Source organism: Rhizobium sp. N122 (assembly GCF_002211295.1).
Lineage (GTDB): Bacteria > Pseudomonadota > Alphaproteobacteria > Rhizobiales > Rhizobiaceae > Rhizobium.
The window spans coordinates 111491-166874 of sequence record NZ_LOKU01000004.1 but is presented as its reverse complement, the minus strand read 5'-3'; the positions used below and the strand labels follow the sequence as shown (position 1 = coordinate 166874).

The 55384-nt window shown below is 62.2% G+C and carries 58 protein-coding genes and 1 tRNA gene (1 of these 59 only partly in view); 31 read left to right on the top strand and 28 right to left on the bottom strand.

All coding sequences use genetic code 11. From position 1 onward, the window contains the following. From ATY75_RS04730 to ATY75_RS04720, 3 genes are all read left to right on the top strand, one after another. On the top strand, positions 1-203 hold the final stretch of the coding sequence (locus ATY75_RS04730) for an iron ABC transporter substrate-binding protein (protein WP_088936629.1). It extends 820 nt beyond the left edge of the window; the window shows 203 of its 1023 coding nt (coding positions 821-1023); the start codon falls outside the window, past its left edge; its stop codon occupies positions 201-203. Positions 204-355: 152 nt separating this feature from the next. Beyond that, a complete protein-coding gene (locus ATY75_RS04725) occupies positions 356-1936 on the top strand; it encodes an iron ABC transporter permease (RefSeq protein WP_245317532.1) in 1581 nt (526 codons plus the stop codon). Then, the gene (locus ATY75_RS04720; protein ID WP_064841057.1) at positions 1933-2970 is read left to right on the top strand and encodes an ABC transporter ATP-binding protein; all 1038 of its coding nucleotides are present in this window, start codon (positions 1933-1935) and stop codon (positions 2968-2970) included. The genes ATY75_RS04725 and ATY75_RS04720 overlap by 4 nt, the downstream gene beginning before the upstream one ends. Before the next feature lie 130 nt (positions 2971-3100). Here ATY75_RS04720 and ATY75_RS04715 read toward each other — a convergent pair whose 3' ends face one another. Together ATY75_RS04715 and ATY75_RS04710 are read right to left on the bottom strand one after the other, a co-directional pair. Further along, on the bottom strand, positions 3101-4435 hold the full coding sequence (locus ATY75_RS04715) for a glucoamylase family protein (RefSeq protein ID WP_088936627.1): 1335 nt from the start codon (positions 4433-4435) through the stop codon (positions 3101-3103). A 438-nt stretch (positions 4436-4873) separates the two neighbouring features. After that, on the bottom strand, positions 4874-6316 hold the full coding sequence (locus tag ATY75_RS04710) for a M81 family metallopeptidase (RefSeq protein WP_088936626.1): 1443 nt from the start codon (positions 6314-6316) through the stop codon (positions 4874-4876). Positions 6317-6571: 255 nt separating this feature from the next. On the opposite strand from ATY75_RS04710, the gene ATY75_RS04705 reads away from it, so the two are divergent. Further along, positions 6572-7471, top strand: coding sequence for an HNH endonuclease (locus tag ATY75_RS04705; RefSeq protein ID WP_088936625.1), 900 nt, complete (start codon positions 6572-6574; stop codon positions 7469-7471). A 131-nt stretch (positions 7472-7602) separates the two neighbouring features. Here ATY75_RS04705 and ATY75_RS04700 read toward each other — a convergent pair. Next, positions 7603-7677, bottom strand: a tRNA-Gly gene (locus tag ATY75_RS04700). A gap of 256 nt (positions 7678-7933) precedes the next feature. Here ATY75_RS04700 and ATY75_RS04695 point away from each other — a divergent pair. The 4 genes from ATY75_RS04695 (at position 7934) to ATY75_RS04680 (ending at position 10525) form a co-directional block, all read left to right on the top strand. Then, complete coding sequence (locus tag ATY75_RS04695; RefSeq protein ID WP_064841481.1) at positions 7934-8443, top strand: prolyl-tRNA synthetase associated domain-containing protein; 510 nt, start codon at positions 7934-7936, stop codon at positions 8441-8443. Positions 8444-8499: 56 nt separating this feature from the next. After that, complete coding sequence (gene trxA / locus ATY75_RS04690) at positions 8500-9468, top strand: thioredoxin (protein WP_088936624.1); 969 nt, start codon at positions 8500-8502, stop codon at positions 9466-9468. A gap of 172 nt (positions 9469-9640) precedes the next feature. Next, positions 9641-10327 carry an LON peptidase substrate-binding domain-containing protein gene (locus ATY75_RS04685; RefSeq protein WP_172599248.1) on the top strand — a complete coding sequence of 229 codons (687 nt, stop codon included), beginning with the start codon at positions 9641-9643 and terminating at the stop codon, positions 10325-10327. Positions 10328-10336: 9 nt separating this feature from the next. Next, a complete protein-coding gene (locus tag ATY75_RS04680) occupies positions 10337-10525 on the top strand; it encodes a Trm112 family protein (protein WP_003589705.1) in 189 nt (62 codons plus the stop codon). A 17-nt stretch (positions 10526-10542) separates the two neighbouring features. Here the strand turns inward: ATY75_RS04680 and ATY75_RS04675 are convergent, their stop codons facing one another. Beyond that, complete coding sequence (locus tag ATY75_RS04675; RefSeq protein WP_280950572.1) at positions 10543-11784, bottom strand: ubiquinone biosynthesis hydroxylase; 1242 nt, start codon at positions 11782-11784, stop codon at positions 10543-10545. 56 nt (positions 11785-11840) lie between these two features. On the opposite strand from ATY75_RS04675, the gene tesB reads away from it, so the two are divergent. The 6 genes from tesB (at position 11841) to ATY75_RS04645 (ending at position 19444) form a co-directional block, all read left to right on the top strand. Continuing rightward, on the top strand, positions 11841-12725 hold the full coding sequence (gene tesB, locus ATY75_RS04670) for an acyl-CoA thioesterase II (protein ID WP_088936622.1): 885 nt from the start codon (positions 11841-11843) through the stop codon (positions 12723-12725). A gap of 221 nt (positions 12726-12946) precedes the next feature. Further along, positions 12947-13297, top strand: a complete 351-nt coding sequence (locus ATY75_RS04665) for a P-II family nitrogen regulator (RefSeq protein WP_003543684.1) — start codon at positions 12947-12949, stop codon at positions 13295-13297. A 25-nt stretch (positions 13298-13322) separates the two neighbouring features. Then, positions 13323-14759, top strand: a complete 1437-nt coding sequence (locus tag ATY75_RS04660) for an ammonium transporter (RefSeq protein ID WP_064841050.1) — start codon at positions 13323-13325, stop codon at positions 14757-14759. 281 nt (positions 14760-15040) lie between these two features. After that, entirely contained in the window at positions 15041-17728 is a 2688-nt protein-coding gene (locus ATY75_RS04655; protein ID WP_088936621.1) for a DNA translocase FtsK, read from the top strand. A 141-nt stretch (positions 17729-17869) separates the two neighbouring features. After that, positions 17870-18538: an outer membrane lipoprotein carrier protein LolA gene (locus ATY75_RS04650; protein WP_064841048.1), complete on the top strand. Its 669-nt coding sequence runs from the start codon at positions 17870-17872 to the stop codon at positions 18536-18538. 102 nt (positions 18539-18640) lie between these two features. Beyond that, positions 18641-19444: an exodeoxyribonuclease III gene (locus tag ATY75_RS04645; RefSeq protein WP_088936620.1), complete on the top strand. Its 804-nt coding sequence runs from the start codon at positions 18641-18643 to the stop codon at positions 19442-19444. Between the two features lie 50 nt (positions 19445-19494). On the opposite strand, the gene ATY75_RS04640 is transcribed toward ATY75_RS04645, so the two are convergent. Continuing rightward, positions 19495-19950: a cyclic nucleotide-binding domain-containing protein gene (locus tag ATY75_RS04640; RefSeq protein ID WP_088936619.1), complete on the bottom strand. Its 456-nt coding sequence runs from the start codon at positions 19948-19950 to the stop codon at positions 19495-19497. 113 nt (positions 19951-20063) lie between these two features. After that, positions 20064-20747, bottom strand: a complete 684-nt coding sequence (locus ATY75_RS04635; RefSeq protein ID WP_003582964.1) for a response regulator transcription factor — start codon at positions 20745-20747, stop codon at positions 20064-20066. Between the two features lie 167 nt (positions 20748-20914). On the opposite strand from ATY75_RS04635, the gene ATY75_RS04630 reads away from it, so the two are divergent. Both ATY75_RS04630 and ATY75_RS04625 read left to right on the top strand, forming a co-directional pair. After that, positions 20915-21436, top strand: coding sequence for a L,D-transpeptidase (locus tag ATY75_RS04630; RefSeq protein ID WP_088936618.1), 522 nt, complete (start codon positions 20915-20917; stop codon positions 21434-21436). A 133-nt stretch (positions 21437-21569) separates the two neighbouring features. After that, a complete protein-coding gene (locus ATY75_RS04625) occupies positions 21570-22400 on the top strand; it encodes an aldo/keto reductase (RefSeq protein ID WP_088936617.1) in 831 nt (276 codons plus the stop codon). Positions 22401-22492: 92 nt separating this feature from the next. Here ATY75_RS04625 and ATY75_RS04620 read toward each other — a convergent pair whose 3' ends face one another. The 11 genes from ATY75_RS04620 to ffh form a co-directional block, all read right to left on the bottom strand. Then, positions 22493-22846: a cell surface protein gene (locus ATY75_RS04620; protein ID WP_088936657.1), complete on the bottom strand. Its 354-nt coding sequence runs from the start codon at positions 22844-22846 to the stop codon at positions 22493-22495. A gap of 259 nt (positions 22847-23105) precedes the next feature. After that, entirely contained in the window at positions 23106-24515 is a 1410-nt protein-coding gene (gene leuC, locus ATY75_RS04615) for a 3-isopropylmalate dehydratase large subunit (protein WP_064841042.1), read from the bottom strand. A gap of 75 nt (positions 24516-24590) precedes the next feature. Next, positions 24591-24752, bottom strand: coding sequence for a hypothetical protein (locus tag ATY75_RS04610; RefSeq protein ID WP_003589725.1), 162 nt, complete (start codon positions 24750-24752; stop codon positions 24591-24593). Positions 24753-24790: 38 nt separating this feature from the next. Further along, positions 24791-25603, bottom strand: a complete 813-nt coding sequence (locus tag ATY75_RS04605; RefSeq protein ID WP_088936616.1) for an amino acid ABC transporter permease — start codon at positions 25601-25603, stop codon at positions 24791-24793. Between the two features lie 16 nt (positions 25604-25619). After that, positions 25620-26417: a transporter substrate-binding domain-containing protein gene (locus tag ATY75_RS04600; protein ID WP_064841040.1), complete on the bottom strand. Its 798-nt coding sequence runs from the start codon at positions 26415-26417 to the stop codon at positions 25620-25622. A gap of 185 nt (positions 26418-26602) precedes the next feature. Then, the gene (gene rplS / locus ATY75_RS04595) at positions 26603-27148 is read right to left on the bottom strand and encodes a 50S ribosomal protein L19 (protein ID WP_064841039.1); all 546 of its coding nucleotides are present in this window, start codon (positions 27146-27148) and stop codon (positions 26603-26605) included. Positions 27149-27360: 212 nt separating this feature from the next. Next, positions 27361-28062 carry a tRNA (guanosine(37)-N1)-methyltransferase TrmD gene (gene trmD / locus ATY75_RS04590; protein ID WP_064841038.1) on the bottom strand — a complete coding sequence of 234 codons (702 nt, stop codon included), beginning with the start codon at positions 28060-28062 and terminating at the stop codon, positions 27361-27363. Continuing rightward, on the bottom strand, positions 28062-28631 hold the full coding sequence (rimM, locus tag ATY75_RS04585) for a ribosome maturation factor RimM (RefSeq protein WP_088936656.1): 570 nt from the start codon (positions 28629-28631) through the stop codon (positions 28062-28064). The genes trmD and rimM overlap by 1 nt, the downstream gene beginning before the upstream one ends. Before the next feature lie 116 nt (positions 28632-28747). Beyond that, positions 28748-29119 carry a 30S ribosomal protein S16 gene (gene rpsP, locus ATY75_RS04580; protein WP_088936615.1) on the bottom strand — a complete coding sequence of 124 codons (372 nt, stop codon included), beginning with the start codon at positions 29117-29119 and terminating at the stop codon, positions 28748-28750. Positions 29120-29164: 45 nt separating this feature from the next. Further along, complete coding sequence (locus ATY75_RS04575; RefSeq protein ID WP_003543666.1) at positions 29165-29485, bottom strand: chorismate mutase; 321 nt, start codon at positions 29483-29485, stop codon at positions 29165-29167. Positions 29486-29501: 16 nt separating this feature from the next. Continuing rightward, positions 29502-31088 carry a signal recognition particle protein gene (ffh, locus tag ATY75_RS04570; protein WP_088936614.1) on the bottom strand — a complete coding sequence of 529 codons (1587 nt, stop codon included), beginning with the start codon at positions 31086-31088 and terminating at the stop codon, positions 29502-29504. Between the two features lie 419 nt (positions 31089-31507). On the opposite strand from ffh, the gene ATY75_RS04560 reads away from it, so the two are divergent. The 6 genes from ATY75_RS04560 (at position 31508) to ATY75_RS04535 (ending at position 36892) form a co-directional block, all read left to right on the top strand. Beyond that, positions 31508-31711: a hypothetical protein gene (locus tag ATY75_RS04560; RefSeq protein ID WP_041683802.1), complete on the top strand. Its 204-nt coding sequence runs from the start codon at positions 31508-31510 to the stop codon at positions 31709-31711. A 111-nt stretch (positions 31712-31822) separates the two neighbouring features. Further along, positions 31823-32728, top strand: a complete 906-nt coding sequence (gene dapF / locus ATY75_RS04555) for a diaminopimelate epimerase (RefSeq protein ID WP_088936613.1) — start codon at positions 31823-31825, stop codon at positions 32726-32728. Continuing rightward, the gene (gene mtaB, locus ATY75_RS04550) at positions 32725-33996 is read left to right on the top strand and encodes a tRNA (N(6)-L-threonylcarbamoyladenosine(37)-C(2))-methylthiotransferase MtaB (RefSeq protein WP_088936612.1); all 1272 of its coding nucleotides are present in this window, start codon (positions 32725-32727) and stop codon (positions 33994-33996) included. The genes dapF and mtaB overlap by 4 nt, the downstream gene beginning before the upstream one ends. Before the next feature lie 17 nt (positions 33997-34013). After that, entirely contained in the window at positions 34014-35585 is a 1572-nt protein-coding gene (ftsY, locus tag ATY75_RS04545; RefSeq protein ID WP_088936611.1) for a signal recognition particle-docking protein FtsY, read from the top strand. Positions 35586-35663: 78 nt separating this feature from the next. Then, a complete protein-coding gene (locus ATY75_RS04540) occupies positions 35664-36308 on the top strand; it encodes a septation protein A (protein WP_088936610.1) in 645 nt (214 codons plus the stop codon). Then, positions 36305-36892 carry a DUF2585 domain-containing protein gene (locus ATY75_RS04535; RefSeq protein ID WP_088936609.1) on the top strand — a complete coding sequence of 196 codons (588 nt, stop codon included), beginning with the start codon at positions 36305-36307 and terminating at the stop codon, positions 36890-36892. The genes ATY75_RS04540 and ATY75_RS04535 overlap by 4 nt, the downstream gene beginning before the upstream one ends. Positions 36893-37085: 193 nt before the next feature. Here the strand turns inward: ATY75_RS04535 and ATY75_RS04530 are convergent, their stop codons facing one another. The 5 genes from ATY75_RS04530 to ccmA all read right to left on the bottom strand — a co-directional run bounded on the left by ATY75_RS04530 (position 37086) and on the right by ccmA (position 40218). After that, positions 37086-37694: a DsbE family thiol:disulfide interchange protein gene (locus ATY75_RS04530; protein WP_088936608.1), complete on the bottom strand. Its 609-nt coding sequence runs from the start codon at positions 37692-37694 to the stop codon at positions 37086-37088. Then, positions 37691-37858, bottom strand: coding sequence for a heme exporter protein CcmD (gene ccmD, locus ATY75_RS04525; protein WP_088936607.1), 168 nt, complete (start codon positions 37856-37858; stop codon positions 37691-37693). The genes ATY75_RS04530 and ccmD overlap by 4 nt, the downstream gene beginning before the upstream one ends. Continuing rightward, entirely contained in the window at positions 37855-38622 is a 768-nt protein-coding gene (locus tag ATY75_RS04520; protein ID WP_064841027.1) for a heme ABC transporter permease, read from the bottom strand. The genes ccmD and ATY75_RS04520 overlap by 4 nt, the downstream gene beginning before the upstream one ends. Positions 38623-38669: 47 nt before the next feature. Next, positions 38670-39329, bottom strand: a complete 660-nt coding sequence (ccmB, locus tag ATY75_RS04515; RefSeq protein ID WP_064841026.1) for a heme exporter protein CcmB — start codon at positions 39327-39329, stop codon at positions 38670-38672. 241 nt (positions 39330-39570) lie between these two features. Then, on the bottom strand, positions 39571-40218 hold the full coding sequence (gene ccmA, locus ATY75_RS04505) for a heme ABC exporter ATP-binding protein CcmA (protein ID WP_088936606.1): 648 nt from the start codon (positions 40216-40218) through the stop codon (positions 39571-39573). A gap of 262 nt (positions 40219-40480) precedes the next feature. Between ccmA and acnA the strand changes: the two genes are divergently transcribed. From acnA to ATY75_RS04490, 3 genes are all read left to right on the top strand, one after another. Further along, on the top strand, positions 40481-43171 hold the full coding sequence (gene acnA / locus ATY75_RS04500; RefSeq protein WP_088936605.1) for an aconitate hydratase AcnA: 2691 nt from the start codon (positions 40481-40483) through the stop codon (positions 43169-43171). Between the two features lie 233 nt (positions 43172-43404). Continuing rightward, positions 43405-44145, top strand: coding sequence for a thioredoxin family protein (locus tag ATY75_RS04495; RefSeq protein ID WP_065092536.1), 741 nt, complete (start codon positions 43405-43407; stop codon positions 44143-44145). Positions 44146-44493: 348 nt separating this feature from the next. Further along, a complete protein-coding gene (locus ATY75_RS04490; RefSeq protein ID WP_064841022.1) occupies positions 44494-44895 on the top strand; it encodes a DUF2794 domain-containing protein in 402 nt (133 codons plus the stop codon). Between the two features lie 58 nt (positions 44896-44953). On the opposite strand, the gene ATY75_RS04485 is transcribed toward ATY75_RS04490, so the two are convergent. The 4 genes from ATY75_RS04485 to ATY75_RS04470 form a co-directional block, all read right to left on the bottom strand. Continuing rightward, positions 44954-45511 carry a GNAT family N-acetyltransferase gene (locus ATY75_RS04485; protein WP_088936604.1) on the bottom strand — a complete coding sequence of 186 codons (558 nt, stop codon included), beginning with the start codon at positions 45509-45511 and terminating at the stop codon, positions 44954-44956. Positions 45512-45618: 107 nt separating this feature from the next. After that, positions 45619-46347, bottom strand: a complete 729-nt coding sequence (locus ATY75_RS04480) for a Bax inhibitor-1/YccA family protein (protein WP_064841020.1) — start codon at positions 46345-46347, stop codon at positions 45619-45621. A 179-nt stretch (positions 46348-46526) separates the two neighbouring features. Then, positions 46527-49070, bottom strand: a complete 2544-nt coding sequence (locus tag ATY75_RS04475; RefSeq protein WP_088936603.1) for an ABC transporter permease — start codon at positions 49068-49070, stop codon at positions 46527-46529. Then, the gene (locus tag ATY75_RS04470; protein ID WP_064841018.1) at positions 49067-49774 is read right to left on the bottom strand and encodes an ABC transporter ATP-binding protein; all 708 of its coding nucleotides are present in this window, start codon (positions 49772-49774) and stop codon (positions 49067-49069) included. The genes ATY75_RS04475 and ATY75_RS04470 overlap by 4 nt, the downstream gene beginning before the upstream one ends. Positions 49775-49846: 72 nt before the next feature. On the opposite strand from ATY75_RS04470, the gene ATY75_RS04465 reads away from it, so the two are divergent. Both ATY75_RS04465 and thpR read left to right on the top strand, forming a co-directional pair. Further along, entirely contained in the window at positions 49847-50491 is a 645-nt protein-coding gene (locus tag ATY75_RS04465; protein ID WP_088936602.1) for an arylesterase, read from the top strand. Positions 50492-50558: 67 nt separating this feature from the next. After that, on the top strand, positions 50559-51152 hold the full coding sequence (thpR, locus tag ATY75_RS04460; RefSeq protein WP_088936601.1) for an RNA 2',3'-cyclic phosphodiesterase: 594 nt from the start codon (positions 50559-50561) through the stop codon (positions 51150-51152). Here the strand turns inward: thpR and ATY75_RS04455 are convergent. Continuing rightward, positions 51059-51499, bottom strand: a complete 441-nt coding sequence (locus ATY75_RS04455) for a low molecular weight protein-tyrosine-phosphatase (RefSeq protein ID WP_088936600.1) — start codon at positions 51497-51499, stop codon at positions 51059-51061. The genes thpR and ATY75_RS04455 overlap by 94 nt on opposite strands. A gap of 201 nt (positions 51500-51700) precedes the next feature. On the opposite strand from ATY75_RS04455, the gene ATY75_RS04450 reads away from it, so the two are divergent. Together ATY75_RS04450 and ATY75_RS04445 are read left to right on the top strand one after the other, a co-directional pair. Then, a complete protein-coding gene (locus tag ATY75_RS04450; protein ID WP_088936599.1) occupies positions 51701-52006 on the top strand; it encodes a 4a-hydroxytetrahydrobiopterin dehydratase in 306 nt (101 codons plus the stop codon). Between the two features lie 66 nt (positions 52007-52072). Further along, positions 52073-52465: a YkvA family protein gene (locus tag ATY75_RS04445; protein ID WP_054182404.1), complete on the top strand. Its 393-nt coding sequence runs from the start codon at positions 52073-52075 to the stop codon at positions 52463-52465. On the opposite strand, the gene ATY75_RS04440 is transcribed toward ATY75_RS04445, so the two are convergent. Next, complete coding sequence (locus tag ATY75_RS04440; RefSeq protein WP_088936598.1) at positions 52462-53022, bottom strand: sigma-70 family RNA polymerase sigma factor; 561 nt, start codon at positions 53020-53022, stop codon at positions 52462-52464. The genes ATY75_RS04445 and ATY75_RS04440 overlap by 4 nt on opposite strands. A 335-nt stretch (positions 53023-53357) precedes the next feature. Between ATY75_RS04440 and ATY75_RS04435 the strand changes: the two genes are divergently transcribed. After that, positions 53358-53870, top strand: coding sequence for an invasion associated locus B family protein (locus ATY75_RS04435; protein WP_064841479.1), 513 nt, complete (start codon positions 53358-53360; stop codon positions 53868-53870). Positions 53871-54118: 248 nt separating this feature from the next. Further along, positions 54119-55345 carry a 23S rRNA (adenine(2503)-C(2))-methyltransferase RlmN gene (rlmN, locus tag ATY75_RS04430; RefSeq protein ID WP_088936597.1) on the top strand — a complete coding sequence of 409 codons (1227 nt, stop codon included), beginning with the start codon at positions 54119-54121 and terminating at the stop codon, positions 55343-55345. Positions 55346-55384: the final 39 nt, after the last annotated feature.

Here is a 55384-nt window from a genome sequence, read left to right as displayed (position 1 = left end):
AGGCTTTCCTGAAGTTCATCACCAGCAAGGCCGGCCAGGCGGTTCTGAAGGACGGCACGTCCTACGAATATGCCATCGGCAAGGATGCCGCTTCCAACGACAAGCTGACGCCGCTCGCCGATCTCAACGCGCCGAAAGTCGAAGCTTCGACGCTGGACAGCAAGAAGGTCGTCGAGCTGATGACGGCCGCCGGCTTGATCTAAACCTTTCTGCCGCAGGCTTGCAGCGGCCAAAACTATTGCTTTTGGCTCAAGAAAACCTTAGGGCATGACGATATCCGGCAACCGCCCCTTAAAAGGCGGTTGCCTTCCTTTTTCGGCGTATGAAGGCATCGGCCTTGCTGCAGGACAACAGATTGCTCGCATCCGGCAACGAAGCGCCGGTGACGCCGAGGGCCGCGCGCATGGTTTTGCCGCGCGGGCGTATGCCCCACGCTACCGTGGTGCTGTTTGCCACCGTCGTCGCAGTCTTCAGTCTTGTGCCGCTCGGCTTCATCGGCTGGGTCACCTATGACGTCGGCTGGGAAACGGTGAAGACCCTGGTCTTCCGGCCGCGGGTCGGCGAACTGCTCGTCAATACGGTCCTGCTTGAGACAATCACCATTCCGCTGTCGATCGCGCTTGCCGTGACGCTCGCCTGGCTGACCGAGCGGACCGACATTCCCTTCGCCCGGCTCTGGGCCTGGCTTGCCATCGCCCCGCTCGCCGTGCCCGCCTTCGTGCACAGCTATGCCTGGGTCAGCCTCGTCCCCGGCATGCGCGGCCTGCAGAGCGGCGTCTTCATCTCGGTGATCGCCTATTATCCCTTCCTCTACCTGCCGGTCGCCGCCGCCTTGCGCCGTCTCGACCCGGCGATCGAGGATGCCGCGGCCTCGCTCGGTCTCAATCCCTGGCGGGTCTTCTTCCGGGCGGTGTTGCCGCAGCTCCGGCTCGCCATCTGCGGCGGCTCGCTGCTGATCGGGCTGCATCTGCTTTCGGAATACGGCCTGTTCGTGATGATCCGCTTCGACACCTTCGCGACGGCGATCGTCGATCAGTTCCAGTCCTCCTACAACAGCCCTGCCTCCAACATGCTCGGCGGCGTGCTCGTTGCCTGCTGTCTCTTTCTGCTCGGCTTCGAGGTGCTGGTGCGCGGCAACGAACGTTATGCCCGCGTCGGCTCCGGCTCTCCCCGCCCGGCGGCTCGCCGGCGGCTCGGCTGGTTCGTGGTGCCGGCCGTTCTGTTGCCCGTCCTCCTGGCGGTGCTGACACTCGGCGTGCCGCTGATGACGCTTGGCCGCTGGCTTTATCTCGGCGGCGCCGGGATCTGGCGCATCGAGGTCGGCAGCGCCTTCCTGCAGACGATCGTGCTTGCCATCGGCGGCGGCGTATTGGCGACGATTGCCGCAGCGCCGATGGCCTGGCTTTCCGTGCGCGCGCCGGGCCGTTTCCAGCGCCTGCTCGAAGCCTGTCATTATTATGTCGGCTCGCTGCCTGGCGTCGTCGTGGCGCTGGCGCTGGTGACGATCACCGTGCGTCTCGTGCTGCCGCTCTATCAGACCTTCGCAACCCTGCTCGTCGCCTATGTGATGCTTTTCCTGCCGCGCGCCATGGTCGGGCTGCGCGCCAGCATCGCCCAGGCGCCGGTGGAGCTGGAGCGCGCCGCGATGGGGCTCGGCCGCACGCCCGGCCAGGCGGTGCGGCAGATCACCATGCGGCTTGCCGCACCAGGCGCGGCCGCCAGCGTGGCGCTTGCCGCGCTCGGCATCACCAACGAACTGACGGCGACCCTGATGCTGTCGCCCAACGGCGTCGATACGCTGGCGACCAAATTCTGGTCGCTGACCAGCGAGATCGACTATGTCTCGGCCGCACCCTATGCCTTCATGATGGTCGTGCTGTCGCTGCCGCTCACCCTCATGCTCTATACGCAATCGAAACGGACCGCCGGCCAATGACGCTGCTTACGATCGAAAACATCAGCAAGCGCTATGGGCCTGTGCAGGCGCTGAAGGATATTTCGCTGGATGTCCAGGCGGGCAGCCGCACGGCCGTCGTCGGCCCGTCCGGTTCGGGCAAGACGACGCTACTGCGCATCATTGCCGGCTTCGAGCAACCCGATGTCGGCAGGGTGACGCTCGATGGCGAAGTCCTTGCCGATGGGCTCGCGACGGTGCCGGCCCATAAGCGCGGCATCGGCATCGTTTCGCAGGACGGCGCACTGTTTCCGCACCTGAGCGTCGCCGAGAATATCGGCTTCGGCTTCGAGCGGGGGGCAGCGGATCGCGAGAAGCGCATCGTCGAGCTGCTCGACATGGTCGAGCTCGACCGCGGCATGCTGGTGCGGCGCCCGCACCAGCTGTCCGGCGGCCAGCAGCAGCGCGTGGCGCTCGCCCGTGCGCTCGGCCGCAAGCCGCGGCTGATGCTGCTCGACGAACCTTTCTCGGCACTCGATACCGGATTGCGCGAGAATATGCGCAAGGCGGTGGCGCGCGTGCTGCAGGCGGCCGGCATCACCGCGGTGCTCGTCACGCATGATCAGGAAGAGGCGCTGACTTTTGCCGATCAGGTCGCGGTTCTGAGAGAGGGGCGGTTGATCCAGGCGGGGTCGCCGCAATCATTGTACCTGCATCCGCGGGATCGCGAGACGGCACTGTTTCTCGGCGATGCCGTGCTGCTTCCGGCCATCATCCGCAACGGCCTCGCCGACTGTGCGCTCGGCCGCGTCGCCGTCGAAGGCAATCGTCAGGGCAAGGCGGAGATCATGCTGCGGCCGGAGCAGATCCGCGTCGTTGCCGATGAAGGCGATCGTCGCTATGGCGGGCGTGTCGTCGAGGTGGAGTTCGGCGGCGCGGTCTGCACCGTTGCGGTGTCGCTCGACGGTGTCGCCCTGCCGCCGATCCTGATCAAGACCTCGAGCGTCGCGCTTCCCTCACGCGGCGATCTCGTTCGCCTCGATATCGCGGGCAAGGCGCATATCTTCGAAAGCTAAAGCGCCTCGCGATCTTTCAGATTCGCTCCTTGCGCTTTAGCTCTTTCCTTCACGCATGTCGTTGCGGCAAAACCGCTTCGCGCTTTGCCTGGGAAAACCGCTGCACAGTTTTGCGCGACATGCTTTAAATTCAGCCGAACTTGCGCACCACTTCTTCCGGCTCGATGCCTTCGAGCCAGCCGCCCTTGAAGCCGGCGCGCTCCAGCCCGAGGCGGATGGCCGGCGATTGCCGCATCAGCCTCCAGATGAAGTCGGAGCGCTCATTCTCGATGGTCATGACGACAAGACCCTGGTCGATGCCGACGGTACGGTCGTCGACCCAGCCTTCCGGCCGCTTGGTCTTGACCGTCGGGTTGAAGCCGCCGGGAAAGCCGCCTTCCAGGAGCAGGTTCGGATAGCTGGTCAGCAGCGCCTTGGTGCCGTCGAGAGCCGCCTGCCGGTCATAGGGCAGGCAGGCAAGCGCCGCCCAGGGCGCGATCGTGCCGTCGTCCGGGCCGAGTGGCGCGCCGCGGGCGGCGTAACCCAGGACCTTCGGCTGGCGGCCGCCGCGCATGCGCCGTGTCGGCGGCGGGCCGTCGCAGGCGGAGAAACCCCAGATATTCCGGTTGTAGCCGACGAACTGGCCGGGATTGCGCTCGGCATAATCACGCTGGACGTTGATCATCACCTGGGTATTGCGGAAGTAATCCCAGTTCCGCTCCGCCATCGGTCTGTCCTGAATGCCGCGGAAGTCGATCCAGGCATGGGAGAAGAGGTGGATGAACAGCGGCCCGGCATAGAGATAGGACTGTTCGCCGTGCAGCATCCAGGAATAGCTTGAGGTGAAGGCATCGTAGCACGATTGCGGAATGGCGTGCGTCGGCGAGGCGAGCGCCAGCGCATAGAGGATGATCGCCTCGTCGAAGCCGTGGTAGCGCCAGCGCAGGAAGCCGGAAGAAGGCTTCCAGCCCATGGCAATGGTATCGCCCTTGTTCAGTGCCCAGCGCCAGTCGACGCGCTCGTAGATGAAGGTCGCGAGCTCGCGGATTTCCGTTTCCGTCTCGTCGTCTTCGCGATCGAAATATTGCGCTGCCGTCAGGATGCCGGCGATGAGCAGCGCTGTGTCGATGGTCGAGAGTTCGCTGTTCCAGGCGCGATTGCCGGTATCCATGTGCAGGAAATGGTAGAAGAAGCCGCGGTGGCCCGTTGCGTGACGTTCCTCGCCCTGACGCGCCTCGGCAAAGAAACGCAGCGTATTGACCGTCCGTTCGGCTGCTTCCTTGCGGGTGATCCAGCAACGTTCGACACCGACAGGATAGGAGGAAAGCGCAAAGCCGACGGCCGCGATGCTCGCCGGCACACCGCCGATCGAGGTATCGGCCACCAGGCCATTTTCGGGATTGGAATATTTCAGGAAGTACTTGAATGCCGAATGCTGCAGCCTGTCGACGAGTGCTGCATCAATGTCTTCAATCCGTTGCAGCATAGGCTCCTACCCAACTGTTGCATCGCCCCATGCTTGAACATGGCGACCGTTCCCGGGCAAATCAAACCTTTTTGATTCGCAGGGATAAGAGAACACAAATGGGCGGAAGTGGTCGTTAATAATTATTGGTGAAATAATATCTAGCAGAAGTCATATAAGCAGCGCAGCAAAAAGCGTGGGCCGTGTACAGCCGGCCCGGGTTATTTTCCCGCAATACTTGTTTCCTCCGCCCCTTTGGGAACTGGCCGACGAAGCCCTGAGGCGAACTAACGTGCGACCGCATAGGCCTGCATCAGGCGCGGGTGGCTGCGGCGCGCAGCAGCCCGTCTGCATCGCGCCGCGGTCAGCCGGCCGCTGGGTGACGCTATGAACGAAATCGGCGCCATCGGGATTCCTTTCTGGCCGAAGGTCTTTTATGGAGGCCGGACGGCTCGAAGCTCAGGGGCGCGTTGCGCGCGCGGAGAGGAAGACCTGCGGCTCGAAGGCAAAATCCTTGTCGAACGGGTAGGTCGGATGCTCCTTGCGCAACCGTGGCAGGCGCTCGACGAACTGGTCGACAACCCCTGTCGAGAGCGCCATCAGGTTCGGATTGGCGATCGGCGCCAGCTCGGGCGAGAGATAACCCGATTTGACGACGATGATCCTGGCGCCGTGCGGATCGAGCCCGAGCCGGGTGAAATCGGCAATATTGTGGTAGGGCCGGCGCTTGGCCGCGAGCACGAGGTCTATACCACCGATCGAAACCACTGCCTGACGGTCCGAGGGGTCCGGCGTTTCGTGCAGGAATTTGACCGTGAAGCGGGCCGTGACCGGCTTGCTGCCCTTGGTGTCGAGCGAGGCGCCGACGCTGAGATTGAGTGCCGTGCCGAGGCCGCCGGCATAACAGGCCTCGGTCGCCGCCTTGTCGGTGATGCCGGCGAAGACGACGCCTGTCGCACCCTTGGCGATCAGCTCCGCCAGCACCTCGGCCCGGTCGCCGACGCCGCCGCCGGTTGGGTTGTCGCCGGATTCGGCAAGCACGACAGGGGCGGTCGGGCTTGCGATGGCTTTCGCAACACATTCCTTGACCGAGCCGGTCTCGCAACCGAAGACGAAATCTTCGCGCGCATCCCAATAGGCCTTGGCGAGGTGTCTGGCTTCACGCTCCAGCACGGCGCGGTCGGTGCCGGTCATGATGGCGGCGGCCGTGGCGCGGGGCTCGTCGGCCCAGACGTAGCCGACCATCAAGGATGCATCCCAGACGCCGTCGATCGCATCGATTTCAGGCATCATGGCATAGAGGCCCTTAGCCGGCTCATCGACAGTGCTGGTGCGCTCGCCGGGCAGCACGACCGGGATCGGCGCCCAGAGGACGGCCGGCCTTACGCCGGTTGTCAGGCTCCTCACCAGCATGAAGACCGAGCGGCGCATCGTCTCCTCGACATCGATATGCGGCGCGGTGCGATAGGTGGAATAGATGTCGAGCGCATCGATGATATGCTGGGTGACGTTGCCGTGCAGGTCGTAGCTTGCAGCAACCGTGCAATTCTCGCCGACAAGTGCGCGGGCAGCACCGATCCAGTCGCCCTCGGCATCCTCCATGCCCTCGACATACATGGCACCATGCATGGCGAGGTAGAGACCGTCGAGCGGCAGCAGCGGTTTGAGCCGCTCGAGGAATTCGCTCTTAAAGGCCTCGTAGGTGACGCGCGACACCGGGCCGCCGGCAATGGCGCGGGCATGGATCGTCGGCAGGAATTCGGCGTCGTAATCCTTGAGGAAGCCGAAGTAAGGGGATGCCAGCAGTGCTTCCCCGCGCAACACGCGAAAATCCTTCTCCTCGTTCAGGACGGGATTGTATGTGCTGCACTCGATATGAATGCCACCGACGGCAATGCGCATGAGGAACCTCAGGTGATGTTGGGAGGAATCAGAATTTTATGGACAATGTCGGCGCCAATGCGTCAGCTTAGGGTCGGCGGCGGCAGAAGAGGCTGAACTGAACATGAAGGTCTCGATCCGAAGACGTGTTCACTTTGCCTCGACAATAAGTTTACAGACGAAGCAATCAACCCATAAATCAAAAACTTGATCAAGCTCCGGTGTCGCACCAGCCGGCGCCCTATGCAGCCAAAGTGGATATGTTATACGACGATCATGGGATTCGGGGTCTTCATCCACCGCTCAGATTCGATTTACGACGACAGCCCCGCTGAGCGATATCAGTTTCCCAGCCAGTATCTCCAGCGTGTCCAAGGCTGCCTCGGCGACTGGATCATCTACTACGAACCTCGAAAGGTCACAGAGACCCGAGGTTACTTCGCTGTGGCAAGGGTTGAGCGGGTCATTCCTGATCCCGCTGCGCCGGGCATGTATCTGGCACTGATTGAACCCGGAAGTTATCTCGACTTCGTCAACCCTATTCCCTTCAGTGGAGCCGACGGCGTTGTCGAGCGTAGCGTGCTGAATACGCAAGGCCGGATTTCCGGCCGTGCGCAGTCGGCTGTTCGCCCGATTTCGTCGGACGACTTCAGCCGGATCATTGCGTTGGGCCTCGATAACAGCGAGCCATTGCTGCCGCGCGTCGACGCCAATGCATTTTCTTCGGGCTTTGAGGAAGAGCAGGCACCGTTCCAATTCGAGCAGCGCCGCGACCGTGTGAGTTTTGTCGCGTCACGGATCGTTCGAGATCGAGTGTTCCGGCAGGTCGTCTTACGCGCCTATGACAAACGTTGCGCGATTACCGGGCTCAAACTGATCAACGGTGGAGGCCGGGCAGAGGTCGATGCAGCGCATATCCGACCGGTCGAGGCGAGCGGTCCCGATATCGTCAGCAACGGAATTGCTCTATCCGGTACGGCCCATTGGATGTTCGATCGAGGATTGATAGGCCTGACGGATGATCTGGAGATTCTCATCTCCCGACACGTTAACGATCCCGACGCGGTGCGCGGTCTGATCAACAAAACCGGCCGCGCGATAATGCCCCGCCGAGCATTTGAACGACCGCACGCGCATTTCCTGCAGTGGCACCGCGAACACTGCTTCAAGCAGTAGTGCGTCGGCTTTTTTATTTTTCGGGGATCGCAGAACGAAATAGCTAAGCCGCTCAGCAGCGGCAACGAAGCCGTCACGCTGTCTCACGGACGTTCCATTACCTACGTCTTCCGCTTGGAAAAGAGAGAAACTGGAGCGGGCGAAGGGATTCGAACCCTCGACCCCAACCTTGGCAAGGTTGTGCTCTACCCCTGAGCTACACCCGCTCAATCCGCATCGGTCCGGGGTAGTTGTTGGACCGTGGGCGCCGCCTCGTGGCGACGGGCGCTATATGGCCTAACGGATTTTCAAATGCAACAGGGAAATGACGAAGAGGCCAAGAAAAATTCACAAGGCCGCATGAGGCAGGCGGAAAGGCCGCAAATGCGGGGGTAGAGCGTCGGTGGCGAAGATTGCCAAATGATGGGGACGGATTTAATCAGGACGCCTCGACTTTGTCCCTCCTGCGCAATGGATTGCCCGATGCCCGAAAACGCCCCCAAGACAAGAGAAGATCTGTTTGCTTTCCTCGACGGGCTCGGCATCCCACACAAGACGGTCGATCACGCCCCTGTTTTCACCGTGGCCGAATCGGTTGCGCTGCGCGACCAGATCCCCGGCGGCCACACCAAGAACCTTTTCATCAAGGATAAGAAGGACAGGTATTTTCTGCTGACCGTGGAGGAACATGCCGAAGTCGACCTGAAGCAGGTTCACACCCTTATCGGCGGGTCCGGCCGAGTTTCCTTCGGCAGGGCGGAGAAGCTGATGGACTATCTCGGCGTCATCCCCGGCGCGGTCACGGCATTCGGCGCGATCAACGATGCCGCGGGCAATGTCACTTTCGTGCTCGATGCCGATCTGATGCGCGAGGAAATCGTCAACTGCCATCCGCTGTCCAACGATGCGACGACATCGATTGCGAGCGGCGACCTCATCCGTTTCATGGAAGCGACCGGACATAAGCCGCTTGTCTTGAAAGTGACGTCCTGACATACGATTTTAGCGCTACAATGAGGCCGGCAGGATCGGCGCGGCGGGAGATACCTATGAGCGGCAGCGACAACCCCTATAACGGTTCCTTCGGAAATCAGATGACGGCGACGACAAGCTTCGGCGCGCAGCCGGCGCCCGCGGCAGGCGGCTACATCACCGACACGACGACCGCGAATTTCGGCAAGGACGTCATCGAGGAATCGCGCAAGCAGCCGGTTCTGGTCGATTTCTGGGCGCCCTGGTGCGGACCGTGCAAGCAGTTGACGCCGGTGCTGGAAAAGGTGGTCAACGAAGCCAAGGGCCGTGTCCGGCTGGTCAAGATGAACATCGACGACCATCCCTCGATCGCCGGCCAGCTCGGCATCCAGTCGATCCCCGCCGTCATTGCCTTCGTCAACGGCCGCCCCGCCGACGGCTTCATGGGCGCGGTGCCGGAAAGCCAGATCCAGCAGTTCATCGACCGCATCGCCGGCCCGGCCGGCGCCGACGAGGCGGCCGAGATCGAGGCCGTGCTCACCGAAGCGGCAGAATTGCTGGCCGCCGGCAATCTCAATGAGGCCGCTCAGCTCTACGCCGCGGTGATGCAGGCCGATCCCGAAAATGCCAAGGCGATTGCCGGAATGGCCGAATGCATGATCGCGGCAAACCAGCACGAGCGGGCGCGCCAAACCCTGACGGATCTGCCGGAGGAGCTCTCGAAAGACGCCGGCATCCAGGCGGTGGTGAAAAAGCTCGAACAGATCGAGGAAGCCCGCAAGCTCGGCGATCCGGTTGCGCTCGAACGCGACCTTGTGGCAAACCCCGACGACCACGAGGCACGGCTGAAGCTTGCCAAGATCCTCAATGTCGAAGGCCGGCGCGACGAAGCGGCCGAGCACCTGCTGCTGATCATGCGCAAGGACCGCGCCTTTGACGATGACGGCGCCCGCCGCCAGCTGCTGCAGTTCTTCGAGGTCTGGGGCTTCAAGGATCCGGCGACGGTGTCGGCCCGGCGCAAGCTTTCGGCGATGCTGTTCTCGTAGCGCGTTGCGGCTCCAACAGGGCGGCAAGGCGCCGGATCGCTTGAATCGGTGTCCAATCCCGTTGAAAGCCGATTCCGATTTTCCGGGTATGGGCTAAGTTTCGAGCATCTGCCCTTGCGTTTTCGAGCGGGGGCACCACATTCTCGTCAGGACGGGCATGCCCGTTACAAGAATGCGGGACGGTTACATGCAAGTCGGGAATGCCAGATACCTGAAGCCGGGCGATCTGCCTGATACGATCGCCGTCTTCCCCCTGACCGGTGCCCTCCTTCTGCCGGCCGGGCAGCTTCCGCTCAACATTTTCGAACCGCGCTATCTGGCGATGCTGGATGCGGCGCTGACGGGAAACCGGCTGATCGGCATGGTCCAGCCGGCGCTCGGCGAACACGAGGACAAGGGTAGCGATCCCAACCTTGCCGCTGTCGGCTGCCTCGGCCGCATCACCTCCTTCGCCGAGACCGGCGATGGGCGCTATATCGTCTCGCTGACCGGCGTCTGCCGCTTTCGGTTGCTGGAGGAGAAAACCACCAGCGATCCCTTCCGTACCTTCCGTATCGCCCCGTTCATCGCCGATCTCTCGGCCGCTAACGAGGAGGAGGCGGTCGACCGCGCAGCACTTCTGACCGCCTTCAAGGCCTATCTCGATGCCAACAAGCTGGAAGCCGATTGGGAGAGCGTCGAGCGGGCGAGCAATCTGACGCTCGTCAATTCGCTGGCGATGATGTCGCCGTTCGGGCCGGCGGAAAAACAGGCGCTGTTAGAGGCGCCCGATCTGAAGACGCGGGCCGAAACGCTGATCGCCATTACCGAGATCGTACTGGCGCGTGTCTTCGGTGACTCCGACACGGTTCTGCAGTAGACTTCGGCCATGGACGAAAAACTCAGCCGCGTCGATCCGAAACTGCTCGACCTCCTGGTCTGCCCGCTCTCCAAGGGCCGGCTTTCCTATGATCGCGAGCACAATGAGCTTGTCTCGGAAAAGGCGCGGCTTGCCTATCCGATCCGCGACGGCATTCCGATCATGCTGGTCTCCGAAGCCCGCCGCCTCGACGAATAACGCTCTTCAAATCGAGCTCAAATTGCCTGGCCGGCCAGCAGCCGCGGATTGTCCTTGGCCGTCGTTCCGGCCGCCTGGCCGATGAAGAAGGATTTGAGGCGCGGCAGCCGGTCGACAATGCCGAGGCCGACATCGCGGGCGATGCGGATCGGTGTTGCGTCGTTGGAGAACAGCCGGTTCAGCACGTCGGTCGTCATGCCCATGCGGAAGGTGTCGAAGCGCCGCCAGGTCTGGTAGCGTTCGAGAATGTTGATCGAGCCGATATCGAGGCCGAGGCGATCGGCCTCCACGATGGTTTCGGCAAGGGCCGCCACATCCTTGAAGCCGAGGTTCAGGCCTTGTCCCGAAATCGGGTGAATGCCGTGGGCGGCGTCGCCGGCCAGCGCAAAACGCGGCGCGACGAAGGCGCGGGCGAGTGTCAGGCCGAGCGGGAAGGCGCGTTTGTCGCCGATGATCTTCAGCGCCCCGAGCTTGTGGCCGAAGCGCCGTTCGAGCTCCTCCTCGAAAACCAGATCGTCGGCGGCGACCAACCGGTCGGCGTCATGTGTGCGCTCCGTCCAGACCAGCGAGGAGCGGTTGTTGCGGAGCGGCAGGATGGCGAAGGGTCCGGCCGGCAGGAAATGCTCCTCGGCGCAGCCCTCATGCGGCCGCTCATGTTCGACCGTTGCAACGATGCCGGACTGGCCGTAGTCCCAGGTGACGGTCTTGATGCCGGCGAGGTCGCGCAGTTTCGAGCGCACACCGTCGCAGGCCACCAGCAGCCGGCTCTCCAGCGTGCTGCCGTCGGAAAGCGTGACGGTGACGTGGCTGTCGTGCGTCTTCAGCTCCGTGGCGCCGAGGCCGTGACGGATCTCGATGCCGAGGCGCTCGCAGACGCCGCGCAGCGCTGCGACCATCGCCACATTCGGGATCATATGGGCGAAAGGCCGGCCTTCGGCCACTTCGCCGTCGAAGGTGAGAAACACCGGTCGCACCGGATCGGCGGTTTTCGAGTCGGTGACGATCATCTTGGAGATCGGCTGAGCCTCCGGCTCGATCTCGTTCCAGACGCCGAAGATTTCGAGCATTTTCGCTGCCGCCGCGATGACGGCCGAAGCGCGAGTGTCGTTTTTCCAGACATGTTCCGGGGCCGCCTCGACGACCGCGACATTCAGATGCGGTGCTGCCTGCTTGACCGCGACAGCGGCGGAAAGGCCGACATAACCCCCGCCCACAACCAGCATATCCAGCATCGCGCGCTCCCGTACCTTGTGCCTCAGATGTGACCTATATAGATCATCGCAACTTCACTTCCTACCGCCGGGAGGCATACAAAATGACGCGCGAAATATCAGGGCCTTCGGCGATGGAGACGCTGCTTGCGACGCTCGACCTGGAGCCGATCGAGGTCGATATCTTCCGTGGGCGCAGCCCGCAGGCGGGCTGGCAGCGGGTCTTCGGCGGCCAGGTGATCGGCCAGGCGCTGATGGCGGCGCAGCGCACCATCGAGGGCGCGCGTTTCGTCCATTCGCTGCATGCTTATTTCATGCGCCCCGGCGATCCCTCGGTGCCGATCATCTACCAGGTGGAGCGGATCCGCGACGGATCGAGCTTCAATACGCGGCGCGTCGTCGCCATCCAGCACGGCAAGGCGATCTTCACGCTGTCGGCTTCCTTCCAGGTGGAGGAGCCGGGCTTCGACCACCAGATCGCCATGCCCGAGGTGCAGATGCCCGAGGCGCTGCTCGGCGAACAGCAGATCAAGGATCAGTATCTGACGCATGCGCCGGAGGCGATCCGAAAATACTGGCAGCGCGAGCGGCCGATCGAGATCCGTCCTGTCTCGCTGACGCATTATTTTTCCGACAAGAAGCTCGACCCCAAACAGGACGTCTGGGTCCGCGCCACCGGCCCGGTTCCCGACGACCGGCTCTATCAGGCGGCGGTACTTGCCTATCTCTCGGACATGACGCTGCTCGATACGTCGCTCTATGCGCACGGCACCTCCATCTTCGATCAGAGCCTGCAGGTGGCGAGCCTCGATCATTCCATGTGGTTCCACAGACCCTGCAGGCTCGACGACTGGCTGCTCTACACGCAGGACAGCCCGTCGGCTTCGGGCGCCAGAGGGCTGACCCGGGGCAGCCTCTTTACCCGATCGGGTGAGCTGATCGCTTCCGTTGCGCAGGAAGGTCTGATTCGGAAAAAGGCAAATGAATAAATAATATGCATCTTTGAAAAATTGCGCATTATTTGTGCGCTTATTGGGCGGTCATTTGCCGGTCATTTGCCTGTTTATTGGCGCTCTAAATTATAGTTGTTGTTTTTCAATGGGTTATATCTCGCCTCGAATCTGGCACGTCCTTTGAATGTATATCGCCGGTCGCTGTCCAGGAATGTCAGCGGCAAGGAGAGTCGGCTCCGTGCCGAGGATAACGAAGGATGGGAAACCAGATGAAAATTGTGATGGCTATTATCAAGCCGTTCAAGCTCGATGAGGTCCGCGAAGCTCTTACGGCGATCGGTATTCAGGGACTGACCGTAACCGAAGTGAAGGGCTACGGGCGCCAGAAGGGGCATACCGAAATCTATCGCGGCACCGAATATGCGGTCAGCTTCCTGCCGAAGCTCAAGATCGAAATCGCCGTTGCATCGGAACTCGTCGACCGTGCGGTTGAAGCCATCGCGGCGTCGGCCAAGACCGGTCAGATCGGCGACGGCAAGATTTTCGTCTATTCGATCGATCATGCCGTGCGCATCCGTACGGGTGAAACCGATTCAGAAGCGCTGTAAGCGGCAGATCAAGGAGCTTTTTTCAATGTCGACTTCGAAGTTTTCTTCCCCCTTTGCGCTGATCTGCGCAACTTCGGCCGCGTTGCTGGCGCCGGTTGTTGCCTTCGCGCAGGAGGCCGCGCCCGCCGCAGCCGCCACTACCGCAGCCGCCGCTCCGGCCTTCACCATGGACAAGGGTGACAATGCCTGGATGCTCATCTCCTCGGCGCTCGTCCTGCTGATGACCATCCCCGGTCTTGCGCTGTTCTACGGCGGCCTCGTCCGCGCCAAGAACATGCTCTCCGTGCTGATGCAGGTGTTCATGATCACCGCCGTCGTGGCGCTGCTCTGGGTGACCTACGGTTATTCGCTCGCCTTCACCGACGGCGGCTCGCTGAATAGCTTCGTCGGCGGCTTCTCGAAGGCGTTCCTGGCCGGCGTCAACACCTCGTCGCTCGCCGAAACCTTCTCGAAGGGCGTCGCCATTCCGGAATACACCTTCATCGTCTTCCAGATGACCTTCGCCTGCATCACGCCCGGCCTGATCGTCGGCGCCTTCGCCGAGCGCGTCAAGTTCTCGGCCGTCATGCTCTTCGTCGTGCTCTGGGTCACCTTCATCTACTTCCCGATGGCGCATATGGTCTGGTTCTGGGGCGGTCCGAGCTCCTACACCTCGCCGGCCGGCCTGATCTTCTCCTACGGCGCAATCGACTTTGCCGGCGGCACGGTCGTCCACATCAATGCCGGTATCGCCGGTCTCGTCGGCGCCATCATGCTCGGCAAGCGCACCGGCTATAAGAAGGAAATCATGGCTCCGCATTCGATGACCCTGACCATGGTCGGCGCATCGCTGCTCTGGGTCGGCTGGTTCGGCTTCAACGCCGGCTCCAACCTCGAAGCCAATGGCTATGCCTCGCTTGCCTTTATCAACACCTTCGTCGCGACGGCAGCTGCCGCCGTCTCCTGGTGCGTCGTCGAAAGCCTGACCCGCGGCAAGGCGTCGATGCTCGGCGGCGCTTCGGGTGCGGTTGCCGGTCTCGTCGCCATCACCCCGGCTGCCGGATTTGCCGGCCCGATGGGCTCGATCGTTCTCGGCCTCGTCGTCTCGCCGGTCTGCTACTTCTTCGTCGACGTCGTGAAGAACAAGTTCAATTACGACGACAGCCTCGACGTCTTCGGCGTGCATTGCGTCGGCGGCATCCTCGGCGCTCTCGGTACCGGTATCCTCGTCAACCCGGCGCTCGGCGGTGCAGGGATCGTCGATTATTCGACGGCCGATTTCGCTGCTTCCTATGCCGGCACCGCAACCCAGGTGCTCGCCCAGGCCAAGGGCGTGCTGACGACGCTGCTGTGGTCGGGCATCGGTTCGGCGATCCTCTACAAGATCGTCGACGTCGTCATCGGCCTGCGCGTCAGCGTCGAAGCCGAGCGCGAAGGCCTCGACCTTTCGACCCACGGCGAAGCCGCCTACCACGCTTCCTGATCACAGGGTTTGCGGCGCCCGGCAGACGGGCGCCGCTTCACGGCCCGTCGCGGCCTATCTAGAGCTTTTCCGGGTTAGACCCGGAAAAGCTGTCATAGACCGCATTTGGCCCGAACCCTTTCCAGGTTCGGGCTTTTTTGATTTCCCCGTCCGCAATGCACGTCCCGGCATGCATGGTTAACATCGCTTTAACCCGGCTCTGATTAGGTAGAGGGGACGCATTTTGGCATGGCGAAGCTTCGGTGATTCGCATGCCCTCAGGCATTGGACGGGTTAGACACATGGCAAGAAGCACGTCGCCGGCGATGGATGGCCGTCCGGATCGGTTCTCCTTCTCGGCATTCATGCTGCGGCAGATCCAGGCGCTCATCGGCTTTGCGATCTTTCTGCTGCTGGCACTCTGCGTCGCGGCGCTGGCGACGTGGAACGTCGCCGATCCAAGCTATTCCTATGCCACGGCCAACCTGCCGACCAATATCCTCGGCTACAGCGGTGCTGCCTTTGCCGATCTCGTCATGCAGTTTCTCGGCCTTGCCAGCGTCGTTTCGATGCTGCCGATCGTCGCCTGGGCGCTGGCGCTGATCTCGGGCCGCCGCTTCAGCCGCATCCCCGCCCGTGCCGGCGCCTGGCTCGCCGGCACGGTGCTGTCCTGCGCGGTGATCGGCTGCTTTCCGCCGCCGCTCACCTGGCCGATCCCGAACGGCATCGGCGGCGTCGTCGGCGATATGATCCTGCGTTTTCCCGCCCTCTTCGTCGGCGCTTATCCCACCGGTACCTTCGCCATGGTCGTCGGCTGCATCTTTGCCGCGCCGACCGCCTGGATGATGCTCTTTGCCTCAGGGCTCGTCGGTCGCAGCGAGGTCGAGGAGGAGATCGAGGAAGACTACGCCGGAACGACAAGCAAGGCCCGCGTCGTCGGAGACGAGGACGAGGAGGACGAGTCGCGCTGGGTCGCTCTCAGCGGTGCGGTGACGCATGCCTGGTACATGAGCCAGGGGCGGCTGCGCCGCCTTCTCGGCATGGGGCCGCGCAAGCGCCGTCAGGGCGATTTCGAATCGCCCTATGATTTCAACGATGACGAGTTCGGCACGCTGAACGAACCGGTTCGCGCCAAGGCGCCGGCGACGCGCGGCGAGCGGATGGAACCGTCGATGGAGCCATCGATGGGAGCACGGGCGGCTTCGCCGCGCCGCGTCGTCGCGCCGCCGTCGCTTTCCATCGACGACGAAGATGATGACGACGATCTGCCGTTCGACCGCGATATGCCGCCGCGCCCGGCCGATATCCTGCCGGATGACGATGACGACGACTGGATGATCCGCGCGCCGGCGAAAGCCGCCGGCAAGCCGGAGCCGCGTGTCGTTCCCGCCGTCTCACGTCCGAAGCCCGGCGCCCGTGTCGAGCGGGAGGCGCAGGGCTCGTTCATTCGTCCGGAAGGTTTCCAGCTTCCCTCGATGCATCTGCTTGCCGAACCGAAGAATGTCGTGCGCGATTCGACGCTTTCGGCCGATGCGCTGGAGCAGAACGCCCGCATGCTCGAAGGCGTGCTCGAAGATTTCGGCGTCAAGGGCGAGATCATCCATGTCCGCCCCGGTCCCGTCGTCACGCTCTATGAACTGGAGCCGGCGCCGGGCATCAAGTCGTCGCGGGTCATCGGCCTTGCCGACGATATCGCCCGCTCGATGAGCGCCATTGCGGCTCGCGTCGCCGTCGTGCCCGGCCGCAACGCGATAGGCATCGAATTGCCGAACCAGACGCGCGAGACCGTCTATCTGCGCGAACTCATCGCGTCCCGCGATTTCGACGGCAGCAAGGCCAAGCTCGCCATGGCGCTGGGCAAGACGATCGGCGGCGAAGCCGTCATTGCCGACCTCGCCAAGATGCCGCATCTGCTCGTCGCCGGCACCACCGGCTCGGGCAAGTCGGTCGCCATCAACACGATGATCCTGTCGCTGCTCTATCGCATGACGCCGGAACAGTGCCGGCTGATCATGATCGACCCGAAGATGCTCGAACTCTCCGTCTATGACGGCATTCCGCATCTGCTTTCGCCCGTCGTCACCGATCCGAAGAAGGCCGTCGTCGCGCTCAAATGGACGGTGCGCGAGATGGAAGAGCGCTACAAGAAGATGTCGAAGATCGGTGTGCGCAACATCGACGGCTTCAACACCCGCGTCGAGCAGGCCCTGTCGAAGGGCGAGGCGATTTCGCGCACGGTGCAGACCGGCTTCGACCGCCACACCGGCGAGGCAATGTACGAGACCGAAGAATTCGACCTGAGGCCGATGCCCTATATCGTCGTCATCATCGACGAAATGGCCGACCTGATGATGGTCGCCGGCAAGGATATCGAAGGCGCCGTGCAGCGTCTGGCGCAGATGGCGCGTGCCGCCGGCATCCACGTGATCATGGCGACGCAGCGCCCGTCGGTCGACGTCATCACCGGCACGATCAAGGCGAACTTCCCGACCCGCATTTCCTTCCAGGTGACCTCGAAGATCGACAGCCGCACCATTCTCGGCGAACAGGGTGCCGAACAGCTGCTGGGTATGGGCGACATGCTCTACATGGCGGGCGGCGGGCGTATCCAGCGCGTGCACGGCCCATTCGTCTCGGATGTCGAGGTTGAGGAGATCGTCTCCTATCTGAAGACCCAGGGCTCGCCGCAGTATCTCGATGCCATCACCGCCGATGACGACGAGGATGGCGATTACGGCGGCGGTGGCGGCGGCCCCGCCGGCACGTCGAATCTTTCGGATTCGGAAGATCCCTATGACCAGGCTGTCGCCATCGTGCTGCGTGACGGCAAGGCTTCGACCTCCTACGTCCAGCGCCGACTCGGCATCGGCTACAACCGGGCCGCCTCGCTCATCGAGCGGATGGAAAAGGAAGGCATCATCGGACCGGCCAACCATGCCGGCAAACGCGAAATTCTCGTTCCGACAGAAGGCGACATCCTCGACCGCTGAAATAATCGGCATATATTTCCGATGGGAACCGCTTTTGCGGAAACCTGACGGCAGCCAAGCCGTTACCTCACGCAGGCCCGATCGCAACGCCTTGAAGACGCCGCCTTTCGGCAGCATGCAGATCGCATAAAGGAGATTTAGATGAGTAACTCCGACACCTTCCTCTCCGGCCTGACGGTAACGCGCCGCGATCTTCTCGGCGCCTTTGCTCTCGCTGCGATGGCAAGCGCCATTCCTTTCGGCGCGCATGCGCAGGCGGCGGCTCCGGCCTCCGGCACGGCGCAGGCGATCGCCGACCATTTCTCCGGCGTCACGACGATGCAGGGCGAATTCGTGCAGTTCGGTCCGCGCGGCGAGCAGACCGGCGGCAAGTTCTTCATCCAGCGTCCCGGCAAACTGCGCTTCAACTATGACGATCCGTCGCCGATGCGGGTGATCGCCGACGGCAAGAACGTCGCCATCGGCAATACCAAGCTGAAAACCTGGGATCTCTATCCGCTTTCCAAGACGCCGCTCAGCCTGCTGCTGGCGCAACGTATCGACCTGTCGGCGGGCATGGTGAAGGGTGTGAAGGAAGAGTCCGATCTGACGACGATCGCGCTCGGCAACAATACGGTGTTCGGCAACTCGACCATCACCATGATGTTCGACCCGAAGACCTACGATCTGCGCCAGTGGACGATCACCGACAATCAGGGCAAGGACACGTCGGTGATGATCTTCAACGTCAAGACAGGCGTGCAGTTCGACGATCGCGTCTTCCGCGTGCCCTATGAGACCATTCCGGGCACGCCGCAGTCGCGCGACTGAGGCCTTTTCGGTTGATCGCCCGCGGCTTTTGCACGCGGCCGGTTTCCTCCTATCCGCCTTTGTTCTAAAGCCCTTTCATGAAAGCATGAAAGGGCTGGGCATATGGGCTTGTCGATCACCACCTGGAACATCAACTCGGTGCGGCTGCGCATGCCGATCGTCGAGCAGCTCGTTCTCAAGCAGCGGCCGGATATTCTCTGCCTGCAGGAAACCAAGGTGACGAACGAGCTCTTCCCGGCGGCCCCGCTGCGGGCCATGGGCTACGATCACATCATCATCCACGGCCAGAAGGGCTATCATGGCGTGGCGATCGCCTCGCGCATTCCGCTGACGGAGGATCACCGGCAGGATTATTGCGGGGTCGGCGATGCCCGCCATATCTCGGCGATCTTCGAACATGGCAACCGCCGTATCCGGCTGCACAATTTCTACGTCCCGGCCGGTGGCGACGAGCCGGATCGCACGATCAATCCGAAATTCGGCCACAAGCTCGATTTCATCGAGGAGATGAAGCATCTGAAAGCCAATGGCGAGGCGAATACGTCGGCGATCCTGGTCGGCGACCTGAACATCGCGCCGCTGGAGCACGATGTCTGGTCGCACAAACAGCTGCTGAAAATCGTCAGCCATACGCCCGTCGAAACCGACGGCTTGCTCGAGGTGATGAAGCGCGGCGCCTGGCTTGATCTCATGCGCCATCATGTGCCGGAGAGCGAGAAGCTTTATACCTGGTGGAGCTACCGCGCCAAGGACTGGGAGGCGGCCGACCGCGGCCGCCGTCTCGACCATATCTGGTCATCATCGGATCTCGGGCCGCATCTCAGACGCATCGAGATTCTGAAAGAGGCGCGCGGCTGGGATCGTCCCTCGGATCATGTGCCGGTCACGGCGCATTTCGATTTCTAGAGCGGTGTGGTTCAGCATTTTATGAACGCGTGGAACCCCTCCAACAGCGGTCAGCTGAAGCGGTAGAACTGGCTTGCGGCCTTTGCCGCAAGTTCGGCGAGATTGTCGCGGATGCGGTTTTCGATCAGCCGGGCTGCATCCGGATATTCTTCGATCAGCCGGTGGAAGAGGGCACGGGTGATGCGGATGATGCTGGTGTCCTCGCGCGCGACCGCGGTGAATTTGCGCTCCACCAGCGTGACCAGCGCCAGCTCGGAAACCAGCGTTCCAGGGCCGGCGATCCCCTCCCTCCTCTGTATGCCGTCGCTGCTCGTTGCGCTTAGCTCCAGGCTGCCGCTGAGGACAACATAGGCGCTCTCGGCGGGCGAGCCCTGGCGAAACAACATCTGGCCGGCGGCGATCATGCGCCGGTCGGCGCCGAAGGCGATCAGCCGCAGCTGATCCTCGTTCATGTCCTTGAACAGAGGAAGCTGCGCGAGCATGCGGATGTCGTCGGTCAGCGCCATGCGGGCTTTTCGCCTTAGAGCGATTCCGGCAAAACCGCGTCGTGGTTTTGCTGGAATTGGGTGAAAACAAAGAGATGGAGCATTTCCGTGATTCGGAGAAAAATGGAATTGCTCTAGGGTATGATCTTGTAGCCGCCGTTTTCCGTCACCAGGATTTCGGCATTGGAGGGATCGCGCTCGATCTTCTGGCGCAGCCGATAGACATGGGTTTCCAGCGTATGCGTGGTGACGCCCGAGTTATAGCCCCAAACCTCTTCGAGAAGCACGTCGCGGGTGACGACCTTCTGTTCGGCCCGGTAGAGATAGCGGATAATCGCCGCCTCCTTTTCCGTCAGCCGGATCTTCTGGCCGTTGTCGGTGGTCAGCAGCTTCTGGCTCGGTTTGAACAGGTAGGGGCCAACGGTGAAGGTGGCGTCCTCGCTCTGCTCGTGCTGGCGCAGCTGCACCCGGATGCGCGCGAGCAGCACGGCGAAGCGGAAAGGCTTGGTGACATAATCGTTGGCGCCGGCTTCGAGGCCGAGGATCGTATCCGAATCGGTATCGTGGCCGGTCAGCATGATGATCGGCGCCTTGAAGCCGCCCTTGCGCAGCAGCTTGACCGCCTCGCGGCCATCCATATCGGGCAGGCCGACATCCATGATCAAGAGGTCGACCGGCGTCGAGCGGGCGGTGGCAACACCCTTGCCGGCGTTGGCTTCCTGCAGAACCGAAAATTCCTCATACAGCGACAATTGCTCCGTCAGCGTCTGACGAAGGTCATCGTCGTCATCCACCAGAAGAATGGTGCGTGCGGTCATGCCCTTGCTTTCCTCATGTTAAGTCCCCTAGTCCTACGCCAAATTCCTCATTTGGCAAGGATCGCGCGGTGGGCCGTTGCAGCGCAGGTTTTGATATGATTTCAATCGGAGCCCCAGACAATGCAAGACATGCGAGAAAAATGGAAAAAACAAGGCGGGAGCCGGGGATGAAGCCGTCGACGATCGTGGTGCGGCCGGCGCCCGGACGCAAGAGCCGGGCGATCGTCCGGCTCGGCGCGATCATCATCCCCGCCGCGATCGGTCGCTCCGGCCGCAGCGTGATCAAACGCGAGGGCGACGGCGCCACGCCGATCGCCTCGATGCGGCTGATATCCGGCTTCCGGCGCGGTGAGCGCAACGGCCGGCTTGCTACCCCGCTTCCCATCCGCCGAATCCGCGCCGACATGCTCTGGTGCGATCAGCCCGGCAACGCCAGCTATAACCGCCTCGTCCGGGCGCCGTTCGGCGCAAGCCATGAGGAGATGCGGCGCAGCGACGGGCTTTACGACATCTGCCTGGTGATGGACTGGAACATCTCCTCGCGGGCGCGCAATTGCGGCTCGGCGGTGTTCTTCCATCTCATCCGGCCGGGCTACGAGCCGACGGCCGGCTGCGTGGCGGTCAGCCTCCGCGACATGCGCCGGCTTCTGCCGCATCTTCGGAAGGGGACGATTGTCCGGGTCCTCTGATTGTCTTCCGGATCCGGCCGCCTATATGTTTCCGGTGACCGAGCGCTCAAGGCTGAAATGCGCTCCGGGACGCTCGAAAAGTGCGGGCGCAATTCAAGCCTCGTCCAATTCTTCAAACTCCCGGAGATATAGTGTGACCCCTCAACCCATCATCACTTTCCATGACGGACATTCCATTCCCCAGGTCGGCCTCGGCGTCTGGCAGACGCCGCAGGAGATTGCCGCTCCGACGGTGCGCGCGGCGATTGCCGCCGGCTATCGCCATATCGACACGGCGTCCGGCTACGACAACGAAGAGGGTGTCGGCGAAGGCATCCGCGCCTCCGGCCTCGACCGCAAGGACATCTTCGTCACCACCAAGCTCCGAAACACCGACCAGGGCTACGACAATACGCTCAGCGCCTTCGACGGCAGCCTGAAGAAGCTCGGCTCCGACTATGTCGACCTCTATCTCGTTCACTGGCCGTCGCCGCATCGCGGCCTCTACACCGAAACCTGGAAGGCCTTCGTGCGCATCCGCGAAGAGGGCCGCGCCCGCTCGATCGGCGTGTCGAATTTCTGTCCCGAACATCTGGAGCGCATCATCGGCGAAACCGGGGTGGTTCCGGTCATCAACCAGATCGAGCTGCATCCCGACTTTCAGCAGAAAGCGGCGCAGGAGGCGCACAGGAAGCTTGGTATCGCCACCGAATCCTGGAGCCCGCTCGGCCAGGGCAAGTTCATCTCGAACCCCGTTATCGGTGAGATCGCCCGGAAACATAGCAAGACGCCGGCTCAGGTCATCATCCGCTGGCACCTCGACACCGGCCTCGTCGTCATTCCGAAGTCGGTGACGCCGTCGCGCATCGAGGAGAATTTCCAGGTGTTCGACTTCAAGCTCGATGCCGACGATATGGCGGCGATTGCCAGGCTCGACAGCGCCGGCGCCCGCATGGGGCCGGACCCGATGACGGCAACTTTCTGATCGCCGTTGCGATCAGCGCTAAAACAATTGCAGCGGTGGCCTTTCGGGTAAATTACCCGCGGCGACCGCCGCATGACGGAGAATGCTGGCTTTCAGTAATTGCAGTTCGACGATCCGTTGGTCGGGGCAAAGCCGAAGTCGCAGCTATTGTTCATGCGCTGTGGCCGTCCGATCGAGCCGGTATATTCGTCAGAAGTGTTGAAAGCCCGCGCGGGATACCAATAGCCGTTGGAGCTCTTGATATAGCCGGGCCGGGCGCTGCCATAGCCGCGATATCCGTTGAGGGATGGGATCTTGTTTTGCGCGGCCTGCTGCAGCAGGCCGGACGGCGCCATGACTGCTATCGCGGGATGGAGGGTCCCGGCGCCGGCGGTGTCGATCGATGTCAGGGATGCAAACACGAACAGGCTGGCTTGCAGTAAACTCCGTACTATTTTCTGCCTCATGGCCATTCCCTCGATGGCGCGGTGTTCGCCGAAGGCCTGAACGGTATCTGTCGTGTATCGCGCCCCATATCGATGAGGCCACAGGCGTTTTCCGATGTCGATTGCCCGAAAGGATGAAATTGGCAAGGCGGGCCATCCACAAACGGGCTTACCCGTTGAATTACAGCGGGATAGGGCGCAGCCGCCATAGAAAGCAAAACCGCCCGATGCGCGCGGAGCGCATCGGGCGGTTTTCATACCCTTCCCGTCGGACGAGGGATCAATTCCACTCGCGGATATCGACGAAATGACCGGCAATCGCCGCCGCCGCCGCCATTGCCGGCGAGACGAGGTGCGTGCGGCCCTTGAAGCCCTGGCGGCCTTCGAAGTTGCGGTTCGAGGTCGAAGCGCAGCGCTCGCCCGGCTTCAGGCGGTCGTCGTTCATGGCAAGGCACATGGAGCAGCCCGGCTCGCGCCAGTCGAAGCCGGCGGCCTTGAAGATCTTGTCCAGCCCTTCGGCTTCCGCCTGTTCCTTGACGAGGCCGGAGCCCGGAACGATCATCGCATCGACGGTTGCGGCAACCGTCTTGCCTTCGACCACCTTGGCGACTTCGCGCAGATCCTCGATGCGGCCGTTGGTGCAGGAGCCGATGAAGACGCGATCAAGCGTGATGTCGGTCATCTTGGTGCCGGGCTTCAGGCCCATATAGTCGAGCGCGCGCCATTTGGAGGTGCGCTTGGTCTCGTCCTGGATATCGTCGGGATTGGGAACGATGCCCTGGACGGAGATGACGTCCTCGGGCGAGGAGCCCCAGGAGACGATCGGCGGCAGGCTGGCGGCATCGAGCACGACGACGCGGTCGTAATGCGCACCCTCGTCGGTCTGCAGCGTCTTCCAGTAGGCGATCGCCTGCTCCAGCGCCTCGCCCTTCGGCGCGCGCGGTTTGCCCTTGATGTATTCGAAGGTCTTTTCGTCAGGGGCGATCAGGCCGGCGCGGGCGCCGCCTTCGATGGTCATGTTGCAGATGGTCATGCGGCCTTCCATCGACAGCGAGCGGATCGCTTCGCCGGCAAATTCGATGACGTGGCCGGTGCCGCCGGCGGTGCCGATTTCGCCGATGATGGCGAGGATGATGTCCTTGGCGGTAACGTGCGGCGGCAGCAGGCCATCGACCCGGACCAGCATGTTCTTCGCCTTCTTCTGGATCAGTGTCTGGGTCGCCAGCACATGCTCGACTTCGGAGGTGCCGATGCCGTGCGCCAGCGCGCCGAAGGCGCCGTGCGTCGAGGTGTGGCTGTCACCGCAGACGATCGTCATGCCGGGCAGGGTGAAGCCCTGTTCGGGGCCGACGATGTGAACGATGCCCTGGCGCTTGTCGTTTGCCGAATAATATTCGACGCCGAATTCGGCGGCGTTGGTCGCCAGCGCTTCCACCTGGATGCGGCTTTCCTCGTTCTTGATGCCGAGATGGCGGTCGGGCGAGGTCGGAACGTTATGGTCGACGACGGCGAGCGTCTTTTCCGGGGCGCGAACCTTGCGGCCGGTCATCCGCAGGCCTTCGAACGCCTGCGGCGAGGTGACTTCGTGGACCAGGTGGCGGTCGATGTAGAGAAGACAGGTGCCGTCTTTCTGTTCGTCGACCAGATGATCGTCCCAGATCTTGTCGTAGAGGGTACGCGGTGCGCTCATGGCGTTAAGTCCGTTTTTGGATGCTTTTGGGAAATCGAGTAAAAAGCGGATCAAGCTCCGCCGGCCGTCATTCGATCAACGAAGTCGGCTGTTGAGCGCACCGGACACGCATGCAAAGAACCGCGCCGGCAGGCGATAATGGTCCTGCAGCACGAAAATATGCGCGCCTGTGCATCTGAACTTGGATTCCATCGCCTGCATATAGCGATTTTTCGCGGCGGCTTCAATTTGAATCATCAACTGCCCTTCCGCGGTCTCCTCGGCGTGTCACGGCTTTACCGCGACTTCATCCATTTTTCTGTCCGCCGTAGCGCCAGCGACAGGCCGATCGTCAGGATCAGGTAGATATAGGTGACGATCGAATAGGTCTCGAAGAAGCGGAAGGAGCCGGCGGCATAGACCTTGCCCATCTGGGTGATGTCGGCGACGCCGAGAACGGAGACGAGTGATGAATCCTTGACCATCGAGACGAAATCGTTGGAAAGCGGCGGGAAGATCACCCGGATCGCCTGCGGGAAGATGACGGAGCGGAAACGCCGGTAGCGGGAAAGGCCGAGTGCCTTGGCGGCCTCGATCTGGCCAAGATCGACCGACTGGAAGCCGGCCCGGAAGATTTCGGCGATGAAGGAGGAATAACCGATCGTCAGCGCGATGATCGCCCGCCACATCAGCGACAGATCGCGCACCAGGATGGGTTCGGCCATGCCTGAACTCACCAGCGGCGAAATCAGAAAATTATAGCCGGCAACCAGGGCCGGAGCGCCGACGAAGGCGACGTAGAACAGGAGCACCAGGATCGGGATACCGCGGATGATCTCGATGTAGAAGCGTGCGATCTGGCGCAGCACCGGGCTATCGGCCATGCCGAGCAGGCAGATGCCGAGGCCGAGCAGGGTGGCGAGCACGAAAGCGACCAGCGTCACGAAGACGGTGATACCGACACCGTTGACGACGGTGCGGAAGACCTGGGCGTAGATGTCGTTGGTGACGATGACCGCGGCAAGGACGATGCCGATCGCAACGAGCGCGACCAGCCACCATGGATAGTCGTCCTTGACGTGTCTGTCGGGAGATGGTCGCAAAGCCATCAGCTATGGCTCGGCGTCATTCGCCCATCTTGTAGTCGAGGAACCACTTCTTGTTCAGCGCATCCAGCGTGCCGTCGGCCTTGAGGACTGAAATGGCGGCGTTGACGGGGGCGACGAGATCGGAGCCCTTCGGGAAGATGAAGCCGAAATCCTCGGTGCCGAGCGGCCCGCCGATCAGCTTCAGGGCGCCGTTCGAGGCATCGACATAACCCTTGCCGGCGGTGCCGTCGGTCAGCACCACATCGACGTCGCCGGCCTTCAGCGCCTGAACGGTGGCGCCGAAGGTTTCGAAGAGCTTGATGCGCGGGTTCTGCTCATTGCCGTCGAGCACCTCGTAAACGGCGGTGTAGAAGGGCGTGGTGCCGGGCTGGGCGCCGACCAGGCCATCCTTGAATGCGGCGAAGGACTTTCCATCGGTGAAACGTTTCTCGTCGCCGCGCACCAGCATGAACTGCTGCGAACGCATATAGGGATCGGAGAAATCCACCTTCTGCTTGCGATCGTCCTTGATGGTGATGCCGGTCATGCCGATATTGTACTGGCCGTCGGACACCGCCTGGATCATCGCGTCCCAGCTGGTGTTCTGGTATTCGACCTTGAAATTCAGCCGCTTGGCGATTTCGCTCATCGCATCATATTCCCAGCCGATCGGCTTGCCGGATTTCGGGTCGACGAACTGCAGCGGCGGGTAGGCGTTCTCGGTCACGACGACGACGTTCTTGCCGCCAAGATTGGGCAGCTCAGCAGCCGATGCGGCCAAGGGTGCAAGCGCAAGGGCGGCGAAGCTCGCAAGGACAGTACGACGAAACAGCATGGAACGGCTCTCCGGGATTGAACGGCGAAAATTGTCACGGAAAACGTGCCGAAGGCAAGGCCGCCGGCTGCGTGCCCAAGTAAAAAAGAGAAAAGGCGACCCGAAGGCCGCCTTTCCAAGCGAAAGAATTTTGCTCCAAGCAAAAGAATTTTGCTCCAAGCAAAGATTTTTGCGGGGCGCAGATCTTATTCTGCTGCCGGTTCCGCTGCGGCGGCAGCGGCTGCTGCTTCAGCAGCGGCCTTGGCTTCTGCTGCTTCGGCTGCTGCCTTCTCGGCGGCGAGCGCCTGAGCTGCTGCAATCTTTTCAGCTTCGATGCGTGCCTTTTCCTCGGCGATGGCGGCGCGCTCGGCGTCGTTGAGCTTGCGGGCGCGCACGCCGGTGTCTTCAACGATACGGGCAGACTTGCCGCGACGATCACGCAGGTAATAGAGCTTGGCGCGACGGACCTTACCGCGGCGAACGACGTCGACGCTTTCGATCATCGGCGAGTAGACCGGGAATACGCGCTCGACGCCTTCACCGTAGGAGATCTTGCGGACCGTGAAGTTTTCCTGCAGGCCGCCGCCGGAGCGGGCGATGCAGACGCCTTCATAGGCCTGAACGCGGGTACGGTTGCCTTCCGTGACCTTCACGTTGACACGGACGGTATCGCCCGGGGAAAATTCGGGAAGCGTGCGCTTGGCTTCGATCTTGGCGGCCTGTTCGGCCTCAAGCTGCTGAATGATGTTCATCGTCTTAACCCTTGGTTCTTCTGAAACAGCCAGAGCGCTCGACACTGATCCTTTGGAACTGGCCTCAGGACTTTGCCCTTCAGGGCGGGAGCGGGTTCGCCATTCTTTGTTTGCTGGCAGACGGGGATAACCCCATTTCCGCGTGCGCCAATACACGAAAGGCCGGGGCTTGTCATCCCTCGCACGACATTTTTGTGAAAGGGAGGCTGGAATCAGCCGTTTTTCTCGGTTTTCGCCTTTTCCAGAAGGTCCGGCCGCCGTTCCCGCGTCAGCCGGACCGCTTCCTGGTGCCGCCATTTCTCGATGGCGCCGTGATTGCCAGAGGTCAGGATCGCCGGGATTTCCCGGCCTTCCCACGCCTGCGGCCTGGTATAATGCGGATGTTCCAGCAGCCCGCCTTCGAAGCTTTCGTGCAGGCCGGAAAGATCGTTGCCCATGACGCCGGGCAGGATGCGGATGATCGCGTCGAGCACGATCAGCGCCGCCGGCTCGCCGCCCGACAGAACGTAGTCGCCGATCGAGACCTCCTCCAGCCCGCGCGCCTCGATCACCCGCTGGTCGACGCCCTCGAAGCGGCCACAGACGATGATGACGCCATCGCCCGAAGCAAGCGCGCGCACGCGCTCCTGCGTCAGCGGCCGGCCGCGCGGGCTCATCAGCAGGCGCGGGCGGGTATCGTTTTCCGCGGTGCTGTCGATCGCACGCGCGAGAACGTCAGGTTTCAGCACCATGCCGGCGCCGCCGCCGGCCGGGGTGTCGTCGACGGTGCGGTGCTTGTCGGTGGTGAAATCGCGGATCTGCACCGCATCCAGCGACCATTGCCCGCGCTCCATCGCCTTGCCGGCGAGCGAGAAGCCCAGATGTCCCGGAAACATTTCCGGATAGAGTGTCAGCACGCTCGCCCGGAAAGCCATCACTTCTTCTTTTTCGGCCTGTCCGCGGTGAATTTCGAAAGCTCTTCGGCATCGTCGACCAATCCCGCCGCCAGCGGGTCGATCAGCAGCGTGCCGGCCTCGAGGTCGATTTCCAGCACCGAGGCTTCGGAGAAGGGGATCAGCACGGGTCGCTTGCCCGGACCCTTGAGTTCCAGCAAATCGCCGGCGCCGAAATCGAAGACGCCGGTGACCGTGCCATAGCTAGCACCCTTGTCGTCGCGTGCTTCCAGGCCTTCGAGATCGGCATAGTAGAACTCGTCGTCTTCAAGCTCCTCGTCCGGCAGATTGTCGCGCTCGATATAGAGTTCGAGCCCGTTCAGCGCCTCGGCGGCATTGCGGTCGTTGACGCCGCGGAAACGGACGACGACGACATTCTTCGTCTCGCGGATTTCGAGGACTTCGAAGCTGCGGCCGTCCATGCTGTGCAGGTGGCCGTAATCGCCAAGGGCGCTCGGATCGGCCGTGTAGGCCTTGGCGCGCACCTCGCCACGGAGACCTTGCGCGCTGCCGATCGTCGCCATCAGAACGGGGTTTTCAAGCTTTGTCATGGGTTCCTTCATGTGAAGCCGAAAGACAGGTTTCTCATAAACGAAGTGCAGGTAATTGGAAACGAAAACGGGCGGCATGTCGCCATGCCGCCCGTCCGATTAAGGAATTGTCCCGATTATTCCGCGGCGTCGGCAGCCGCAGCGGCGGCGTCAGCGATCTTCTGAGCCTTTTCAGCGGCGCGTTCCTGAGCGCGCTTGCCCGGCTTTGCCTTGACCGGGTTGTTCTTGGCTTCGCGCTTGGCAACGCCGGCTTCATTGAGGAAGCGCAGAACGCGGTCGGTCGGCTGGGCGCCGTTTTCGATCCAGTGCTTGATGCGCTCGGCGTTCAGCTGAACGCGCTTCTCGTCGTCCTTGGCGAGCATCGGGTTCCAGGAGCCGAGGTTTTCCAGGAAGCGGCCGTCACGCGGGCTGCGCGCATCGGCGAGAACGACGTGGTAATACGGGCGCTTCTTGGAGCCACCGCGGGCGAGACGAATTTTCAGTGCCATGTTCTTTACTCCTTAGGCTTTTCTTTGATCGCCTGATCAGGCGGGTTATCGGGCTGCGGCGCTCTGTTCAGCGTGATCCGCAGCGATCTGCTCATGATGCCGGATGACTTCCTTAATGACGAAGTTCAGGAACTTCTCGGCGAAATCCGGGTCCAGATTGGCGGCTTTCGCCAACTGGCGAAGGCGTTCGATCTGGTATTCCTCGCGCGCCGGATCGGCCGGCGGCAGATTGTATTTGGCCTTCAGCACGCCGACCTCTTTGGTGCAGCGGAAGCGTTCGGCCAGCATGTGCACGAGCGCGGCGTCGATATTGTCGATCGACTGACGATAGCTCGCGAGCTGGGCTTTGACGTTTGGATCAATCATGGGGCAAGCGATCCTTTCACTTCTTCTTCGGCAAGCCGGGCAATCCCGGGAAACCACCGCCGAGACCCGGCAGCTTGGCGCCGCCGAGGCCAGGCAAACCACCCGGCAGGCCGCCGAGACCGGGCATACCCCCACCCGGCTTTCCAAGCCCCGCCGCTTCCGCCTGCTTCTGCAAGGCCTCGAGCTGCCGGGGATCGATATTGGAGAGATCGGGCATGCCGCCTAGGCCGCCGCCCAGGCCGCCGCCAAGCCCCATCTTGCCGGCAAGGCCGCCCATCATCTGTTTCATCATGCCGCCTTTGCCCTTGCCGCCCATCATCTTCATCATGTCGGCCATCTGGCGGTGCATCTTCAGAAGCTTATTGATGGCGGCGGCATCGGTGCCGGAACCGGCGGCGATGCGCTTCTTGCGCGAATGCTTGAGCAGGTCGGGGTTGGCGCGCTCGGCCCTGGTCATCGACTGGATGATGGCGATCTGACGGCCGAAAAGCTTGTCGTCGAGGCCGGCTGCGGCCATCTTGTCCTTCATACCGGCCATGCCGGGCATCATCCCCATGATGCCGCCCATGCCGCCCATCTTCTGCATCTGGCGCAGCTGATCGGCGAGGTCGTCGAGATCGAATTTGCCCTTGGCCATCTTGGCGGCCATGGCGGCCGCCTTCTCGGCGTCGATATTCTCGGCCGCGCGCTCGACGAGCGAGACGATGTCGCCCATGCCGAGGATGCGGTCGGCGATACGGCGGGGATGAAACTCCTCCAGCTCGCTCATCTTCTCGCCGACGCCGATCAGCTTGATCGGCTTTCCGGTGACGGCGCGCATCGAAAGGGCGGCACCGCCGCGGCCGTCGCCGTCCATGCGGGTCAGCACCAGGCCGGTGATGCCGACACGGTCGTCGAAGTTGCGGGCGAGGTTGACGGCGTCCTGACCGGTGAGCGAGTCGGCGACCAGCAGGATTTCATGCGGGTTCGAGCGCTTCTTGATGTCGGCCATCTCGACCATCAAGGGCTCGTCGATATGGGTGCGACCGGCGGTGTCGAGGATGACGACATCATGGCCGCCGAGCTTCGCCGCCTGCACGGCGCGGGTTGCGATATCGGTCGGCGACTGGCCTGAAATAATGGGCAGCGTGTCGATGCTGGCCTGGGCGCCGAGCTGGCGAAGCTGCTCCTGGGCTGCCGGACGACGCGTGTCGAGCGACGCCATCAGCACCTTCTTTTTATCGCGCGTCGACAGGCGATGGGCGATCTTGGCTGTCGTCGTCGTCTTGCCCGAGCCCTGCAGGCCGACCATCATGACGACGACGGGGGCGGCCGCATGCAGGTCGATGCCGACGCCTTCGCCGCCCAGCATTTCGATCAGTTCGTCATGGACGATCTTGACGACCATCTGACCGGGTTTGATCGACTTCAGGATCTCGGCGCCGACGGCCTTTTCCCGCACGCGGTCGGTGAAGGAACGCACGACGTCGAGCGCGACGTCGGCCTCCAGCAGCGCACGGCGAACCTCGCGCAGCGCTGCGGAAACATCGGCTTCCGAAAGCGCGCCACGGCCTGTCAGTCCATTCAGAATGGATCCAAGACGGTCCTGGAGGTTTTCAAACATCGGCTCTTCCTTGATACGTTTCGGGCGGGTTCGATATGCCCGGAAACGTCGTGCTTTTCCTTGACGAAAACAAGACGCAAAGCCAAAAAGCACCCGAGGGCGCATCGCGCTGTCGGGTGTTGACCTCCGGGATCTCAGGTCCCGGTCGGCGGCTCGGAGTCATGCGGCTCGTCGCGGATTGGGCGCGATAAACAGGAAAGCGGCGCGAAAGTCAAGCGAATGCGGACTAAAGGCCGCATAGCGGGCGTTCGGCAAACCTGTGCGGTCGGGCACGGCCGGCTGAATTTCCCGCGAACAGTCCAAACGCCATAGAGGCCAGTTGCAAAATATTCCGCTTATGATTCTACTTTCTACTTAAGTGCATCGTGTAAAATGATTCGTGAATATCCTTGATGCCGGATGATCCGGCGGAGATACGAATGATCAATCCTGATATTGAAAGCTGGGCACTGGCACGGGCCCATCATATTGTTCTGAACGAAGGCCTTAGTCTTGCAAAAGCAGCACAGGATCTGGATCGCAAACGGTCCCGCTCGCTGGTCTACGAGCTGAGAAAGGTCATTACCGCCGCCATCGTCGAAGCGCATGCGGCGTCTTTTGCTTCCGACGGCGTTGAGCGGTAAAACCGGACGGCCTCCAAAGGGCGGCCGGCGGCTATAGCTGCGCGGCACTCACCCACTGGTAATTCCTTCGCATTTCCGCCATATACAGCGGAAACACGGACGGAAGATATCATGAGCGCAACGGTCGAATTCGCGAGGATGAACGGGCTTGGCAACAAGATCCTGGTCGTCGATATGCGCGGCCGGCCGGATAAGGTGACGCCAGCTGCGGCGGTGGCACTTAATGCCGATCCGCAGACCGAGTTCGATCAGATCATGGCGATCCATGATCCGAAGGCCGACGGCACCGATGCCTTCATCGATATCCTGAATTCCGACGGCTCGAAGGCGCAGGCCTGCGGCAACGGCACGCGTTGTGTCGTGCAGGCGCTGGCCGCCGAGACCGGCCGTAAGGCCTTCACCTTCCAGACGGTCGCCGGCATTCTCAACGCCGTCGAACACGAGGACGGGACGATCTCCGTCGATATGGGCCGGCCGGTGTTCGATTGGCAGAAGATCCCGCTGGCGGAAGAATTCCATGACACCAGCCGCATCGAGCTGCAGATCGGCCCGATCGACAATCCGGTGCTGCATTCGCCGTCTGTCATGTCGATGGGCAATCCGCATGCGATCTTCTGGGTGGACCGGGACGTGATGTCCTATGATCTCGCCCGCTTCGGGCCGCTGCTCGAAAACCATCCGATGTTTCCCGAGCGCGCCAATATCACGCTGGCGCAGGTGAGCTCGCCGACATCGATGACGACGCGCACCTGGGAGCGCGGCGCCGGACTGACGCTCGCCTGCGGCTCGGCCGCTTGTTCTGCCGCCGTCAGCGCCGCGCGCACCGGGCGCACCGGCCGCACGGTGACGATCAACGTGGCAAGCGCCAAGCCGCCGGCTGTGCTTTCGATCGAATGGCGCGAGCGCGACGATCACGTCATCATGACCGGCCCGGCCGAATGGGAATGGTCGGGCAGGCTCGATCCTTCGACGGGTTCGTGGTCGCGCGATGGTACCCGAGAGGTGGGGGCGCAGTGAGCGGCATTGAGGTCATTACCTTCGGCTGCCGCCTCAACACCTATGAATCCGAAGTGATGAAGGCGCAGGCTGAGAGGGCCGGGCTCAACAATGCCATTCTGGTCAATACCTGTGCGGTGACCGGGGAGGCCGTGCGCCAGGCCCGCCAGGCGATCCGCCGGGCGCGGCGCGACAACCCGCATGCCCGCATCATCGTCACCGGCTGCGCCGCGCAGACTGAGAAAGAGACCTTCGCCGAAATGGCGGAGGTCGATGCCGTGCTCGGCAATGAGGAGAAGCTTTCGAGCGCCTCCTATCGCAGCCTGCCGGATTTCGGCGTTTCGGCTCAGGAGAAGCTCCGCGTCAACGATATCATGAGCGTCACGGCGACGGCGCCGCAGATGGTGAAGCACATCGACGGCCATGTGCGCGCCTTCATCCAGGTGCAGAACGGTTGCGACCACCGCTGCACCTTCTGCATCATCCCCTATGGCCGCGGCAATTCCCGCTCCGTGCCGATGGGGGCGGTCGTCGACCAGGCCCGCAAGCTCGCCGACAGCGGCTATCGCGAGATCGTGCTGACCGGGGTCGATGCCACCAGCTATGGCGGCGATCTGCCGGGCGCGCCGACGCTCGGGCTGCTGGCGAAGACGCTTTTGAAGCAGCTCCCCGATATCCGCCGCCTCAGGCTTTCCTCGATCGACAGCATCGAGGCCGATGTGCATCTGATGGATCTCATTGCCGACGAGCCGCGCTTCATGCCGCATCTGCATCTGTCGCTGCAGCATGGCGACGACATGATCCTGAAGCGGATGAAGCGCCGGCATTCACGCGCCGATGCGCTGCGCTTCATCGAGGATGCGCGCCGTCTGCGCCCCGAGATGAGCTTCGGCGCCGATATGATCGCCGGCTTTCCGACGGAGACGGAAGAGATGTTCGGCAATGCGGTGCAACTGGCCGAAGAGGCCGACATCGCGCATCTGCACGTCTTTCCCTACAGCCCGCGTCCCGGCACGCCGGCTGCCCGCATGCCGCAGCTCGACCGGTCGCTGGTCAAGGAGCGCGCCGCCAGGCTGCGCGCCGCTGGACATAGGCTGCATCTATCCCATCTCGATCGCATGATCGGAACCCGGCAATGGCTGCTTGTCGAAAACAATGGCCTGGCGCATACCGAAAACTTCACGCTGGTGGCAGCACCCGGCCTTCGTCCTGGCGAACTTGTGCCGGCCACGATCACCGGCCACAATGACAAGCACCTCGACATGCAATTGACGGCCGCGGCGGCCTGACTTTTCACGGAATCCCCATGGCGCTCAGTTTCATCAAAAAGGTCTTCACCTTCGGCAAGCCGGCTGAAGAGCCCGTGTCCGAGGCGATCGACAAGGAGCTGGAGCGGCGTTCGCGCGCCGAAGATCTGCCGGTCGCCGATGATCCTGTTCTGCCCGAGGAAATGGATACGGCCGGCGGGCCGGCGGCGGATATCGGCGAGGGTGGGATAGAGGAGCCAGTCGAGGCTGAAACGGACGTGTTGCTGCCGGCCGATCAGCTCGGCGATATGGGTGTCGTGCCGTTGTCGCTGCTGGAGGCCGAAGAGGAAGCGAAGGAAGATACCCCCCCTACCCTGCCGGGCGTCCCCCCCACAGGTGGGGGGACTGAACAGTTGGATGCCGCTCGCCAATCAATAGATGCGGAGAGTGCTCCTGCAGATGTGGAGAGTGAACCCGTCGCTGCGGATGATGCAATCAATGCGGCGGAAGACATCGCCGCGAGTTTCCCCCCACCTGTGGGGGGGATGCCCGGCAGGGTAGGGGGGGAAGCCGCCGATCGCGAGCTTTCCGCCGAAACGCCCCTGCCGTCATCGGAGATGGAGCCGGCGCCAGCCGTTGAGCCCATCCTCCCCAAAGGCTTCGCCACCGGCCCTGCAATCGTCGAACCGCAGCCCATTGCCCCGCAGCCGAAACTCAGCTGGTTCCAGCGGCTGCGCAACGGTCTGGCGCGCACCTCCTCGCAGCTGACCGGCCAGATCACCGCGCTCTTCACCAAGCGCAAGCTCGACGACGAGACGCTGCAGGATCTCGAAGACCTGTTGATCCAGGCCGATCTCGGCGTCGAGACCGCGCTGCGCGTCACCGATACGCTGGCGTCCGAGCGCTATGGCAAGGATGTCACCGGCGAGGATGTCAGCCGGATCATGGCGTCCGAAATCGCCAAGGTCCTGAAGCCGGTCGCCAAGCCGCTGCAGCTCGATCTCTCGCACAAGCCGCATGTCATCCTCGTCGTCGGCGTCAACGGCACCGGCAAGACGACGACGATCGGCAAGCTGGCCGCTAAACTTTCCGGCGCCGGGCTGAAGGTGATGCTGGCGGCCGGCGATACGTTCCGCGCGGCGGCGATCGAGCAGCTGAAGATCTGGGCCGAGCGGACGAACTCGGAATTCGTCGGCACCAAGCTTGGCGCCGATGCCGCCGGCCTTGCCTATGACGCCTTCGAACAGGCCAAGGCGAAAAAATGCGACGTGCTGATCGTCGATACCGCCGGCCGCCTGCAGAACAAGGCCGAGCTGATGGCCGAGCTCGAGAAGATCGTGCGCGTGCTCGGCAAGCTCGATCCCGATGCGCCGCACACCGTGCTGCAGACGCTCGACGCGACGACGGGACAGAATGCGCTAAGCCAAGTCGAGATCTTCCGCAACGTCGCCGGCGTCAACGGGCTGATCATGACCAAGCTCGACGGAACGGCACGCGGCGGCATCCTCGTCGCCATCTCCGCCAAGCACAAGCTGCCGGTCTATTTTATCGGGATCGGTGAGGGTGTCGACGATCTGGAGCCTTTCGAAGCCGAGGATTTCGCCCATGCCATTGCCGGACTTCCGCAATGATGCCACAGATATGCCGCCGAAAGCCTGCAAGGCACGGCCGGCAACCAGATTGTCAGGAATAGCAGGTTTGACGAACGCATGAGCACCGAAAGCGATATCACCCCGACCCCGGCCGACCGGCATCATCCGCTGCTGAAGCTGGCGCTGGAACTCGGGCCGCTGCTGATCTTCTTCTTTGCCAACCTGCGCGGTCCGTGGCTGGTGGAGAAATTTCCTGCTCTTTCCGAGCTGGGTGGGCCGCTGTTCGTCGCAACCGGGCTTTTCATGGCGGCGACGATCCTGTCGCTTATCGTCTCGAAGATCGTGCTCGGCCATCTGCCGATCATGCCCTTCGTCTCCGGCATCGTCGTCGTCATCTTCGGCTCGCTGTCGATCTGGCTGCAGAACGAAACCTTCATCAAGATGAAGCCGACCATCGTCAACGCGCTCTTCGGGATGGCGCTGCTCGGCGGGCTTGCCTTCGGCCGATCGCTGCTCGGCTATGTCTTCAACGCCGCCTTCCAGCTCGATGCCGAAGGTTGGCGCAAGCTCACCATCCGCTGGGGCATCTTCTTCCTGTTCCTTGCCGTGCTCAACGAAGTCGTCTGGCGCAATTTTTCGGACGATACCTGGGTGGCCTTCAAGGTCTGGGGCACGATGCCGATCACCATCATCTTCACCCTGGCGCAGATGCCGCTGGTGCTCAAGCATAGCCTCAACCCGGAAACGGACGGCGAAAAATGAGCGCTGCAGAGGCCGAATATCGTGTGAGACACCAGAGCTTCTGGTTCGTCGCCTGCCTAGCAGTGCTGGTCGCCCAGATCGTCGCCGAATATATGATGGGCCGCGTGCCGATCTGCGCCTGCGGTTATGTCAAGCTATGGGAGGGCGGGGTCAATACCAGCGGCAATTCGCAGCACCTGTCGGACTGGTACACGCCGTCGCATATCATCCACGGCTTCCTGTTCTACGGGCTCGGCCATCTCGTCCTGCGCCGCAAGCCGTTGGCGGCAAAGCTGCTGCTGGCGCTGTTCATCGAATCCGGCTGGGAGCTGCTGGAAAATTCCCCGCTGATCATCGACCGCTACCGCACGGCGACCATCGCACTCGACTATTACGGCGACAGCATCCTGAATTCGGCAATGGACACCGTCTTCATGTGCGTCGGCTTCTTCTTCGCATCGCGCGCGCCGGTGGCGCTGACGGTGGCGATCGCCCTCTTCTTCGAGATTTTCACCGGCTATGTGATCCGCGATAATCTGACGTTGAACGTGGTGATGCTGATCTGGCCGGTGGAGGCGATCAAGGTCTGGCAGGGCGGGGTTTAGGCCACACGTCGCAGGATGAAACCCCTCCCCAACCCCTCCCCACAAGGGGGAGGGACTAACTCGGCGCACTGTAAGGCGCCAGGCAGCAACCTCTCTGCGGATGAAACGGTGAGTGGGATATGTCGGGATCGACATATAAGTCCGTCCCCCTTGTGGGGAGGGGTTGGGGAGGGGTCTTTACCCGGAATGAAACTTACGAAGCCGGCTTCGCCAGCGCCTTTTCCATCGCCGGAAACAGCCCTTCCTTCAGGCTGATATCGTCGAAGGGGCCGACGCGTTTGTAGAGGATCGTGCCGTCGGGGCTGACGAGGTAGCTTTCCGGAATGCCGTAGACGCCCCAGTCGATCGCCGCCTTGCCGTTCGGGTCGATGCCGATCGCCTGATAAGGATTGCCGAGTTCGCCGAGGAAACGCAGGGCGTTGTCGTTCTGGTCCTTGTAATTGATGGCGACGATGTTCAGCCGTCCGTCTTTCGCCAGTTCCTTCAACACGGGATGTTCGTCGCGGCAGGGCACGCACCAGGAGGCGAAGACGTTGACGAGGGTCAGCTTGCCCTTGATGGCAGCATCGGTCAGCGCCGGCAGATTGGCGCCGTCGAGCGGCGGCAGGTTCAGTGCCGGTGCCCTGGTGCCGATCAGGGCGGAGGGGATTTCGGTGATGTTCTTGCCGTGGAAATCCTGGTCGTAGAGCATCTTTGCCGCCGTCGCCGCAATGCCGCCGAAGACGATCAGCGGCAGAAGCGCCAGCGCATAACGGCCAAGTCCGCGCGGTTTGGCGGTCGTGGTTTCAGGCGCTTCGCTCATTCGCCGTCCTTTGCACGCGCCGAGCGGCGGCGGATGCCGGCGGCTTCCAAGGCTGCGAGCTCACGGCGACGCGCCTGGCCGTCGGCCCAGGTCCAGAGCGTGACAGCGACCGTCACGAGAGCGGCAAAGCCATAGGATGCGTAGACGTAGAAGGTGTGCGTCAAATCTGTTCCTCGCGGCTGGCCATACGGGCGGCGAGACGGCGCTGGGCGGCGATACGGCGGCGCCAGATCTCGTTCCTCATCGCCATGATGTGCAGCGTGAAGAAGAGCAGGGTGAAGGCGATCGCCATGACGAAGAGCGGCCGCAGGAATTCCGGATCGATCGCCGGGCCATCAAGGCGCATCACGCTTGCCGACTGATGCAGCGTGTTCCACCACTCGACCGAGAATTTGATGATCGGGATATTGACGAAGCCGACGAGGATGAGCACGGCGGAAACGCGCGCGGCCTTCGACGGATCGTCGATAGCACGGCTGAGCGCGATCAGACCGAGATACATCAGGAAGAGAACGAAAACGGAGGTCAGCCGCGCATCCCACACCCACCAGGTGCCCCACATCGGCTTGCCCCAGAGCGAGCCGGTGACGAGGGCGAGCAGGGTGAAGGCGGCGCCGAGCGGGGCCGCGGCCTTGGCGGAGACGTCGGCCAGCGGATGGCGCCAGACCAGCGTGCCGATCGCAGAGCAGCTCATGATCGTATAGCACATCATCGACAGCCAGGCCGAGGGCACGTGGATATACATGATGCGCACGGTCTCGCCCTGCTGGTAATCGCCTTCCGTGGAGAAGCTGAGATAGAGGCCGACCGCAAAACAGAGGGCGGTAATGCCGGCCAGCCACGGAATGATGCGCGCCGCCAGCGCCAGGAACCGCGTCGGGTTGGCGAGGTCGCTGAATTTGCTGATGGCAAGGCTCGTTTCGCTCATGTCCGCTTCCTTATCTTGATCCGGCTTTTCCCGCAATCGAATGCCAATCAATCCGTCGTGTTTCGCAGTGCAACGGCGGCAGCGGCCGGACCGATGACCGCGAAGAACAGGGTCAGCGCGATGAGGATGAGGAAGGGTGGCAGGAACGGAGCGGGATCCTCGACGGCGGCATAGGTGGCGCTGACGCCGAAGATCAGCACCGGTATGGTCAGCGGCAACACCAGGATCGAGACCAGCAGGCCGCCGCGGGGCAGGGCGACGGCGACGGCGGCGCCGACGGCGCCGATGAAGGTGATGGCTGGCGAGCCGACGAGCAGCGTCAGCATAGTGGCAGCAATCGCCGTCTCGTCCATGTTCATGAACAGGCCGAGCAACGGCGAGGCAATCACCAGCGGCAGGCTGGTCGCCGTCCAGTGGGCGAAGCATTTGACCAACACGGTCAGGACAAGCGGCGTGTCTTGCATGAGCATCAGGTCGAGCGATCCGTCGTCGCGCTCGGCCTGGAACAGGCGGTCGAGGCCGAGGAGGGCGGCAAGCAGCGCGCCGATCCAAACGATGGCGGGGCCGATGCGGGAGAGAAGCTTGAGATCGGGACCGACGCCGAAGGGGATAACGGCGACGATCGTGAGAAAGAACAGCACCCCGATCAGCGCGCCGCCGCCGGCGCGGATCGAGAGTTTGAGATCGCGGAGGAAGAGGGCGGTCATGCGGGGTGCTTTTCCCTGATGGGTGAGGAAAACCCCTCCCCAACCCCTCCCCACAAGGGGGAGGGGCTAAACCGCGGCCCGCAGTGGCGGCCAAAAGCAAAGGTTTCGCCGGCTGTTACCGTTCGGCCGACTGTGACGGTGAGGTTTGAGCGAGACAGTGCGGCATCATAGCCCCTCCCCCTTGTGGGGAGGGGTTGGGGAGGGGTCTTCACGTCATATCCTTGCAGACAACCGCAAACCATCATCCCCACACCCCCTGATCCACACCGGCAAAACCCGTCATCTTCAATTCCTGCGCATTCTTCAATCCCAGCGGCTGGTGCGTCGCCGCCAGCACGATGCCACCTTTGGCCAGATGCGCTTCGATCAAGCCGGCCAACAGCCGGTCGGCGCTGGTATCGAGGGCCGCGGTGGGTTCGTCGAGGATCCAGACGGGGCGGTGGGCGATGAGCAGCTTGGCGAAGGCGAATCGCCGCTGCTGGCCGGCCGAGAGATAGCCGAAGGGAAGGTGAGTTATTCCCGAGAGACCGACGGCTTCGGCTGCCTCATCAAGAGATAGGCCGGAAGGTGCTTCGGTTTCGTCGAGAAAGCTACGCCAGAAATCGAGGTTCTCTGCAACCGTAAGTTCATTCTTCATTGCATTCCGATGGCCAAGGTAGTGGCTGGCCTCGCCGGGATGCCTGTCTTCCCGGCCCTCTCCGTCGCGGAAGATGACAGTGCCCTTCTCCGGTCTCAGGAGACCGGCGGCAACGCGCAGTAAAGTGGACTTTCCTGATCCATTTCTGCCGGTCAGAATGAGCGCCTCGCCGGACGCCAAGTGAAAGGAAATGTTAACGAAAATCAGATCCTCACCGCGCCTTGCGGCCAGATTTTCGGCGGTGAGATGCATGCATCGGCTCTTTCTTGGTTTCGGCTTCCGGAGAGGTCAAAAAATCTCCGATTTTGACCGTGCTCGGGTATGGCAAGTTTTTAGGAAATTATCTATAAGACCGGCAACCACGCCAGCGGTCGGCGTGAATTTCATCCTTGCGCCGAACTTGGAGCATCCGTTCCACGTGCGGACAGCGGAAATGGCCGTACCCGCATCCTGATGTGCATTAAGTGCATAGGCGTTCGCACGACTGTGTTGGCTATCAGAAACGGGGTCTCTCGTGTCTAAATCTCTTGACAGTTTCAATTGTCGTTCCACGCTTTCCGTTGGTGGAAAGGACTATGTCTATTACAGCCTGCCCAAGGCTGAGGCAAACGGTCTGCCCGGCGTGTCGAAGCTGCCCTATTCGATGAAGGTGCTGCTCGAAAACCTGCTGCGCTTCGAAGACGGCCAGTCTGTCACCAAGGAGCACATCCTGGCCGTTGCCGAATGGCTCGATAACAAGGGCGCCGTCGAAAACGAGATCGCCTATCGCCCGGCGCGCGTGCTGATGCAGGACTTCACCGGCGTTCCCGCCGTCGTCGATCTTGCCGCCATGCGCGACGCGATGGTGTCGCTCGGCGGCGATCCGGAGAAGATCAACCCGCTCGTTCCCGTCGACCTGGTCATCGACCACTCGGTCATCGTCGACGAATTCGGCACGCCGCAGGCTTTCGCCAAAAACGTCGAGTTGGAATATCAGCGCAACGGCGAACGCTACCGCTTCCTGAAGTGGGGCCAGCAGGCCTTCAAGAATTTCCGCGTCGTGCCTCCTGGCACCGGCATCTGTCATCAGGTCAATCTCGAATATCTCGGCCAGACCGTCTGGACGAAGGAAGAGGACGGCGAGACGATCGCCTATCCGGATACCTGCGTCGGCACCGACAGCCACACGACGATGATCAACGGTCTCGGCGTGCTCGGCTGGGGTGTGGGCGGTATCGAAGCTGAAGCGGCGATGCTCGGCCAGCCGGTCTCGATGCTGCTGCCTGAAGTCATCGGCTTCAAGCTGACCGGCAAGCTCAAGGAAGGGGTCACCGCGACCGACCTCGTTCTGACCGTCGTGCAGATGCTGCGCAAGAAGGGCGTCGTTTCGAAGTTCGTCGAATTCTTCGGCCCAGGCATGGACAACATGCCGCTCGCCGACCGCGCGACGATCGGCAACATGGGTCCCGAATACGGCGCCACCTGCGGCTTCTTCCCGGTCGACGGCGAAACCATCAACTACCTCACCATGTCCGGCCGCACGCATGACCGGATCGCGCTGGTCGAAGCCTATTCGAAGGCTCAGGGCATGTGGCGTGACGGCGACGGTTCCGACCTCGTCTTCACCGATACGCTGGAACTCGATCTCGGCGACGTCGTACCGTCGATGGCCGGTCCGAAGCGTCCGGAAGGCCGCATCGCGCTCGAAAACATCGCTTCCGGTTTCGCCGGCTCGATGGATGCCGACTACAAGAAGCCCGGCCAGCTCAACAACCGCTATGCCGTCGAAGGCACGGATTTCGATCTCGGCCATGGCGACGTGGCGATTGCCGCCATCACCTCCTGCACCAACACCTCCAACCCGTCGGTGCTGATCGCTGCCGGCCTGCTTGCCCGCAACGCCGTTGCCAAGGGCCTGAAGACCAAGCCGTGGGTCAAGACCTCGCTGGCGCCGGGATCGCAGGTCGTCGGCGAATATCTCGCCAAGTCGGGCCTGCAGGCCGATCTCGACAAGCTCGGCTTCAATCTGGTCGGCTTCGGCTGCACCACCTGCATCGGCAATTCCGGCCCGCTGCCGGCGCCGATCTCGAAGACGATCAACGACAAGGGCCTGATCGTATCCGGCGTGCTCTCCGGCAACCGTAACTTCGAAGGCCGCATTTCGCCCGACGTGCAGGCGAATTACCTGGCTTCGCCGCCGCTCGTCGTCGCCTATGCGCTCGCCGGCACGGTGCAGAAGGATCTGACCAAGGAGCCGATCGGCGAGGACCAGAACGGCAATCCGGTCTATCTCAAGGACATCTGGCCGACTTCGCACGAGGTGCAGGAGTTCATCCAGAAATACGTCACCCGCGAACTTTACGAAAGCAAGTATGCCGACGTCTTCAAGGGCGACGTCAACTGGCAGGCCGTTCAGGTTCCGCCGGGCCAGACCTATGCCTGGGACGACGATTCGACCTATGTCCAGAACCCGCCTTACTTCGTCGGCATGGGCAAGAAGGGCACCGGCGTGTCCGACATCAAGGGCGCCCGCGTCCTCGGCCTGTTCGGCGACAAGATCACCACCGACCACATTTCGCCGGCCGGTTCGATCAAGGCGGCATCGCCGGCCGGTGCTTACCTCATCGGCCATGAGGTCGCGGTTGCCGACTTCAACCAGTACGGCACGCGCCGCGGTAACCATGAAGTGATGATGCGCGGTACCTTCGCCAATATCCGCATCCGCAACCACATGCTCGGCCCGAACGGCAAGGAAGGTGGTTACACCATCCACTACCCGTCGAAGGAAGAGACGTCGATCTACGACGGCGCGATGCAGTACAAGGCCGAAGGCGTGCCGCTCGTCATCTTCGCCGGTGTCGAATACGGCAACGGCTCCTCGCGCGACTGGGCGGCCAAGGGCACCAACCTGCTTGGCGTCAAGGCCGTGATCGCCCAGTCCTTCGAGCGCATCCATCGCTCGAACCTGGTCGGCATGGGCGTCATCCCCTTCGTCTTCGAAGAGGGCACGACCTGGCAGAGCCTCGGCCTCAAGGGCGACGAACTCGTCACCATCGAGGGTCTCGACAAGATCAAGCCGCGTGAGAAGAAGATCGCCAAAATCACCTATGGCGACGGCACCGTGAAGGAAGTTCCGTTGCTGTCGCGCGTCGATACGCTCGACGAGGTGGTCTACCTCAACAATGGCGGCATCCTGCAGACGGTTCTGCGCGATTTGGCTGCCTGATTGTTAATAGCCTCGTATGATAATGGCCGCCGGAGAGGAGTTTCCGGCGGCTTTTCTTTGCGGCGGCGGTATTTGAGGGGGCTCACAATGATTTGTTTTCTGCGGGTTCCGGTTGCGCTGCGTCTCACCCGTTCGTGACTTTTCGTTTGGACCCGGAAGGATTATTCGTACGTTCATATGTCAGGGCCTCCGGTTGGAACACGCCGTCGGCGCTGAAAAAGAGGTGCAGGTGAATGTCCCCCCGTTTTTTGATTCCGCTGATCGCCGGCGTTGTTCTCTCAGGCCCACTGCAGGCCGAAGACGGCACGCCGAAAGGTGTCGTCGAACTCTTCACGGCACAGGGCTGCTCTTCCTGCCCGCCGGCTGACGCGGCTTTCCGCAAGCTGGTGAGCCAGGGCGATGTCATCGCGCTCGCCTATCATGTCGATTACTGGAACTACCTCGGCTGGGCCGATACGCTGAGCTCCAAGGAAAACACCGAGCGGCAATACGGCTATGCCAGGACTATGGGCCGCAGCAACGTCTATACGCCGCAGGCGATCGTCAACGGGCGCGGCCATCTGGCCGGCGCCGATCTCAGCGGCATCAACAACAAGATCGACACCTATAGCGGCGAAGGCAACGGGCTGACGGTTCCCATCAGCGCGTCGATGCGCGGCGACGAGCTGGAAATCAAGATCGGCGCGGGACAGGGCAAAGCCAATGTCGTGATGGTCTATTTCGACAAGGAAAAGACCATCGAGGTCGAAAAAGGCGAGAACAGCGGCAAGAAGCTCTCCTATCTGCACAGCGTCACCAATGTCGAGACGGTCGGCATGTGGGACGGCAAGGCGACCAGTCTGACGCTGCCGGCCAGTGTGCTGCAGCGGCCGCAGCTCGAGGGTTGTGCGATTCTGCTGCAATCGGCGAACGACAACGGCGATCCGGCGGCGATCCTCGGGGCGACCGTGGTGATGGCGGGAAAAAATATCTGAGATTTCATCCGTTTGCGGGTGAAGTACCGGGCGGCCCGGCTGAACGTATTCGGGGCTGGGGTTAAGGTCGATACGCTCCGCCGGGCCCTTTGGCGCGCTGGCGCCAAACCGGGATTCATAAATCCCCTGCAAATGAGGCGCTGTTTTGACTGAAATGCGGCGCTGCCGAGAAAGCGACAGCGCTGTCACGCGCATCGGACGATGCGCCGATTCAAAGTGCTCCAGCGTCCATGCGCGCTGATGCGCGCGCGGTGGTGCGGCCGAATGTGACGGCCGGCGCTCTTGCAATTTGCGGCGGCTCGGGCACACTGTCACTCTCCTGTCACATGCAGAGGCCTTGGAGACTGAATGACAGAACAGCCGGATTTGCGACACGGCGAAAGCCGTTCCGTCGACAATAGTTCCTCAGTCGTCGTCGATCTCAGGGAATACAAGCAGAGCAAGGACCCGCTTCCGGTGACCTTTCATCGGCGCGAACTGGATGCCATCCTGTGGATCTACGGTCGTATGGTCGGTGACGGCGAATGGCGCGACTACGCCATCGATCACCTGAAGGACAAGGCGGTGTTCTCCGTTTTCAAACGCTCCGGTGAAATGCCGCTCTTCCGCATCGAGAAAAATCCCAAGCTCGCCGCCAAGCAGGGCGCCTATTCCGTGATTAATGTCCACGGCACGATCCTGAAGCGCGGTCACGAGCTGAACCAGGTGCTGAAGGTGTTCGACAAGGCGCTGAAGCTCGTCGACAAGTAGGAGGCCTTTTTCTGCATGTCGTTATCCCGGAACCGCTTCACGCTTCCGGGCACATCCATCAGCCGGCAAACAGCGTGCCGGGATAGGCGGAGGGATCCGGATCGGTCGTCATGCCCTCGCCGAGGACGCGCTGCATGAGCATCGTATCTAGCCAGCGGCCGTGTTTGTAGCCGGCGCCCCGCATCAGGCCGACCTCCACGAAGCCCGTCTTGAGATGAAGCGCGATCGAGGCGGGGCTGGCGCCGCCGATGACGGCGATCATCTGACGAAAACCGAGATTGGTGCAGCGCTCGATCAGCTCGGCCATCAATGCTTTGCCGATGCCGCGGCCGCGGGCTTCGGGCGCCAGATAGATCGAATCCTCGACCATCCAGCGATAGGCCGGGCGGACGCGAAAGGCCGAGGCATAGGCATAACCGAGCAAAATCCCATCCGCACCGGCTGCGGCGATATAGGGGTATTGCTGGCCGACGATTGCCGAAAAACGCTGCGCCATCTCGGCCTCGGACGGCGGCGTGATCTCGTAGCTCGACGTGCCGTTCAGCACGGATTCCCGGTAGATACCGGTGATGGCGGGAATATCGGCTTGCAACGCATCGCGCAGGAGGAATGACATTGGCGGCTGGTCCAGCAGGAAGGCAGGGCTCCTCTAAAACCATCCCGGCAAAATCAACGCAACAAAAAAGGCGGCCGAAGCCGCCTTTTCGATCTCTGTCCGCCTGCTTATTTGCGGTTGCCCATGAACTGCAGCAGGAACATGAAGAGGTTGATGAAGTCGAGATAGAGCGTCAGCGCGCCCATGATCGCCTTGCGGCCGGCAACAGTGACGTCATCGGCTTCCAGGTACAGCTCCTTGATCCGTTGCGTGTCGTAGGCGGTGAGGCCTGCGAAGATCAGAACGCCGATCACCGAGATCGCGAACTGCATGGCCGACGAAGCCAGGAAGGCGTTGACGATCATAGCGATGATCAGGCCGAAAAGACCCATGACCAGGAACGAGCCCATCGCCGACAGATCACGTTTCGTCGTGTAGCCGTAAAGCGACAGCGCGCCGAAAGAGGCGGCGGTGACGAAGAAGGTCTGCACGACGCTCTGGCCGGTGTAGACCAGGAAGATCGACGAGAGCGACAGGCCGACCAGTCCGGCATAGACCCAGAAGGTCGTCTGTGCGGCGGCCACGCTCATGCTGTTGATACGGAAGCTCAGGAAGAAGACAGCCGCGAGAGGCGCGAGGATCACGACCCAGCGCAAGGGCGACTGGAACAGCAGCACGCCGAACTGGGTGAGTTGTCCGTCCTGAACAGCGAAGTTGAATCCGAGATATGCGGCCACACCGGTGATCGCCAGACCCAGCGCCATCAGGTTGTAAACCTTGAGCATATAAGCGCGCAGGCCTTGATCAATCATCTCGCCGGTCTGCGCGCGGCTTTGATAGTTACGAAGGTCAGCCATAGTTTCCTCTTAAAAGCTCCGATGGAGATACGGTGTCGGGTTTTCGACCCGGGCGCCGCTGCGGAGCTCCAGCATGCCTGCCGACAATATGAGGCTTTCGTTCACCGCAAACAAGAGGGTTGCAACGGCCCGGCCGGTTAAATCGCCGTAAGGTGAAGGGTTTGGCTGCCGCTGCCCGGTCAAAGCTCGCGCAGAACGGGCGCCGCCTTCTGGCCGAGGATGCGCCAGGTGCCGATCAGGCCGATGCCGACCGTCAGGACGAGGGCGGTGACGAGTGTCAGCCCCGCCACATCGGGCAGGAAGGTCGAGGGCAGGCGCATGATGCGGGCGACGATGAACCAGGCGGCAAGGCCGCCGGCGGCGAGCGCGAAGATCGCGGTCGCCAGCCCCAGGATCAGATATTCGTAGCTGAAGGCGCGGATCAGCATGGCGCGGGTGGCGCCGAGCGTCTTCAGCACCACCGCATCGTGGGTGCGCGCCCGGTTTCCGGCGGCAAGCGCCCCGGCCAGGACGAGGATCGAGGCGATGAGGGCGACGGAGGCGGCGGCGCGGATCGCGGTCGCAAGCTGCGCCACCAGCTGGTTGACGATGTCGATGGCGTCCTTGACGCGGACGCTGGTGATCGTCGGATAGGTGTTGGTGACGGATTTCAGGATCGCCGCATCTTCGGCCGGCGTCGAGGAAGGATCGGTGAGCGTCGCCAGCCACGCGTGCGGCGCGCCGCGAAAAGTGTTCGGCGAGAAGACCATGACGAAGTTGATCGACAGCGATTCCCACTGGACGCGGCGCAGATTGGCGATCTTGGCGGTGATGTCGCGGCCGAGCACGTTGACCGTGACCTTGTCGCCGATCTTCAGGCCGAGTTCATGGGCCTCTTCCGAGGAGAAGGAGACGAGCGGCTCGCCGCTGTAATCCTTGTCCCACCAGCTGCCTTCGGTCAGAGCGGCATTTTCCGGCAGGGTGTCGGCATAGGTGATGCCGCGGTCGCCGTTCAGCACCCAGCGGCCGGCGGCCGGCACGTTCATCTTGGTGACGTCTTCGCCGTTGAAGGCGACGATGCGGCCGCGCAGCATCGGCACCTCCATGAGCTTGCCCTTCGGCGCCTGCGCCTGGACGAGATCGCGGAAAGCACCGACCTCGGCGCTCTGGATATCGACGAAGAAGAAGTTCGGCGCGCCCTCGTTCATGCGGCCGGTCAGCTGCTGGCGCAGGTTGCCGTCGATCAGGGTCAGCGTCACCAGCAAGGCCAGGCCGAGGCCGAGCGACAGCACGACCGAGGGTGTCAGCGCGCCGGGGCGGTGGATGTTGCCGATCGCCAGCCGCAGTGCCGGCGAGTTGACGCGCGGGCTGCGGCGCGCAAGCCAGGCGATCGCGGCTGCGACGAGGCGCAGCACGACGAAGGCAAAGACGATCGCGCCGACAAAGACGACGGCGATGAAGCGGTCATAGGCGGTGAGGATGGCAATGCCGGCAAGGCCGGCCATGAACAGGGCGGCCAGCAGAATATAGGGCCAGGACGGCAGGTGGCGGGCTTCGAAGCCCTGCTCGCGGAAGAGTGCGGTTGCCGGCACTTCGCGGGCATGACCGAGCGGCAGGATGGCGAAGGCGAGCGTCGTCAGGATGCCGAACAGCGTGGCAAGCAGCAGGGCGCCGGGATAGAGCGCCGGCGCGGTGGAGACCGGCAGGAACTGTGCCAGGAACTGGGCGGCGAAGATCGGCGACAGGGCGCCGATGACAAGGCCGATCATGATGCCGCCAAGGGCGATGATGGCGATCTGGAAGAGATAGATCAGGACGACGAGCTGGGCCGGCGCACCCAGGCATTTGAAGGTGGCGATGGTGGTACGCTTGGAATCGAGGAAGGCGCGCACGGCATTGGCGACGCCGACGCCGCCGACGATCAGCGCGGTGAGGCCGACCAGCGTCAGGAACTGCGAGAAGCGGGTGATGTTTTCGGTGAGCGAGGGCGCGGCGCGGTCGCTGGTGCGGACAGCCCAGCCGGCGGAAGGGAATTCCTTGGCGGCGCGGGCCTGGATGCCCGTCATCGCGCCCTTGTCTTCCAGCCGGATCTTATAGGCATGTTCGACCAGGCTTCCCGTCTGGATCAGCCCGGAGGCTTCGAGCGCCCGGCGGCTGACGAGCAGGCGCGGCGCAAAGCCGAAACCTTCCGACAGTGCATCCGGCTCGGTTTTGACAGTGCCGGTGATGCTGAGCTTGACATTGCCGAGCAGCAATTCGTCGCCGACCGCCCGCCCGAGCCGATCGAGAAGGAGGGGTGCTGCGACGGCGCCATAGGTGCCGCCCTGGCCCGAAAGCAGGGCTGCGAGCGGATAGTCCGGCTCGGCTTTGAAGCTGCCGAAGAGCGGGTAGGCGTCGTCGACGGCCTTGACCTCGACCAGCGCCTGATCGGAACCGTCAGGCTTGCGGGCCATCGAGCGCAGTCCCGTCGACACCGAAACGGTGCCCAGGCCTTCGAGGAACCGCATTTCCTCAGGTGTGGCTTCGCGGTTGTTGAGTTCGAAGCGGACGTCGCCGGCCAGAAGTTCCTGCCCCTGCGAGGCGATCGTATCGGTGATCGACTGGGAGACGGAATTAACGGCGGCAATCGCCCCGGTGCCGAGCGCGATGCAGGCGAGGAAGATGTAGAAGCCGGCAATGCCGCCGCGCAGCTCGCGCAGCGCCAGGCGAAAAGCGAGCGAAACGCGCGGTGTGATGATGCTCATGCGATGGCCGCCTCGCTGCGGCGGGCGGTGCTGTCGCCTTCGATCCTGCCGGAACGGACGCGAATCTGGCGCGAGCAGCGGTTTGCCAGCGAGACGTCGTGGGTGACGAGCAGCAGGGTCATGCCGCGCTCGGCCTGCTTTGAGAACAGCAGGTCGGCGATCTGGCGGCCGGTCTCGGTATCGAGATTGCCTGTCGGCTCGTCGGCGATCAGCAAGGCGGGCGAGGGGGCGAGCGCCCTGGCGATCGCCACGCGCTGCTGTTCGCCGCCGGAAAGCTGGCCGGGATAGTGGTTCAGCCGTTCGCCGAGGCCGACCGACTTCAGCTCGCGATGGGCGATCTCGAAGGCGTTGCCGACATTGGCGAGCTCGAGCGGCACGGCAACGTTTTCCAGCGCCGTCATGTTGGCGATCAGGTGGAAGGACTGGAAGACGATGCCGATGTTGCGGCCGCGGAAATCGGCGACCTGATCCTCGCTCAGCGCGTGGAGCGGTGTGTCGTTGATGTTGATTTCGCCGCTGTCGAGCTTCTCCAGCCCGGCAAGCACCATCAGCAGGGTCGACTTGCCGGAGCCGGAGGGACCGACGATGCCGACGGATTCACCCGCCGTGATATCGAGATCGATGCCCTTCAGCACATGCACGGAAGCGGCCGCACTGCCAAGCGTCAGATCGGCACCCTTCAACTCGATGATGGTTTTTGCCAACAGAAATCGCCCTATATAAATCCATAACGAAACAGCCGCATAACGGCACTTCGCCAATCTAGGGAAGCCAGAATGAGATTTAAAGTTGCCGCGCTTCAATTCACCGTCATTGCCGTCTCGCTGATCTTTGCCGCCACAGCCAATGCCCGGACGATCAATCTCGTCGGTTTTGGGGACAGTTTGATGGCGGGCTACCAATTGCCGCCCGGCGACGGCTTTCCGGAAAAGTTGCAGGTGGCCCTGAAGGCAAAGGGACTCAATGTCGCCATCGCCAATGCCGGGGTCTCCGGCGACACGACGACAGGCGGGCTTGCGCGCATCGACTGGTCGATACCCGACGGCACCGACGGCGTCATTCTGGAGCTCGGCGCCAACGATGCGCTGCGGGGTATCCCGCCTGAAGAAAGCGAGAAAAATCTCGACCAGATGATAACGCGGCTGAAGGAGCGCGGCATTGCCGTGCTGCTGGTCGGCATGATGGCGCCGCCCAACATGGGGGCGGATTATGCTGCACGCTTCAATCCGATTTATCGGAAACTTTCGGAGAAACACGGAGTTCAGCTATATGCCTTCTTTCTCGACGGCGTGGCGCTCGATGCGGGGCTTAAACTCGACGACGGCATGCATCCGAATGCGAAGGGCGTGGATGTCATGGTTCAGAAGATGGAAGCCGATGTCACAAATTTCGTCGGGACGATTTCTTCTGTGAAGAAATAGGGGCTTGCGCGGTTATTGATTGCATGATTCCGTGTAAGCACTGCAAAAGATTCGGGGAGTGCTCGTTATGCCGAGACTGTTTACCGCCCTCGAAATTCCGCGCAATGCGGCGATGAGCCTTTCATTGCTGCGCGGTGGCCTCCCCGGAGCACGATGGATCGATGTGGAGAATTACCACATCACCCTGCGCTTTATCGGTGATGTCGACGGCCGCACGGCCGATGAAATAGTAGAACGCCTCGACCGGATCGATCGGCCGGAATTCCAATTCCGGCTCGAAGGCATCGGTTCCTTCGGCTCGAAGAAACCGCATTCGGTCTGGGCCGGCGTTTCTCAATCGCCGGAGATGCATGCCCTGCAGGGCGAGATCGAGCGGATCTGCCAGCGCATCGGGCTGCCGCCGGATCCGCGCAAATTCACTCCGCATGTGACGCTGGCACGGCTCAAATCCTCGCGGCTCGACGATGTCGTGCAATATCTGGCCGGACGCGGCAATTTCCACACGTCAACCTTCACGGCGCCGCGTTTTGTGCTGCTGTCGTCGCGCGAATCGGTCGGCGGCGGGCCCTACCTCACCGAGGAAGTGTTCCCGCTGCACGAGGCGCGCTCGGTGCCCAGCGCTTCGAGCAGGCTGCTGCAGCCGGTCAAAAGCCTGGTATAGACCAGCTCGAAACCTGCGGGACCGCCATAATAGGGATCGGGAATATCCTCTCCCGTTCCCAGCGCGATATCGCCGAAGAGGCGGATGGTCGCCTCAGGCGACGCGATCGTTTCGAGCGCCGCCACATTGTCTCGACCCATGGCCAGGATCGAAATCCCTAAATCGCTGGAGCAGATCCGGTGGGCGCGTTGCCCGGATATGTCGATACCATGGCTTTTCGCCGTGGCGATCGACCGCCGGTCGGGCGGCTCGCCTTCATGCCAACCGCCGGTGCCGGCGGAATCGATCGTGAAACGGCCGGTCAAACCTGCCTCGGCGACGAGATGGCGAAAAATTCCCTGGGCCAGAGGATGATGCCGAAAAGTGTAAGCGGTTTTCGGACGACATCATGCTCTAACTCTTTAATGTAGAACAGGATTCAGATTTTAGGCCGACTCGGCCTAAAATCATCCTGTTCTAGCGGAGAACGGCATATATTGCCCATGCAAACGAAGAGGACGCTGATGTGTTTCATCGGTAGGCCTGTCGACAGATGAGAGGACCATGGGATGAAAATGGAAAGACTGGAACGGGCTACGATCGAGGCTGAAATGGCTGGGCTTGCAGGCTGGGCGCTCAATGATACGGCGTCCTCGATATCGAAGACGTTCAAGTTTGCAAACTTTGTCGAGGCTTTCGGCTTCATGACCGAAGCAGCGATTAGGGCGGAGAAGCTCAACCACCATCCTGAATGGTTCAACGTCTATTCCAGGGTGGATGTGACGCTGAATACGCATGACGCCGGCGGCCTGACAGAGCTGGATTTCAAGCTCGCCAAGGCGATGGACAAGGCCGCGGCCCGACGCGGCGTCTAAAAGCGGGGCCGATTGAAAGAGCCCGCGCCATCACCATATGTTCGCAGGGACGAAAGGATGGAAGGGATGGACGAGGTCAAATTCGGGGAAATCCTGTTGCCAGGCGACGAGGACACGCAGAGCCGGCGGGAAAAGACGGTCAGGCAGAAATTCTGGCCGACCTTCCGCCGCGCCGTGCGGCAAATTCCGTTCTCACGCGATGTCGTTGCCGGTTTCTACTGCGCGCTCGATCCGCAGACGCCGACGAAGGTGCGCGGCGTGCTGCTTGCGGCACTCGCTTATTTCGTCATGCCGATCGACATGATCCCGGATGTTTTCGCCGTCATCGGCTTTTCCGACGACATCGCCGTGCTTTCGGCCGCCTTCGCCATGGTGCGCGGCCATATCCGCCCGGGCCATTATGAGGCGGCCGACCGCGTTCTGGCCGACCGGACTGAGGAAACGATGAAAACCATTTAAGCGTTTTCGCGCTCCAGCACCTTGCGGAGTTTGCCGAAGGCGAGCCGGATACGCGATTTCACCGTGCCGAGCGGCAGCCCGGTCGCTTCGGCGATCTCCGAATGCGATTGACCGAGGAAGAAGGCGGCGCGCAGCATGTCGCGCTGCTCTTCCGGCAATTGGCCGACGGCGGCGCGTATCCTGGCGTCGCGATCGTCATTGGCGACGATGTCTTCGGCGCCGATCTCGGCCGGCGGCTGCAGGGCCGGGTCGGTTTCGTCCAAGATGCGGGTGTTGGCGCGGCGCTGCTGGTCGATGCGGCGATTGCGGGCAATGCGGAAAAGCCAGGTCGAGAGGGACGATCGCGTCGCATCGTAGAGATCCGCCTTGTGCCAGAGCACGATCATGATCTCCTGCACCAGTTCCTCAGCCTCGGCATTCGTCATCTTCTGGCGCATCAGCCAACCTTTCAGCCGGGGTGCGAAATAGTCGAACAGGATGGAAAAGGCCTGCTGGTCGCGATCCCTGGCGACGGCCTTCGCGAGGGCAGCGAAACGCTGTCTTTCCTCGGCATCCATGTCCCCTCACGAGCCCCCTGCGGCAATAATTTCGTATCGGATTTCCAAGTCTTACTGAGGTACAACGGATTTGGGAAAGGTCAAACTCTTGCCTGAATCTTTGTGTCTTAAATTCAGCCGAACGGACGGCCAGTGCCATCGGGGCACGGTGTCGCGGCCGATACCGTCAAAGGGGCGAAAATTGATACCCGAGCTGAAATGACACAGGCAGATACAAATCGCAGCCATTGTTGACCATTTGGTAACCTGAATTAAGTCAAAATAAAGCAGATCGTGATTATGCGGCGCCCGCTATGATCGCTTCGGGCCTTGATCGCAAGAACCGGCAGGAATCCATGTTTGTAAAAAGTATCGTATCCGCTCTCGCACTCACCCTTGCCATGGCCGGAGTTGCGGCAGCGCAGCAGGCCGCCGCGCCGAACCGCATCCAGCAGTTCCAGGCATGGGGCGCCTACTCCTACAAGTCGGGCAGCAGCACCGTCTGCTACGTGCTGTCCGTTCCGACGGCAAAGCAGCCGGCAAGCGTCGACCATGGCGATAATTTCTTCATCGTCTCGCAGCGCCCGGGCCAGAACATCTCCTACGAACCGCAGGCGATGATGGGTTACACGGTGAAGGAAAATTCGAAGATCAATGTCGTCATCGACAATAAGACCTTCGTGATGTTCACCAAGGACAAGGCCGGCTGGGTCGAGAATGCGGCGCAGGAGCCTGCCCTCGTCGCCGCAATGAAGACCGGTCATTCGATGACGGTGAATGCCGTCTCGCGCAAGGGCACCGGCACCTCCTACAGCTATTCGCTCTCCGGCATCTCGGCTGCGCTGAAGCAGATCGAAAGCTGCAAGTAAGCGGTCTCCAGCCACAGAGTTTCAAGAGGCCGGCCTTGCGCCGGCCTTTGCTGTTTTCCATCTATAGTGACGGGCGGACAAAATGATGCTAAAGGGCGCGCCAACAGCGGACAGATCGCGATGTCAGTCGCCGTTCCGCCATTCATTTTCTGCCAATGTGCCGTCATGCGCCTCACCTCTTCCGGTTTGCTCCTGAAGTCCGCGGGCTTGCGGGGCGGTTACGTGTTTGAATTCGGGATCTAAAGACTATGTCCGTCATGGATGCGATCGTTGTCACCAAGCCGCAGGCGCACACGTCTGCCAGCGTCGAAAAGCCGTCCCTGATCGGGCTTTCACGTGAGGAGATGGGGGCGGCGCTTCGGGAAAAGGGCGTGGCCGAGAAGCAGATCAAGATGCGCGTCGCGCAGCTGTGGAACTGGATCTATGTGCGCGGCGTCTCCGATTTCGACCATATGACGAATGTCGCCAAGGACATGCGCGAGATGCTGAAGCAGCATTTCACCATCGCGCGTCCGGAGATCGTCGAGGAGCAGGTCTCCAATGACGGCACGCGCAAATGGCTGCTGCGTTTCCCCCCGCGGGGCGCCGGCCGCCCGGTCGAGATCGAAGCCGTCTATATTCCGGAAGAGGGCCGCGGCACGCTCTGCATCTCTAGCCAGGTCGGCTGCACGCTCACCTGTTCCTTCTGTCACACCGGGACGCAGCGCCTGGTGCGCAACCTGACGGCGGAAGAGATCCTCTCGCAACTGTTGCTTGCCCGCGACCGGCTCGGCGATTTCCCCGATCGCGAAGCGCCGCAGGGTACGATCATGCCGGCCGAAGGGCGCAAGGTCAGCAATATCGTCATGATGGGCATGGGCGAGCCGCTCTACAATTTCGATGCCGTCAAGCAGGCATTGCTGATCGCCACGGACGGTGACGGCCTGTCGCTCTCCAAGCGTCGGGTGACGCTCTCCACCTCCGGCGTCGTGCCGGAAATCTTCCGCACCGGCGAGGAGATCGGCGTCATGCTGGCGATCTCGCTGCATGCGGTGCGCGACGACCTGCGCGACATTCTGGTGCCGATCAACAAGAAGTATCCGCTGAAGGAGCTGATCGAGGCGTGCAAGGCCTATCCCTGTCTCTCCAATGCGCGGCGCATCACCTTCGAATATGTGATGCTGAAGGACGTCAACGACAGCCTGGAAGACGCCAAGGGGCTGATCAAGCTGTTGAAGGGCGTGCCGGCGAAGATCAACCTCATTCCGTTCAATCCCTGGCCGGGCACCAACTACCAGTGTTCCGACTGGGGGCAGATCGAGAAGTTCGCCGATTTCATCAATTCGGCAGGCTACGCTTCGCCGATCCGTACGCCGCGCGGCCGCGATATTCTTGCCGCTTGCGGCCAGTTGAAATCAGAGTCCGAACGCATGCGCAAGACCGAGCGTCTGGCCTTCGAAGCGATGATGATCGCCAATCACGGCGCCGACGACTGATCAGCAAGTTTGATCCTTGCTACAATTCTCCGCGATTGA

What these genes read in the sequence shown, in the direction of transcription:
- ATY75_RS04645 (WP_088936620.1), top strand. Translation starts at nt 18,641, where the DNA reads ATGGGCTTGTCGATCACCACCTGGAACATCAACTCGGTGCGGCTGCGC.
- rimM (WP_088936656.1), bottom strand. Translation starts at nt 28,631, where the DNA reads ATGACAAAGCTTGAAAACCCCGTTCTGATGGCGACGATCGGCAGCGCG.
- ATY75_RS04465 (WP_088936602.1), top strand. Translation starts at nt 49,847, where the DNA reads ATGAGATTTAAAGTTGCCGCGCTTCAATTCACCGTCATTGCCGTCTCG.
- dapF (WP_088936613.1), top strand. Translation starts at nt 31,823, where the DNA reads ATGAGCGCAACGGTCGAATTCGCGAGGATGAACGGGCTTGGCAACAAG.
- ATY75_RS04705 (WP_088936625.1), top strand. Translation starts at nt 6,572, where the DNA reads ATGGGATTCGGGGTCTTCATCCACCGCTCAGATTCGATTTACGACGAC.
- ftsY (WP_088936611.1), top strand. Translation starts at nt 34,014, where the DNA reads ATGGCGCTCAGTTTCATCAAAAAGGTCTTCACCTTCGGCAAGCCGGCT.
- ATY75_RS04635 (WP_003582964.1), bottom strand. Translation starts at nt 20,747, where the DNA reads ATGACCGCACGCACCATTCTTCTGGTGGATGACGACGATGACCTTCGT.
- ATY75_RS04715 (WP_088936627.1), bottom strand. Translation starts at nt 4,435, where the DNA reads ATGCTGCAACGGATTGAAGACATTGATGCAGCACTCGTCGACAGGCTG.
- ATY75_RS04600 (WP_064841040.1), bottom strand. Translation starts at nt 26,417, where the DNA reads ATGCTGTTTCGTCGTACTGTCCTTGCGAGCTTCGCCGCCCTTGCGCTT.
- ATY75_RS04530 (WP_088936608.1), bottom strand. Translation starts at nt 37,694, where the DNA reads ATGAGCGAAGCGCCTGAAACCACGACCGCCAAACCGCGCGGACTTGGC.
- ATY75_RS04520 (WP_064841027.1), bottom strand. Translation starts at nt 38,622, where the DNA reads ATGAGCGAAACGAGCCTTGCCATCAGCAAATTCAGCGACCTCGCCAAC.
- ATY75_RS04575 (WP_003543666.1), bottom strand. Translation starts at nt 29,485, where the DNA reads ATGATTGATCCAAACGTCAAAGCCCAGCTCGCGAGCTATCGTCAGTCG.
- leuC (WP_064841042.1), bottom strand. Translation starts at nt 24,515, where the DNA reads ATGAGCGCACCGCGTACCCTCTACGACAAGATCTGGGACGATCATCTG.
- ATY75_RS04710 (WP_088936626.1), bottom strand. Translation starts at nt 6,316, where the DNA reads ATGCGCATTGCCGTCGGTGGCATTCATATCGAGTGCAGCACATACAAT.
- ATY75_RS04440 (WP_088936598.1), bottom strand. Translation starts at nt 53,022, where the DNA reads ATGGATGCCGAGGAAAGACAGCGTTTCGCTGCCCTCGCGAAGGCCGTC.
- ATY75_RS04480 (WP_064841020.1), bottom strand. Translation starts at nt 46,347, where the DNA reads ATGGCTGACCTTCGTAACTATCAAAGCCGCGCGCAGACCGGCGAGATG.
- ATY75_RS04640 (WP_088936619.1), bottom strand. Translation starts at nt 19,950, where the DNA reads ATGGCGCTGACCGACGACATCCGCATGCTCGCGCAGCTTCCTCTGTTC.
- rpsP (WP_088936615.1), bottom strand. Translation starts at nt 29,119, where the DNA reads ATGGCACTGAAAATTCGTCTCGCCCGCGGTGGCTCCAAGAAGCGCCCG.
- ATY75_RS04535 (WP_088936609.1), top strand. Translation starts at nt 36,305, where the DNA reads ATGAGCGCTGCAGAGGCCGAATATCGTGTGAGACACCAGAGCTTCTGG.
- ATY75_RS04560 (WP_041683802.1), top strand. Translation starts at nt 31,508, where the DNA reads ATGATCAATCCTGATATTGAAAGCTGGGCACTGGCACGGGCCCATCAT.
- ATY75_RS04720 (WP_064841057.1), top strand. Translation starts at nt 1,933, where the DNA reads ATGACGCTGCTTACGATCGAAAACATCAGCAAGCGCTATGGGCCTGTG.
- ATY75_RS04610 (WP_003589725.1), bottom strand. Translation starts at nt 24,752, where the DNA reads ATGATTCAAATTGAAGCCGCCGCGAAAAATCGCTATATGCAGGCGATG.
- ATY75_RS04540 (WP_088936610.1), top strand. Translation starts at nt 35,664, where the DNA reads ATGAGCACCGAAAGCGATATCACCCCGACCCCGGCCGACCGGCATCAT.
- ATY75_RS04445 (WP_054182404.1), top strand. Translation starts at nt 52,073, where the DNA reads ATGGACGAGGTCAAATTCGGGGAAATCCTGTTGCCAGGCGACGAGGAC.
- trxA (WP_088936624.1), top strand. Translation starts at nt 8,500, where the DNA reads ATGAGCGGCAGCGACAACCCCTATAACGGTTCCTTCGGAAATCAGATG.
- thpR (WP_088936601.1), top strand. Translation starts at nt 50,559, where the DNA reads ATGCCGAGACTGTTTACCGCCCTCGAAATTCCGCGCAATGCGGCGATG.
- ATY75_RS04620 (WP_088936657.1), bottom strand. Translation starts at nt 22,846, where the DNA reads ATGAGGCAGAAAATAGTACGGAGTTTACTGCAAGCCAGCCTGTTCGTG.
- ATY75_RS04475 (WP_088936603.1), bottom strand. Translation starts at nt 49,070, where the DNA reads ATGAGCATCATCACACCGCGCGTTTCGCTCGCTTTTCGCCTGGCGCTG.
- ATY75_RS04435 (WP_064841479.1), top strand. Translation starts at nt 53,358, where the DNA reads ATGTTTGTAAAAAGTATCGTATCCGCTCTCGCACTCACCCTTGCCATG.
- ATY75_RS04630 (WP_088936618.1), top strand. Translation starts at nt 20,915, where the DNA reads ATGAAGCCGTCGACGATCGTGGTGCGGCCGGCGCCCGGACGCAAGAGC.
- ccmB (WP_064841026.1), bottom strand. Translation starts at nt 39,329, where the DNA reads ATGACCGCCCTCTTCCTCCGCGATCTCAAACTCTCGATCCGCGCCGGC.
- ccmA (WP_088936606.1), bottom strand. Translation starts at nt 40,218, where the DNA reads ATGCATCTCACCGCCGAAAATCTGGCCGCAAGGCGCGGTGAGGATCTG.
- ATY75_RS04665 (WP_003543684.1), top strand. Translation starts at nt 12,947, where the DNA reads ATGGGAAACCAGATGAAAATTGTGATGGCTATTATCAAGCCGTTCAAG.
- ATY75_RS04650 (WP_064841048.1), top strand. Translation starts at nt 17,870, where the DNA reads ATGAGTAACTCCGACACCTTCCTCTCCGGCCTGACGGTAACGCGCCGC.
- ATY75_RS04490 (WP_064841022.1), top strand. Translation starts at nt 44,494, where the DNA reads ATGACAGAACAGCCGGATTTGCGACACGGCGAAAGCCGTTCCGTCGAC.
- rplS (WP_064841039.1), bottom strand. Translation starts at nt 27,148, where the DNA reads ATGAACATCATTCAGCAGCTTGAGGCCGAACAGGCCGCCAAGATCGAA.
- ATY75_RS04495 (WP_065092536.1), top strand. Translation starts at nt 43,405, where the DNA reads ATGTCCCCCCGTTTTTTGATTCCGCTGATCGCCGGCGTTGTTCTCTCA.
- ffh (WP_088936614.1), bottom strand. Translation starts at nt 31,088, where the DNA reads ATGTTTGAAAACCTCCAGGACCGTCTTGGATCCATTCTGAATGGACTG.
- ATY75_RS04605 (WP_088936616.1), bottom strand. Translation starts at nt 25,603, where the DNA reads ATGGCTTTGCGACCATCTCCCGACAGACACGTCAAGGACGACTATCCA.
- ATY75_RS04660 (WP_064841050.1), top strand. Translation starts at nt 13,323, where the DNA reads ATGTCGACTTCGAAGTTTTCTTCCCCCTTTGCGCTGATCTGCGCAACT.
- ATY75_RS04695 (WP_064841481.1), top strand. Translation starts at nt 7,934, where the DNA reads ATGCCCGAAAACGCCCCCAAGACAAGAGAAGATCTGTTTGCTTTCCTC.
- trmD (WP_064841038.1), bottom strand. Translation starts at nt 28,062, where the DNA reads ATGGCTTTCCGGGCGAGCGTGCTGACACTCTATCCGGAAATGTTTCCG.
- ATY75_RS04450 (WP_088936599.1), top strand. Translation starts at nt 51,701, where the DNA reads ATGAAAATGGAAAGACTGGAACGGGCTACGATCGAGGCTGAAATGGCT.
- ATY75_RS04655 (WP_088936621.1), top strand. Translation starts at nt 15,041, where the DNA reads ATGGCAAGAAGCACGTCGCCGGCGATGGATGGCCGTCCGGATCGGTTC.
- ATY75_RS04680 (WP_003589705.1), top strand. Translation starts at nt 10,337, where the DNA reads ATGGACGAAAAACTCAGCCGCGTCGATCCGAAACTGCTCGACCTCCTG.
- ATY75_RS04685 (WP_172599248.1), top strand. Translation starts at nt 9,641, where the DNA reads ATGCGGGACGGTTACATGCAAGTCGGGAATGCCAGATACCTGAAGCCG.
- rlmN (WP_088936597.1), top strand. Translation starts at nt 54,119, where the DNA reads ATGTCCGTCATGGATGCGATCGTTGTCACCAAGCCGCAGGCGCACACG.
- tesB (WP_088936622.1), top strand. Translation starts at nt 11,841, where the DNA reads ATGACGCGCGAAATATCAGGGCCTTCGGCGATGGAGACGCTGCTTGCG.
- ATY75_RS04485 (WP_088936604.1), bottom strand. Translation starts at nt 45,511, where the DNA reads ATGTCATTCCTCCTGCGCGATGCGTTGCAAGCCGATATTCCCGCCATC.